Source organism: Rhizobium sp. NFACC06-2 (assembly GCF_900101425.1).
Taxonomy (GTDB): domain Bacteria; phylum Pseudomonadota; class Alphaproteobacteria; order Rhizobiales; family Rhizobiaceae; genus Agrobacterium; species Agrobacterium leguminum.
The window spans coordinates 1-56,687 of the sequence record NZ_FMVA01000015.1 but is presented as its reverse complement, the minus strand read 5'-3'; the positions used below and the strand labels follow the sequence as shown (position 1 = coordinate 56,687).

Sequence of the window (56,687 nt, the reverse complement as noted above, 5' to 3'; positions counted from 1 at the left end):
GCATATCGTCGACACCCTACTTGCTGCAGTGCGGCCGGTCTGAGCCGCCCGAACCGAATTCCTCTTTAACAACAGCGACGACGCGCCATTCGCATCCGCGAAGCGCGTCGTTTTCTTTTGCGGCGCGGTGGAAACACAAAAACGCAACGGTCGTCAGACCATGAATTTTTCCTGTCAAAAACACCTTGACAGATCGCATCCTTCACGACCACAAATAACCAAATGGTTACAAATTGCCATGTTTGACGGAAGCGGCTTTCGGGAAGAGGCCGCCTTGGGAGGAAATTCATGAAACGTATCGGCGTCATCATGCACGGCATCACCGGCCGCATGGGTTACAACCAGCATCTCGTGCGCTCCGTTCTCGCCATTCGCGATCAGGGCGGCGTGCTGTTGAAGAACGGCGAAAGGGTCATGCTCGACCCCATTCTGGTCGGCCGCAACGGCGCAAAGATCGAGGAAATCGCGAAAAAGCATAATGTCGCGCGCTGGACGACCGATATCGATGCGGCGCTGGCGAACCCCGACGATACGCTGTTCTTCGATGCTGGCACGACGCAGATGCGCGGAAGCCTTCTGGAGAAAGCCATCAAGGCGGGCAAGAACGTTTATTGCGAAAAGCCGATTTCCGACACGATGGAAGAGGCGCTGGCGATTGCCCGGCTCGCCGAAAGCGCCGGCATCAAACACGGCGTGGTGCAGGACAAGCTTTTCCTGCCCGGCCTGCGCAAGCTCGCCATGCTGCGCGACAGCGGCTTTTTCGGCAAAATCCTCTCGGTGCGCGGCGAGTTCGGTTACTGGGTGTTCGAAGGCGACTGGCAGCCGGCGCAGCGCCCTTCGTGGAACTACCGCCTGAAGGATGGCGGCGGCATCATTCTCGATATGCTGTGCCATTGGCGTTACGTGCTCGACAATCTGTTCGGGCCGGTAAAATCCGTAAGCTGCCTTGGCGCCACTCACATTCCGGAACGTTTCGATGAGCAGGGCAAAGCCTATAAGGCGGACGCGGATGATGCGGCCTATGCGACCTTCGAGCTCGAAGGCGGCGCCATCGCCCATATCAATTCCTCATGGGCCGTTCGCGTGCGCCGCGACGATCTCGTCACCTTCCAGGTGGACGGCACCCATGGTTCGGCGGTGGCGGGCCTCACAAAATGCTTTACCCAGCACCGTACCAACACGCCAAAGCCGGTGTGGAACCCCGACCAGCCGCAGACCATCGATTTCTACAAGACCTGGCAGGAAGTGCCGGACAATGTCGTTTACGACAACGGCTTCAAGGCGCAGTGGGAGATGTTCGTGCGCCACCTCGTCGATAATGACCCGTGGCCCTATGGGCTGATGGAAGGCGTGAAGGGCGTGCAGCTTGCCGAGCTTGGACTGAGATCATGGAAGGAACGCCGCTGGCTCGACGTTCCCGCTATTTCCTAGGGAGGCGATGGTGAGCGAACTCAAGCTTCCGAAGGATGACCGTAGCATCGAGGTCTACAAATTATCCGGTACGCCGGTCGCGGTTGAGAAACGAAGTGCGGCGGATTTCAACCGCGTCGCCTTCGCCGCCGCCCATGTGGTGGCCGATCCCCTTGCCGATAACGACCCATGGCTGACGCCCGCCATCGACTGGGACGCCACTTTACGTTTCCGTCACCGCCTGTGGGATCTCGGCCTCGGCGTCGCTGAGGCGATGGATACGGCGCAGCGCGGCATGGGGCTGGCATGGCCGCAGGCGCAGGAACTCATCTCCCGCTCGCTGAAGGAAGCAGCCAGCCGCAAGGATGCGCTGATTGCCTGCGGCGTCGGCACCGATCATCTGAATGGCGGCGGTTACGACCTGAACCAGATTGTCGACTCTTACCTGGAACAGCTTGATTTTGTTCAGGGAGAAGGCGGGCACGTGATCCTGATGGCGAGCCGCGCGCTGGCTGCGGCGGCCCGCTCGCCGGATGATTATCTCAAGGCCTATGCGCGGGTTCTCTCCCATGCCGACCAGAAAGTGGTGATCCACTGGCTGGGTGAGATGTTCGATCCCGCGCTTGAGGGTTACTGGGGGGCTGGCGACCATATGGCGGCAATGGAAACATGCCTTGCCATGATCGAGGAGAATGCCGACAGGATCGACGGCATCAAGATTTCGCTTCTCTCCAAGGAGAAGGAAATCGTCATGCGCCGCCGCCTTCCCGCTGGCGTGCGCATGTATACCGGTGACGATTTCAACTATGCCGAACTGATCGCCGGTGACGAGAAGGGCCATTCGGATGCGCTGCTCGGTATTTTCGACGCCATAGCACCGGCGGCTTCGAAAGCGCTGGCCTGCCTGAAGCGCGGCGCGGACAATGAATTCTTCGATATTCTGGAGCCGACGGTGGCGCTCTCGCGCCATATCTTCAAGGCCCCGACCCGCTTCTATAAGACCGGCGTGGTGTTCCTCGCCTATCTCAACGGGTTACAGGACCATTTCACCATGGTCGGCGGACAGGAAAGCACCCGCTCCACGCAGCATTTCGCTGAGCTTTTCCGACTGGCGGACAAGGCCAATGTGCTGGCCGAGCCGGATCTGGCGACGCAGCGCATGAAGGCGTTTCTGGCTGTCCGCGGCATCGGGTGAAGCAAAACAAGGGGAGATACCGAGATGAGCCTTGAAGGCCTTTCCATCAATTTCGCCACCGTGCGTCAGGGCGGAGACTTCGGCGCAATCGTCGATGCCTGCCTTACGCATGGCATCACCGCCATCTCGCCCTGGCGTGAGCAGGTGCATGGCGTTGGCCTTGCTGAAGCCGCCCGCATTGTCGAGCATAACGGCCTGCGCCTCAGCGGCCATTGCCGGGGCGGCTTCTTCCCCGCGCCCAATGCGGAAGGCCGCCGCCTCGCCATCGAGGACAATAAACGCGCCGTCGATGAAGCCGCCGCCATGAAGGCCGATTGCCTCGTGCTGGTCGTAGGCGGCCTGCCCGCCGGCTCACGCGACCTGAAGGGCGCGCGGCAGATGGTGGAGGACGGCATGGCCGAGCTTCTTCCCTATGCCCGGGCCGCCGGCGTGCCGCTCGCCATCGAGCCGCTGCACCCCTTCTATGCCGCCGACCGCGCCTGCTTCAACACGTTGAAACAGTCGCTCGATCTCTGCGACAGGCTGGGTGCCGGCACCGGTGTCGCCATCGATGTCTACCACGTCTGGTGGGATCCGGAACTGGAGGAACAGGTGGCGCGTGCGGGCAGAAACGGGCAAATTCTCGCCCACCATATCTGCGACTGGCTGGTGCCGACGACCGATCCTCTCAATGATCGCGGCATGATGGGTGACGGCGTGATTGACCTGAAGGCATTTCGCGCCATGATCGAGGCCGCCGGCTTCCACGGCCCGCAGGAAGTGGAAATCTTTTCGCATCGCTGGCAGGCGCGCCCGATGGACGAGGTCCTCGCCACCGTGATCGAGCGTTTCAAGACTGTTTGTTGATTATCCGGGAGAGAGATGATGCCTGAAAAGGTGAAACGCAAACGCTATGCGCTGGTCGGCACCGGCAATCGCGGCACCACCATGTGGGGCCGCGAATTGCTGGCCGGCTGGAGCGACTATGTCGAACTGGTCGGCATTTGCGACCTGAACCTGATGCGCGCCGAACGCGCCCGCGACATGATGGGATCGAACGCGCCGCTCTACGACGATTTCGACCGGATGATGGAGGAGCAGCGACCCGAACTGGTGATCGTCTGCACACCAGATGACACGCATGACGACATCATCATCCGGGCGCTGGAAGGCGGGGCCGATGTCATCAGCGAAAAGCCCATGACCACAACCCCGGAAAAGATCGACCGTATTCGCGCGGCGGAGGCCAAAAGCGGCCGCCGGGTCGACGTCTCCTTCAATTACCGTTTCTCTCCCACCGCCGCCCGCATCAAGGAACTGATCGACGACGGCGCCATCGGCACCGTCACCTCGGTCGATTTCCACTGGTATCTGGATAACCAGCACGGCGCGGATTATTTCCGCCGCTGGCACGCCTTCACAGAGCATTCCGGCAGCCTGTTCGTGCACAAGGCGACCCACCATTTCGATCTCTTGAACTGGTATCTCGATTCCGATCCCGTGGAAGTGAAGGGTTTCGGGCAATTGCTGCATTATGGCAAGAACGGCCCGTTCCGCGGAACGCGCTGTCGCACCTGTCCGCACAAGAACGAGTGCGATTATTTCATGGATCTCGGGGCCGATCCTTTTCTCGATGCGCTTTATGAAGACCCTTCGACGGTGGACGGTTATGTGCGCGATGCCTGCGTCTTCCGCGAGGAGATTGACATTCCCGACACGATGAGCGCCTCGATCCGTTATGCCAACGGCGTGCAGGTCTCCTATTCGCTCAATACCTATATGCCGATCGAGGGGCACCACATCGCCTTCAACGGCCATAAGGGCCGCATCGAGATGCGCCAGTATGAAAAGCAGCCCTGGACGGAACCGCCGGCCGATGAAATCCTGCTGGTGAAAAGTTTCGGCGGTGGCGTCGAACATATCTGGGTGCCGCATGAGCCGGGCGGCCATTATGGCGGCGACAACCGCATGCGCGACATGATTTTCAAGCCCGGCTCCAACGACCGGCTGCGGCAGCGGGCGGGCTCGCGCGCCGGCGCCATGTCCGTCCTGACAGGTGTGGCAGCGCTGAAAAGCGCCCGTGAAGGCGGCACGGCAGCGGTGAAATCGCTGCCGGTTTAACCGCCTTCGTCTGCGGCCCATCGACAACTGGGCCGCAGATGGCAATTGCCAAAAAAGAACGGACGATATTCCACAGATTACGCGCTTCTTCCATGCCGGTAAAATGGTCGCCGGGGGAAGAAAGAGTGAGTCATGTCCAGTTTTGAATCCTTCGTTCCGCTCATTATCATCGGCCTCAGCCTCGTCGTATTTTTCAAATGGGTCGGGCGAGATATGAACCGGGAAGAGAAAAAGCCGCGTTCCCGCCGCTGACGGCGGAAAAGCGCGCCCGCGTGGCGTGGAAACGGAACCCGCGCCTTTTCCCCTGCGTTTTCCCTCTAAAAGGAGGACGCGACATGACCAAGAAAACGAAGCCGAAAACAGTCGACAAACGGCCTTCCAGCCCGAACGACATTCCTCCCGCCGGCCCGCACGCCAAACCGTCCCTCACCGACTATGACAAGACGCCGGGCGCAGGCAGCCTGCCGGATGACCGTGCGAAGGACGTGTCTCCCGGTGGAGGTTGATGCGCGCGAAACCAAAGGCCGCGCCAAACCGGGCGCACGTTTGGGTCAGCGGGAAATAGCACCGTGAACCAGATACTTAGCCAATGATCGGTCGCTCGCCGGTGCTTTTTCCTTCAATGCCCATTGCAAAATCAAAAATTGCGCCTATATTTTCTTCATCGACCATTGCTTGTGACGTCGTTCTGGAACAGACTGTTCCCCGTCGGATTTCCTCTCAAATAATCGATCTTATCCCGCAAGGTATCGCGGGAACCACAACGATTCTACGAAAGGAAATCGTTATGAACACTGGTACTGTAAAGTGGTTCAACGCCACCAAGGGCTTCGGCTTCATTCAGCCTGACAATGGCGGCACGGACGTTTTCGTTCACATCTCCGCTGTTGAGCGCGCTGGCATGCGTTCGCTGAACGACGGCCAGAAGATCAGCTACGAGATTGTTCAGGACCGTCGGTCCGGCAAAAGCTCGGCTGATAACCTTCAGGCAGCTTGATATTCGTCATTTGACCCCGCAGACCACGGATGTACTGGCTGCAGGTTAGAATGATTGTGAGAGGTCGGGTCAAAGCCCGGCCTTTTGTTTTGGGCCATGGAGGTCCTATGCGTAAAAATTCCTACAAGTGCGGCGACACGGTTTTTCTGAAGCCCGGTGTTATCGGCAACAACCAGCCCAAGGGTCCTGCGCGCGTGATGTCCGTGATGCCGGAGGGACAGGGCATCGTTCGTCTCAGGGTGCGCTTCCAGCATGAAAATTTCGAACGCAGTATTGCGATCGACGAAATAGATTTGTCAGCGTCCACCACACCGACGCCACGCGTCAGCGAAAACACATCGGTGCGCGAAGCGGGATCCAGCTGGGTCAACCTGAGTTCCATTAAAGTCAGAAAGTAGCAGCATGGGCTGCTGAAGGAGAATTTCTTGCAAGTACTCGTCCGCGACAACAATGTAGACCAAGCCCTTCGTGTTCTGAAAAAGAGAATGCAGCGCGAAGGCATCTTCCGCGAAATGCGCGCGCGGGAATCCTATGAGAAGCCCTCGGAAAAGCGTGTCCGCGAACAGGCCGAAGCCGTGCGTCGCCATCGCAAGATGGAAAAGAAGAAAATGCAACGTGAAGGCTTGCTGCCTGGCCCCAAGAAGGCCGCCCGCACCCGCTAAGCCCTTTGATACTGCTCTCTTACGTCAAGGAGAATGACATGGCCGCGACTAAAGAAGCTTTCTTCAAACCCGGCAAACTATCCGCACAGGACAAAGCATCATTGACGGATAACGTCGCAAAGCAGATCATAAACGCCGAGGCCGACCAGCGCGCCCGCAAAACGGAACGCCTTCGCCAGCTTCGCGAAGCACAGGAAGCGACGATCATCGCCGACGCGCCGGTTTCCGCAAAAAAACGATCCGGCAAGAACTGACTGGCCGGATTTCCAGCATCGCCCGCTCGAACGGGCCTTGAACGGATTGTCTCGTAGCCGCTCGAGGCCGCATCAATCCAGCAGGAGGAGGACACCATGGCCAAGGGTCAATTGCGCAGCAACAAGGAAATCCGCAAACCGAAGAAGGACAAGACGAAAGCACCTGCCGCGCCGCCCGCCGGTTCGCAGGTCAAATTCGCAAACGCCACGACAGCGGACAGCAAAAAGAAATAGGCGCCAAGCGGGCCGACAAGTCACGGCGAATAAAAGCATCGCCATCCATGCCGGACTTGTTTTGGCCACATTGCCCATTTAAACAGCTCTCATGGCAACTGCTGGTGAGCGCGAATGAAATCGACGTTCGCAGTTGTTTTAGTCGCTTCAGACTTTTGACCACGGATGTACTGGCACGGGTGTTGAGAGCGATATGAGGAAGGTCGGTGCAATATTGCCCCGGCCTTTTTTGTTGCCTGCGGGAGCGCGTGCTAAATTGCCCGCTCTACCACACAGAATTAACTTGCCTATTCTCCTCAAAGGGCGCACGCTTTCCTATCGGTAATTAAAGGGCGTTGCCGCCGGAAGGCCTCTTGCAATCTTTGCCCTGTCCCGCCTGTTGACCAGGGGAACGATCTCCAAGCCACGCGACATGCATGACGGTACGGGCCGGAGACGGTTTGCCCGACGCTGTGCGCGTTTCGAGGCGTTGAAGCGTCCTCGCGCCACTTATGGGTGGCGACGCGACGCTCCAGCTTTTTTGCCCCCCCCCACAGGAAAGGAGGACGTCATGTCTTCCGCATATGAAAATTGCATCATCACATCGCAGGACCTGAAAATGCTCCAGTCAGTGCTGGAAGGTCTCGGTTATGACAGCCACACCATGGATGACGAAGTCATTCTCTACAACAATGCCGCCCGCAAGGTGATCGAGCTCTTTCAGGATGGCTTGACCGACCCTGCCGATATTTCGGAGGAAATGCTGTTCCTGTTCGGCGTTCACAAACATGAACGCGTCAAACCGTGGAAACCACTGCCGCGTTACGCCATTCAGGGCCTGCCGCCTCTTTACCGGTGATTGGGCTTGCCGCCCTTTTCGTGCGGGCCTTCAAAATCACCGATGAAAATAACGGCTTGGCAAAAGCCGTATATCAGGCAACACTGAAATTGAGCGTCCCGCGCGCGATCAGGCGCGTCCCGGGAAGCTTGGGTATGGAATGTGCACCCTGTGCGTTGCGGGACCATGACCGGTCTTTGCCAGGCTTGCGTTATTTCCCATGCCGGTAAGTTTTGCGTCTGCGTGGAGGTGAGTATGACGTATGACTGGAGCGGCCGCAAAATGCGCCGCATGCGAGCGGCGAAACTGACGATCATCAGCCTCGTCGCGGCTTTCGTGCTGACTGCCCCGATTTTCGCCCATTATTGAGGTTTTCAGCCGCGAGGCAGGGTCATACCGGCTGGCGGATTTCGCTCGGCTTTCTCAACCGGTTCTTCAGCCATTTCTGAACGGGCTGATCGTAATGGACCGTCAGCCACCATGAAAGGTACGTCGTGCCGATGAGGAAAACAATGCCGGCCGGCAAAGCAAGGTTTTCCCGGTGTACTGCGGGTATCAGAAGCTCCGTCCAGGCCAGAAGCGGAATATGTAGCACATAGACCGCGTAGGATGCCGTGCCGAGAAACACCGAGACCACTCCCACACCGCGCCCCGGAACCGTCTTGCTGGCGACGAACAGCAGCAGCGGCCAGACGACGAGGACAACCGCAAGATCGAAGAATGGTCGAAGCTCGCGCGACATCGGCACGGCCAGAATGAAACAGACCAGCAGAAGGCAAAGCGCCGCCTGAAAGGGTTTCAACTGCGGTACGCGATTGCGGAAACGGTAAATCAGCACGCCGGCAAAAAACGAGAAGAATACCCGCCCCATGCCGGCATACATTTCATGCCAGCGAAAACCGGCATGCAGACGGCCGAACTCGGCAGCAGCCACCATCAGCACAAGCGCGCTGACAATGAGCACTGCGGCGGTCTGTTTCGTCGTGGCCCGGACACCGAAGCGGGCGTAAAACGCATTCACCACCAGCTCGTTGAAAAGCGACCATGCCGGGCTGACGAGAAACAGCGCGCCGTTCAGAGTGAGCGTGAAGGGCGCCGGCAAAAAGAGCAGCCCCGTTACCAAGGCGAAAGCAAGCTCGCCGGGATCGATAAGACGATGCAGATCGTCGATCGGCGTCGGCAGGCCCAGCACGTAGAGACAGATGAAATAGGCCGCCATCAGAGCCAGTGCCAGACCATAAAGAGGGTAAAGACGTGCGAAGCGCGCCTTCATGAAAAAGCCTGGCGTAATCGCCCCTTCGGCCAGTTTCCGGCTATAGGCATGCGCGAGCACGAAACCGCTCAGCGCAAAGAACAGATCCACGGCGAGATAGCTCGAAGCCGTGCTTTTCCCGAACAGATCCTCGGCATGGCGGTGGACGATGAAAAGGGCGGCCACGCCCCTTATGCCATCGAGCAATATAAAGCGTTCCGGGGACGAGTGGATCATGGCATGGGGCTCGGTGTGGCTGACGGATTTGAGGTTCACAGGCAACGAGCTTTAACGCGTTGCGGTTCACCGCTGCCAGTCACAAACTGTTTAACGTGGCGAACGTCCCATATTATAATGGAATACTAACGGGTGATCGACACTCTTTCGCGGCTGCGAAAGGCGTGCTACGTCCGGATGTCATCGATCTTCCGAGCCTTTGACTCTGTGCCCTGTCCTTTCGAAATTCAGCTTGATTTCGCTTGGATATCTTCGGCGCAAATTCAGATGGAGCGGCGTTCGGCGGCAGGCAACTTTCGCGGAGTCTCACCATGTCCACCATTGCAGAACGTATCAGAAAAATCATCGTGGACCAGCTTGGCGCAGACCCTGCCACCATCGTGGACGAGGCCAGTTTTGCTGACGATCTCGGTGCGGATTCGCTCGAGACCGTTCAGATCGTCATGGAAATCGAAGAGGAATTCGGGGTGGAAATTCCAGATTCCGCCGCAAGCACGATCCTGACCGTTGGCGACGCCATCCGCTTCGTCGAAAAAAACAAGGCGTGACCGGCGGGGGGATTTACCCCGCAGACAAAGCCGCGACGGGATCGAGCTTCGACGCGTTGCGCGCCGGCAGATAACCGAAGACAACGCCGATTAGCGTCGAGCAGACGAAGGCGGCGATGATCGACGCCGTGGAATAGACCATGGCGAAATTGCTGCTGAAGGCGGAGAAAAGCGCGCCGAAGCCGAGGCTGCCCAGCACGCCCAGCGTACCGCCGATGATGCAGACCAGCACCGCCTCGATGAGGAACTGCCGCAGAATATCGGTGCGCCGCGCGCCCACCGCCATGCGCACGCCGATTTCCGATACGCGTTCAGACACAGAAACGAGCATGATGTTCATCACCCCGATGCCGCCGACCAGCAGCGAAATCACCGCAATGGCCGCAATCAGAAGGGTCAGCGTCTGCGTGGTGCTGGTGATGGTCTGGCGGATATCGTCGGTGTTGAGAATGTAGAAATCCCGTGTGCCATGCCGCTGGGTCAGAAGTGTCGTCACCGCCTGCTCGGCGATCGAGGCATCGGTATCGTCACTCACCTGCACCGTGATGCTTCGCAGCGACAGGCTGCCGAGAAAGCGCGACTGGACGGCGGTATAGGGCAGGTAAAGCGACAGGTTCTGGCTTGAGCCGAAACCGCCCTGCTGCGCCTGCGTGACGCCGACGATGCGGGCCGGCACCTTGCCTATGAGAATGACCTGGCCGACAGGACTGCCATCGAAATCCGCAAACAGCGATTTGCGGGTATTTTCGTCGATCACCACTTCCTGCGCCTTCTGCGCGACGCTTCCGCCATCGAAAAAGCGGCCCAGCGACAGCTTGGTACCCTTGGCGACGAAATAGCGCTCGCTGACGCCGTTCACCAGCGCATTCGCCTCCTTCGCGCCGAAACGCACCGTGCTGGAGGTCGAGACCGTCGGCGTCACCGCCGCGACATAGGATTGCTTGGCAAGCGCTTCGGCATCGGAAACGACGAGCGTGGTGATCTTGCCCGACCTTATGTCGCCGAAATCCTTGCCGGCGAAGATTTCCAGCGTGTTGGTGCCAAGACTCGATATGTTCTGCAGCACCCGCTGCTGCGACCCCTGCCCCAGCGCCACGACGCTGATGACCGAAGCGATGCCGATGATGATGCCGAGCATGGTGAGAAAGGTGCGCAGCTTGTGCGCCCGCATCGACAGAAGCGCCATGCGCAACGCCTCACGCAGAGACGAAACGAGACCCGCAAGACCGGAAGACCCGCCGGAAACGGCAGCGGGTTTAGCATCGTCCTGCGGTACGGGCGTTGCATCCGTCCTGCGGTCGGAAATGATCGTGCCGTCGCTGATTTCGATGATCCGCCCGGCGCGTCTGGCAATCGACATATCATGGGTGACGATGATGACGGTGCGGCCTTCGGCATGCAGCTCGCCGAGGATGCGCAACACCTCGTCGCCGCTGGCGCTGTCGAGCGCGCCGGTCGGTTCGTCGGCAAGAATGATCTCGGCACCGTTCATCAGGGCGCGGGCGATGGAAACGCGCTGCTGCTGGCCGCCGGAAAGCTGGCCGGGACGGTGATCGAGGCGTTCCGCCATGCCGAGGCGGCCAAGCAGCCTTGCGGCATTGTGCCTGCGGTCGCCCTGCGTCTTGCCGGCATAGATCGCCGGAATTTCGACATTGCCGAGCGCCGTCAGTTCGGCCAGCAGATGGTAGCGCTGGAAGATGAAGCCAAGATTTTCACGCCTGAGCGCCGAAAGCGCGTCGGCATCGAGATTGCCCGTTTCCCGGCCCCTGATGCTGTAGCTACCCGATGTCGGGCGGTCGAGGCAGCCGAGAATATTCATCAGCGTCGACTTGCCCGAGCCAGACGCGCCGACGATCGCCACCATCTCACCGGCTTCGATGGTGAGGTCGATGTTCTTCAGCACGCTGATCGTGCCTTCGCCGGAGGGATAATCCCGCCGTACGGATTTAAGCGAAATCAAAGGTTCAGCCATGGTTCAAAGCCCCATCGGCGGGCCGCCCGGCCCCGGCATGGCGTTTGCGGTGGTGTCGGTGGAACGTTCGCCGGTCACCACGCGCTCGTTTTCGGCAAGGCCGGAACGCACTTCCGCCGTGACCTTGTTGTTGAGCCCGATTTCGACCTTGCGCTCGGAAACCCTGCCATCGGCACCGGCCACACGCACGGCATAGCTGCCGTCACTGTTCATGCTGCCAAGGGCCGCCGAGGGGACGGTCAGCACGTCCTTCGCTTCGCCGAGAACGATATGGACCTCCGCCGTCATATAGGTGCGCAGCTTGCCGTCCGGGTTCGGCACTTCGAACACGCCATTATAATAGATCGCCTCGGATGACGACGTGCTGGAGGAGGACGAGCTGGAGGATGAAGAGGTCGAGGAACTGAAGCTGGAATCGCTGCGCACCGATTCCGGCGCCGGCTCTATCGAGGCAAGCATCGCGTCGTAACGCTGCTGCGGCTCGCCCAGCACAGTGAAATAGACCGGCAGGTCCGGCCTGACCCGCGTCACATCCGCCTCGGAAATTTCCGTGCGCACCGTCATCCGGTCGAGCTGGCCGAGAATGACGATGGTTGGCGCGGATTGGGTGGCATTGACGGTCTGCCCTTCCTGGCTGACGATCGACAGAACCGTGCCTTCGATGGGCGCGGTGATCTTGGTATAGCCAAGATTGGCCTCGGCCGTTTCCACCGTGACCTGCGCTTCCTCGATCTGGGCGTCGATGGCTTCGATTTGCGCCTCGGTGATGGCAAGGGCTGCGGTGGCGCTTTCGAAATCGGCGCGGGAGGCCGCGTTCTTCGACACCATCTCCTGCTGACGGGCAAGGCTCTGGCGGTTGAGAACAAGCGTCGCCTGCTTCTCCACCCGCTGCGCCTTCACGTTCCCCAGGGCCGCCTGCGCCGTGCGCAGACTGTTCGTCTGGGTAACGGAATCGATTTCGGCGATCAGATCGCCCGCCTTGACCGTATCGCCGAGCGCCACCTTGACGGCGGTGATGCGGCCGGAGGCCTGCGCGCCGACGGCGACAAGGCGAACGGGTTTCAGAGTTCCCGTCGCCAGCACCGTCTGCTCGATATCGCCGCGCGTCACCGGTGCGGTGATATAGCCGGGTGTGGCCGCCCGCGTATATTGCGAGGACAGCCAGTAGCCGCCCACAGCGAGAGCGACAACCGCCAGCAATGCGCCTGCCTTGCGTGCCGTTTTCATATTGATGTCCTGTCCAGCCGGTTCACTCGAAGGAAGAAACCGGCGTCATATCGTGTTTCACGAGGATGAAACCCCTCTCCGCTTCGATCCATTCATAGGCAGAGGCCGATTTTCGCACCGCGGCCTTGCGGCAGGTGCTGCGAAGACGTCTGGAATCCGTCTTTCCGCGCTGATCCTTCGCACAGGCGGGCTGACGCCGCTGTTCATCCTGCCGGGATTTGGCCGCCGGCTGTTGCACGGGCTTGTCCTTTGCCACGGCCACCGACCAGGCAAAGCTCAAACCAAAAGCCGTTGCCAGCACCAGATAGAAATATCTCATCATCGTCTTCCTGCTTGAAAATCACGCGGGGGATCGCAGGCGTGCGATCCCCCGGCTCCAGCCGTTGCCGGCTGATTTCCTCCTTTACTGGGGGGCAGATTAAAGGAGGAAACTTCGAAAGGTTGCCTCAGCCCCGTTCCGCCTCGGGAACCGGCGGCCTCATATCGCCATGCGGGGGAGCAAAGCCGCCGCGCTCTGCGGGGCCATGACGCGGGCCGGGAGGCGGAGGCGGCATCAGCGCACGCTCAAGCTCGGCAAGCTTCAGCACCTGCTGCGGCGAAAGCTTCGGTTTCAGCGCCGCAATGGCGTCCTGCAGGGCCTTGGCCTTTTCCGCCTTCTGCGCGATGATGCCTGCCAGCTCCTCTCCCGCAAGACGCGGCTCGGGCCTGGCCTTGCCTTCACCCGCCACCGGCGGCGGCGGATTGCGCTCCGGACCGGGGGAAACGAGATCGATCAGCGCCGTGGTATAGGCGCGCCATGGACCGAGCTGCTCCGGCGTGACGCCGAGATAGATTTCGGCCGCCGAAAGCTTCGTCGCCAGCCCTAGAACATCCGGGCCGGGCATTCGGCGCATATGCGGCGGCAGCGGCCTTTCATCCGGACCCCGATCCGGGCCGATGTCCGAGCCGATGTCCGGGCCGAGATCGAGATTGGCGGGCGGCGGCGCAGCCTGTTCGGTCGCCTGGGGTGCGGGCGCATTCTCTTCTGCTGCCTGCGCGGCGGCGGAAACGCCAATAGTTGCTGTCGCGATGGCGGCGGCCAGTAGCGAGTTTCTCATCTTACCTTCCTTCCGTTTTCCAACATGAAAGGATGATAGGAGCATCGCGTTTCCGGCTTTGGTCCGAATGTTTCCGGGCCGCTTCCGCAAACCGCCTATTTGTAACCGAATGTTGCCAGAACGGCCCCGGAAAGCTTTCGTTGCAAAAATCCGCCGTTTCTTTTCAGCGCTTATGTATAGTGGCATCAAAAGGTTGGACGATATGACGACAGTTTCGGTGACACATATATTAATCGTCGATGACGATCCGGAAATACGCACATTGCTCGCGAAATATCTCGGCTCGCAGGGGTTTCGCGTGTCGATGGCGGCTGACAGGCGTGAGTTCGAGGAAAAGATCGCCAGCTCCGATCCCGATCTCATCGTGCTCGACGTGATGCTGCCCGATGGCTCCGGCCTCGATATCTGCCGCGATCTGCAGGGTCGCCGGCCGCGCACGCCGGTCATTCTCCTGACAGCGCTGAAGGAAGATGTCGACCGCATCGTCGGGCTGGAAATCGGCGCCGACGACTATCTCGGCAAACCCTTCAATCCGCGCGAACTGACCGCGCGCATCAAGGCCGTGCTGCGCCGCGCCACACCGCAGGAAGCCCCCCGCTCCTCATCCGCCGCCTATGGTTTTGCGGATTTTACCGCCGATCCCGAGCAGCGCTCCGTCATCCGCGCCAGCGGTGAAAAGATAGATTTGACGGGAGCGGAATTCGATCTTCTGAAAGTCTTTCTCGACAGGCCCGGCCGGCTGCTCTCCCGCGACCAGCTTCTCGATCTCACGCAGGGCAAGGATCGCGGCCCGTTCGACCGCTCCATCGACGTGCTGATGAGCCGCTTGCGCAAGAAGCTGGACGCCGACACCCAGACGCCGATCTTCAAGACGGTGCGCAATGGCGGTTACCAGATGACGGTTCAGGTCAAAAACCTGCCGGTGCAGCGATGAGCTCACTTAAAAACCGCATCACGGCGCTGATGATCGTCTCCATCATCGCCGTCATCGCACTTGCGACTTTTGTGGCGGACCGGACGTTGCAGCCGCCGCCGCCCGACGCCACCATCGAGCCGCTGGCCCGCAGCCTCGCCTTTGCCGTGACCATGGCCGAGCGCGATCCCTCCCTGCAGCAACCCGGTTATTTCCAGATAGAACAGAAGCCGCCGGAAGGCGATCTCGACGGCATGCTTTCGGAAGTTCTGGAAAAGGCGCTCGCCCGCGTCGGAGAGCCGCGCACCGCAATGGTCATCCGCTCGCCGGGAAACCCTGCGCCCGTGGCGGCTATCGCGCTGGAAAAAGGCGGCTGGCTGGTCGCGGAAATCCCGCATATGGGTCCGCCGCCGGGCGGCTGGAAGATTTTCGGCATGTGGATCGGGCTGATCATTCTCGGCAGTGCCGCCGTTTCGATCTTCGCCGCCAGCAAGATCACCCGCCCGCTCGACATGCTGGAAAATGCCGCCGCCAGCATCGGGCCTGACGGTTCGCTGCCGCACCTGCCGGAAACCGGACCGGGCGAAATCCGCGCCACGGCGCGGGCGCTGAACGAACTCGCCACCCGCCTGAAGGCGGCGATGGAAAGCCGCATGCGCCTCGTCGCCGCCGCCGGCCACGATCTCAGAACCCCGATGACCCGCATGCGGCTGAGGGCGGAATTCATCGAAAACGACGAGGAACGGGCCAAATGGCTGGCGGACCTTGAGGAGCTGGACGCCATCGCCGACAGCGCCATTCTTCTGGTGCGGGAAGAAGTCAGCCAGGACAGCGTCAAGACGATCGACATCGGCACGCTTCTCAGCGAAATCGTCAGCGATGTTTCCGATCTTGGTCACGCGGGTGCGCTCGACTTCATCGAGCCGGAAGCCGCCATGACCATCAAGGCGGCCCCGCTGGCGCTGAAAAGAGCCCTGCGCAACCTCATCCTGAACGCCGTCACCCATGGCAAGAAGGCGCATATCGATCTTACCGGAGACGAGAGCGAAATCGTCGTGACAATCAGGGATGAAGGCCCCGGCATTCCCCAGGAACTGATCGGGCGGGTTTTCGAGCCCTTCTTCCGGGTGGACCTCGCGCGGCGCAAATCAATCCCCGGCGTGGGTCTTGGTCTTGCCATCGCCAAGGAAATCATCGAGCGCTTCGGCGGCACGATCACCATTGCCAACCACAAGAAACAGGGCCTGATCCAGACCGTGATCTTCGCAAGGGCGGCGTGACGTCACGCCGCTGAAACAGCCTGCGCCTGCGGCTTGGCCAGAAGCAAGTTTTCGGCATAGGCCATCATCAGCGGCCCGACGCCCTTGGCATCGTCGGACACCACCGGCTCGGTCAGATAATATTCCGGCGTTCCATCGCGATAATTGCCCCCAAAGCCGCCAAGGCCCGCGACATGAACGATGCCGGTGAGGCGCATCACGCCCTCTTCATCGGCTTTCAGCCGGGTTTCCAGAAGCGCCTCAAGCGCGCGGCGACCCGCCGAAAGGGCAGCATTCGCCTCTTCGCCCTGCACGAGCTTCAGCCGCACTGCATGCAGCAAGGCATAGGCAAACATGGCCGAGGCGGATGTTTCCTCATAATTGCCCGCAAGGCCCGGATTGTCGAGAACCTGCATCCAGAGGCCAGCCTCGGTCTGCCGGGCGATGACACCGGCCAGAAGCGACTGCGTCTTGTTGCGAAGCCCCGCCGTCGCGCCGTCCTCCGGCAGGATGGCCAGTGCGTCCACCAGCGCCATGGCGAGCCAGCCGACCGCACGCGCCCATATGGCGGGAGACTTGCCGCTTTGAGGATCGGCCCAGCGCTGGCTGCGGCTGTGGTCGTAACCATGGGCATAGAGCCCACCGCTATCCTCGGTCGCCGCGAGTGCCGCTGAAAACTGCCGCAGCGCATCGTCGATCAGTTCCGCCCGGCCCGTCGCCTGCGCATATTCGATCTGGAAAGGAAGCCCCATATAAAGCCCGTCCAGCCAGACCTGATGCGGATAACGCTTCTTATGCCAGTAATTCCCGGATGCGATGCGCGGATGGCTGCGCAGTTGGCCCGCCAGATGTTCCGCCGCAGCGAGGTAACGCGGATCGCCCGTTTCCGCGGCAAGGGGAAAGAGGATACGGCCGGCGAGAATATGGTCGATATTATATTCCTGCGGATCGTAACCGGCGAGCGTGCCGTCTGGCGCTATCTGCGCATCAGCGAGACGATGCAGATGGTCGTTCCAGCGCGCTTCCCCGGTCGCCTCGAACAACTGCTGCAGGCCACGATAGACGCATCCATCCTCATAACACCAGCTTCCGCCCTTGTAATGCGTATAGCGAATGGAGAATTGATCAAAATATTCAGTGGCTTTCATCGGTTTTCTCAATCGAAATCTGACACAATGGAAACGGAAGCATCGCTCAACAGGGCGGGATTATCGCAGACTATATGCGCCTGCTCGAAAACAATCGCCTCATGGCGCATGGGACGCACCCGGTCGGCCATGATCGGCGGCGTTGCGATGGCCGAAGGATCACGCGAGACGATGGTGAGATTGCGGATGGCAATGTTGCGGATGGGCGCTTCGGCAAGGCCAAGAAAAGCGCCGGCCGCATGGGAGAGATTGTGAATTTCGACATCCTCCACGCAAATACCGTCGATAAAGGGCGTGCCGCCATCGACCGGCGCCGGGTTTCGCGACTGCACCCAGTCATCATGTCCTTCGGCATCGCAATGGTAATGGGCATTGGCGGAGAGCGCGGTCTGCACGCCATCCAGCAGCACCCGGCGCATGGCGATGTTGCTGACGGTGCCGCCGCGCCCGCGCCGTGTCTTGAGGCGCAGGCCGCGATCCGTGCCGACCATGTCGCAATCCTCCACAGATACGTCATGCACGCCGCCGGACATTTCCGAACCGATCACCAGCCCGCCATGGCCGCGCTGCATCAGGCAATGGCGCACCCGAATGCCGCGCGTTTCCGTGAGATGATCGTCCTCGCCATCGGGGCCGCGCTTTCCCGCCTTCACCGCGATGCAATCGTCGCCAACGGAAAAGCGCACGCCCGATATCGTGACGTTACGGCAGCTCTCGGGGTTGAAACCATCGGTATTCGGGCTGTCATGCGGTGCGACGATGCTGAGGCCGGCGGCGATCAAGTCTTCGCAGCCCTGCGGATGGATCGTCCATGAGGCGGCGTTTCGGATGGTGAAACCGAGCAGGTGTGTCTTCCGGCAGGAAACGAGATGCAGGCCGCGCGGCCGGCGCGCGCCATCGCGGGTTTCTTTCGGCCAGCTCCACCAGTCGCCGCTATCGCCCGAACCATCGAGAACGCCCCTGCCCTCGATGACGAGATTATCTGCCGCGATGGCATGAACCGGCGCGGCAAAACAGGCATCCGGCAAGCCTTCCCAGCTTCCGAGCATACGGCCTGCCTCATCGCGGGCAGGCAGGATCGGCCAGCCCCTGCGGGTGGAGGGCGCGCGCAGCACGGCTCCTTCGGCAAGGTGGAAGGTCATGTTGCTTTTCAGGCGTACGGGAAAGGCTGTCCAGAGACCGGCCCCGAGACGCAACGTGCCGCCTTGCGGCACCGCAGCCACGGCCCTTTCCAGCGCCTGTGCATTGGCGCGCGCGCGTGTCTCATCATCGAGCGCAACATCCGGCATCATGGTGAATTCCGCAGCCTCGACAAGCCCGGCACAGGGGGCGGTTCTGAACTCCAGCTGTCCAAACCCCTCCGCTTCGAAGACATAGCGCGTATCCGGGGAGAGATCATGCAGCAGCGTCACCACGGTCGCGGTTTCGCCTCTCCTTTCGGCGCCATCCGCCGACGTCAGACGCCATGCCGTTTTGGACGGAAGGAAATATCGAGCGCCGGGCACGGCAAGGCAAAGCGCTGCCGTTCGCGCCGAAGACGCGATGATAAGGGGTTCGTTCATGCTCTTTTCTCGTCTTTGGTGCCTGTCCGGCCAAACCCTTGGCGGACACGCCTCACATCATCCGGCAGCCGGATAGGGAGCCTGCCGCCATCGAGGCGGCGGGCAATTGTCGTCAATCGAATTTGGCAAGAACATCGTTGGTCGTATCGATGATCTGCTCGGCCGCTTCTTCCGCCGTCAGCTGGCCGTAGGCATATTCCTCAAGCGTATCGATGAAGCCCGAGCGGATTTCCGGGTGTTCGTTGAAGGGTGACACCACCGGTCCCGATGCCGCCATGACGATGGCGTTGGCGGCCCGCACCTCCGGCTCGCCCTTTTCGCCCAGACGCGCCGCCGCAGCCTTCGAAGCGGGCAGGCCACGCGAGGTGCCGAGCGCATCGATGCCCTCAGGTTCGTTCAGCAGGCAGTTCAGGATTTGCGCGGCCGCTTCCGGATTCTTCGAATTTTTCGAGATCGAAAACACCATGGAGGGCTTACGATAGACGCCCTCTGTTACGGCATCGGCAAGCTTCAGCATCGGGAACGGTTTCAGAACCTGCCCTTCCTTGAGCGGATCGGCATATTTCGAATAGGTCGAATCCCATTCATAGGAACCGGCAATCCGGCCTTCGGACCAGGACGGCTTTTCATAAAGATTGACGTTACCGTCGGCCGCTTCCTCTTTCTGCGAGCGGATCGATCCGGTTTCGACCAGCTTGCCGACGAAGGAAATGCCCTCGGCCAGTTCCTCCGTCGTCCAGGCCACGCGGTTGGTCTTGGGATCGACCAGATCCTTGCCGGTCTTCTGCACGACAGCCAGCGTCACCAGCAGCTGGGCAGTCTCCTTCACGGCATTGAAGGTGTAATAGTCCTTGCCGAGCTTTTCCTTGATGGTCTTGGTTGCCGCGAAGAACTCGTCCCAGGTCTTCGGAATTTCCACGCCGGCCTTTTCGAAGGTGGTGGCGTTGAAGAAGAAGACGCGGCCAGTGGTGGAAACGGAAAGCCCCTGCAACACACCATTCATCGAACCGGCGTCCAGATCGCTCTCCACCCATTGCGAAAGATCGAGCGGTTTCAGCTGGCGCAGATCGGCAAAACCTTCGCCGTTCTTGGAAAACAGCGGCAGCCACGGCCAGTTGACCTGAACGATATCGGCCTCCGTCTTGCCGGCCATCTGCGTGGTGAGCTTTTCCAGATAGCCATCGAAGCCGGTGAATTCGCCCTTGACGGTGTGGCCGTATTTCTCGCCGCAGGCGGCAATCGCCTTCTGGGTGGCGACGTGGCGGCTTTCGCCGCCCCACCACGACATGCGCAGTTCCGCAGCACTCGCCGCTGGGGCCGTCGCCATCGCCACATAGGCGGCACCGGCGAGCATCGCCATCATTCTTGTCATCGTCTTCATTGTTCTTCTCCTCCTCGAAAAATCAGGCACGCTCGTCCCCTCCTCACAGCGAGACGTTGCGACCATCGGCCTTGTCGAAAATATGCAGCTTCTCCGGGTCCGGCTTCAGCCGCAGGATGCCGTCGCGCCCAAGCGCCTCGAATTCGGCCGCGCCAACGACGCTGACAACCTTCTGGCCGCCGAGATCGGCGTGCAGATAGACCTCGTGGCCCATGAATTCCGCATTGGTTAGTTTCGCCTGTAGAGCCGGGCCATCGGCTTCTCCCGCCAGCGAAAGATGCTGTGGGCGGATGCCGATGACGGCGTCTGCGGGTCTCGCCGATAGCCGTTGCTCCAGATGCGTACCGATGGGCAGGCGCTGGCCGGCGATGACGAACTCAGCGCCCTCGATCGCCACATCCACCAGGTTCATTTCCGGCGTGCCGATAAAGCCGGCAACAAAGAGATTGGCGGGATGGTTATAAAGCTCCTTCGGCGTCGCGACCTGCATGATGCGGCCCGCCTGCATGACGCAGATACGGTCGCCCATGGTCATCGCCTCCGTCTGGTCATGGGTGACGTAAATGACCGTCGAGGACAGGCCCTCCGCTTTCAGCTGACGGTGCAGATCGGTGATGCGCACCCGCATGGAGGCGCGCAGCTTGGCGTCGAGATTGGACAGCGGTTCATCGAACAGGAACACGCCGGGCTTCTTGATGAGCGCGCGGCCCAGTGCCACACGCTGCGCCTGCCCGCCCGAGAGCTGCTTCGGCAGACGGTCGAGCAGCGGCTCGATTTCGAGAATGCGCGCGACATTATCGATTGCCTTTTCGATCTCGGGCTTCGCAACACCGGCGATCTTCAGGCCGAAGGCGAGATTGCCGCGCACCTTCATATGCGGATAAAGCGCATAATTCTGGAACACCATGGCGATAGAGCGCTTGCCGGGCGGCAGGTCGTTGACGCGCTGGTCGCCGATCAGGATTTCACCACCGGTGATTTCCTCCAGCCCCGCCACCATGCGCAGCGTCGTGGATTTGGCGCAGCCGGAAGGGCCGACGAACACCATGAACTCACCATCCTCGACATCGAGATTGATGCCGTGCACGGCCTTGAAGCTGCCGCCATAGATTTTTTCGAGATTTTTAAGTTGAACGCTTGCCATTTTCAGCCCTTGACCCCGCCAGACGAGATCCCTTCAATGAAATACCGTTGCGCCGCGAAGAACACGATCAGCGCAGGCGCGATCGTCAGCACCGACATCGCCAGGATGCGGTTCCATTCGAAGGCTTCGGTGGTGTCGATGGAGAGTTTGAGCGCGAGGCTCACCGGATATTTGTCGACCGAGGACAGGTAGATCAGCGGCCCGAGGAAATCGTTCATCGTCCACATGAACTGGAACAGGCAAACCGAGATCAGAGCCGGGGCCAGCATCGGCACCACGATGTAGATGAGCGTCTGCAGGCTGTTGGCGCCATCCACCCGGGCGGCCTCTTCCATGTCCGATGGCAGCGAGCGCAGAAACTGCACCAGCATGAAAACGAAGAAGGCATCGCCGGCGAGCGCGGACGGCACCCAGAGGGGCAGGAAACTGTCCAGCCAGCCGAGATCGCGAAACAGGATATATTGCGGAATGCGGGTAACGACATTCGGCAGCAGCAGAATGGCGATGACCGAGCCGAACAGGATCTTCTTCAGCGGAAAATCGAAGCGGGCAAAGGCATAGGCCGCCATGGTGCAGGAAATCGCCGTGCCGATGACTTTCGGCAGGATGATCAGGAACGAGTTCCAGAAGAACCGGCCGAATGTATAGGGCGTCGAGGTTTCCCAGCCGCGGATATAGCCGTCCAGAGTCGGGTTTTCGGGAATGAAACCGGCGCCGGAGAAGATTTCCGAATTGGTCTTGAAGCTCGCGCCCACCAGCCAGATCAGCGGATAGAGCATGATGAGGCCGACCGCGAAGAGAAGCACGTAACGGACCGAGGTGGAAAGCAGCCTGAGCCGCGCCCGGCGGGCCGCCTGCATGTCGTTTAGGGTTGCGATATCGGTCATGGCATCAGTTCCGCTTGTCGCCGGCGTAATAGACCCACTTCTTCGACGACCAGAAGGCCACGAGGGTCAGCACGGTGATGATGGTGAAGAGCACCCAGGCGATGGCGGAGGCATAGCCCATGTTGAACTTCTTGAAGGCCTCGTCATAGATGTAAAGAGGCAGGAGATAAGTGGACTTCAACGGCCCGCCCTGGGTGATGATGTAAGGCCCGTTGAACTCCTGAAACGCCTGAACCATCTGCATGATGAGGTTGAAGAAGATCACCGGCGTCAGCAGCGGCAGCGTGATGAAGAAGAAAGTTCTCACCTTGCCTGCGCCATCAATGGCGGCGGCCTCGTAAAGCGACTTGTCGATGGATTGCAGGGCGGCGAGAAAGATCACCATGGCCGAACCGAACTGCCAGCAGCGCAGCAGCGTGATGGTGAAAAGCGCGTTGCCCGGATCGCCGAACCAGTCCACCGGCGACAGGCCGATGGCGGCCAGCGCCATATTGGCAAGCCCCTCGCTTGCGAAGATATAGCGCCACAGAACCGCAATCGCGATGGAGCCGCCGAGAATGGAAGGCACGTAAAAGGCGGTGCGGAAGAAGTTGATGAATTGCAGCTTATAATTGAGTATGGCCGCAATGAACAGCGCGAAGGCAAGCTTCAGCGGCACCGTCAGAAACACGTAGAACAGGGTGACGTTCAGCGATTTCATGAAGGTGCGGTCGCGGGTGAACAGCCGCTCGTAATTGGCCAATCCAGCCCAGCTGGGATCGCTCATCAGATCGTAACGGGTGAAGCTGAGATAGAGCGAGCCGAGAAACGGGATGGCCGTGAAGACCAGAAGCCCGACGATATAAGGCGTCAGATATCCCAGCCCGAGGAAGCGCTGAGATTTCATAATGCTCCTCCCCGCGCTCCAGTGGAACACGAATGACAGAATACAATTTCGTACAAGTGATTCTCCCGGAACGGCCGGCGGCAGGCGCGTGATGGCGCAATTTCTCGCCGCGACCGATCTCCCCCTTCATTGATACGGCGCGTAAAAGCAATTTATGCGGTGACAAAACCAAATTTCCGCGCCAAGGTGAATTAACAAAGACGAGGAAAAAGATGGACGAAATCGAAGGTGGCATTCTATCGTCCGTTCCGCCTGCGGCGCTCAACCTCAACCTGACGCGCGCAACGATCAAGATGGAGCATTCGCGCACCTGGCAGATCGACAAATCCAATCAGGTGGACGATCTCATCATCTGTCTGGAAGGGCGCGGGCATTATCTCGTCGATGGCGAGGCGCGGGTGCTGGAGCCGGGTGACGCCATGCTGATTTTCCGGGGGCAGCGCTTTGTCGGCTGGAACGAGCAGACCGTCACCTATCGAGGGGTGGCGCAGCATTTCACGCTGGATATTTACGGCCGCCACAACCTGATCGCGCAGATGGACCTGAAGCCCAAAGTGAGGCTGAGCCGCTGGCCGCTCTTGGAACCGCTGGTGCGCCACTACCGGCAGAGCGCCCCGCCCTCCTCCGTCACGCTTGGCCAGCATCATCTCTTTATGGTGCTTCTCATCGCCTTCATCGACGACGCCTTCCTCGGATGGGTCGACCGGCCGAGTTTCCAGCCGGAGGGGACGGAAGGCCTCGACCTTGCGGTGATGAAGGCGATCACCATGATTTCGGCCAATCCGCTGGACCCCGACATTGCCAGCCGGGCGACCGAGGCGGCTCCCTATAATCGCGATTATTTTCTGCGCGAATTCCAGAAACGGGTGGGACGGACGCCGCGCAAATATCAGGAGTTCAAGCGCATGGAACGCGCCATGCATTTTCTCGAGGCGGGGCTTTCAGTCTCGGCGGCGGCCGCCGAAGTGGGGTATGGCGACCCCTATTATTTCTCACGCATGTTCAAACGGACATTGGGGTTAAGCCCGCGCGACCATATGAACCGCATACGCCGCAGCAGGCACGGCAATCTCATGGCCTTTGACGAACACGAACAGCAGCGGCTGCTTGCCACTGAAGCGGAAAAGGCCCCGGCATAGCGGGGCCTTCTCGTTTAAAAGCGCTGGAATTACCGGAACAGTGACGGCAACCACAGGGACAGCGACGGAATATAGGTGACGGCAAGCAGCACCGCGATGCTGGCCCCAAAGAACGGCCAGATCGTCCGCATCGCTTCCCGTATCGATATGCCGCCCACCGCGCAGCCGACGAAGAGCACCGTTCCGACCGGCGGCGTGTTGAGCCCGATGCCGGCGTTCAGGATCATCACGACACCGAAATGCACGGGGTCGATGCCGAAGGCCTTTACGACGGGCAGAAGCACCGGCGTGGATATGATGACCATCGGCGCCATGTCCATGAAGGTGCCGAGCAACAGCAGGATGACATTGATGACGAGCAGCACGATGATTGGATTGTCCGAAATCGCGCTGATTGCGGCAATCATCAGCGTCTGCACCTGCAGGAAGGCCATCAGCCAGCCGAAGGACGCCGCCGTGCCTATGACCAGCAGAACCATGGCCGTCGTGCGCACCGCACCCATCACCGCCTCCACGAAACCGCTCCAGTCCAGCTCGCGATAGACCAGCATGGCAACGAGGAAGGCGTAGAGAACCGCGATGCAGGAACTTTCCGTCGCGGTGAAGATGCCCGAACGCACGCCGCCGAAGATGATGCCGATCAACAGGATGCCGGGGAACGAAGCCAGGAGATAATACATCAGCTTCGAGAAGCCAGGGAACGGCTCGGAAGGATAACCCTTACGCCGGGCAACGATATAGGCCGTCACCATCAGCGCCGCTGCAAGCAGGAAACCCGGAACAATGCCGGCGGTGAAGAGATCGGCCACTGAAACATTGCCGCCCGCCGCAATCGAATAAAGGATCATGTTATGCGAGGGCGGTATCATCAGCGCGATGATGGCCGCATTGACCGTGACATTGACCGCATAGTCCCTGTCATAACCGCGCTTGGCCATTTGCGGTATCATCAGCCCGCCCACCGCAGAGGCATCGGCCACGGCCGAGCCGGAAATGCCGCCGAACAGCGTCGAGGCCACGATGTTGACCTGGCCGAGACCGCCGCGCAGGTGTCCCACGAGACCGGCCGCAAAGCGGATGAGGCGATGGGCGATGCCGCCGCGCACCATCAGGTCGCCGGCGAAGATGAAAAACGGTATCGCCATCATCGCAAACACGTTCATGCCGGAATTCATCTGCTGGAACACCACGATGGGCGGCAGGCCGAGATAAAGAACCGTGGCGAAAGAGGCGATGCCGAGGCAGAACGCGATCGGCGTGCCGATCAGCATCAGCAGGGTGAAGACCCCGAAGAGAATGGTGTAAGCCATCTACGCTGCCTCCTGCACGATGACGTCGGCCGCAATCTCCTCGCCGATGGCGAGATCGACGAAACGTTCAGCCGCAAACAGCGCGATGAGGAAACCGCCGCCGATCAGCGGGAAGAAATCCGTGCCGCCCGGCCAGCCGAGAACCGGGATCGTCGCCGTCCATGTGCCCATGGAAAGCGAGGTGCCATACCAGGCCATGCCGGCACCGAAGAAGAAGATCAGCGCAAGGCTTGTCAGGTCCATGCCCTTCTGCACGCGCGGCGGCATCATGTAGCGCAAAATATCGAGCCCCAGATGCACGCTCTCGCGCACGCCGACGGCGGCCCCCAGCATGATGAACCATGACATGAGATGCAGCGACAGCGGTTCAGACCAGCTGGGTGAATCGTTCAGAATATACCGCGCAAAGACCTGCCAGCCGACGATAATCGTCATGGCGATCATGCCGATACCGGCAATATAAAGCGACGCGTGGCTGAGCGCGCCGAGAAAGGGGCGAATGGCCCGCATGAAATTTCGCATTGTCTGTTCCTCCGCGTCAACGGCGACAAAAGAAAACCGGCCCTGTTCCCAGGGCCGGTTTTCCGCGCTTTACTTGACCGCTTTCACCCGTTCCAGAAGGTCTTTCATCTTCGGATCGGTGACGAACTTGTCGTAGACCGAACCCATCGCGGCAGCGAATTCCTCCTTGTTGACCTTGATGACATTGACGCCACCGGCGCGGACCTTTTCTTCCGATACCTTTTCGCGGGCGCTCCAGAGTTCACGCATCTTGCCGACGGAATCCTTGGCCGCCTGACGCAAGAGCTTCTGATCTTCCGGAGAGAGCTTGTCGTAAGAGACCTTGGAAATGACGAGGATTTCCGGGTTCAGCGAATGTTCCGTCAGGGAGTAGTTTTTCGCTACCTCGTAGTGACGGGCGGATTCGTAAGAGGGCCAGTTGTTTTCCGCACCGTCGACAACGCCGGTTTCAAGCGAGGAATAGACCTCACCCATCGGCATCGGCGTCGGGTTGGCGCCAAAGGCCTGCATCATCGAAATCCACAGATCCGACTGCTGCACGCGGATTTTCAGGCCCTTCAGGTCCGCGAGTTTTTCAATGGGCTTTTTGGTGGTGTAGAAGGAACGCGCACCGGAATCGTAAAAGGCGAGACCGACGAGGCCGTGCGGTTCGAAGGCCGCCAGAACCTCATCGCCGATCGGACCGTCGACCGTATTGTGCATGTGCTCCGTCGAGCGGAACAGGAAAGGCAGACCAAGAACGGTGGTCTCCTTGACCAGATTGTTGAAGGGCGCGGCATTGACGCGGTTCATGTCGATGACGCCGAAGCGGGTCTGCTCGATGGTATCCTTCTCGCCGCCGAGAACGGAATTGTTCATGACCTGTATCTTGATGCGGCCCTTGGTGCGCTCGGCCAGAAGCTCGCCCATATATTTCACGGCTTCGACCGTCGGATAACCGTCGGGATGAATATCGGCCGAACGCAGGGTTATTTCCTGCGCCTTGGCGGAAACACCGGCGAGCGCGATCCCCATCGCGACGCACATCATGCTTGCAATCTTTTTCATGCTTTCCTCCTCCATTGTTGAAACGATCCAGCCCCTCCAAGGCTATCGGACCGATTTTTTCACGCCCATCCGGGCCGGCATGCAAAGACCTTTCAGTTTAAAAGGATGAGGGGGACCTCCCTTCCCCAGCCATCCCCGATTGACCTATCCCGCCATGACTGGCGGCAGCTTGAACAGCGCTTCCGGGTTTTTCACCAGCGCGCGGTGGCGCGCCGCTTCATCCGGCAGCCAGCCGAGTATGAGTTCCGCAAGGCGGGCATCGTCGGGATACGCCGCCGTCTCGCGGATGGAATTATGCGGCCAGTTGGTGCCCCAGACGATGCGCTCGGGCGCATGGGCGGCAATGACGCGCGAAAAGGCGGCGACGTCCTCATAGGGCCAGCTCTCGCGCGAACTTTCGTAAACGCCGGCGAACTTGAACCAGAGATTGCCGCGATCGATGAGTTTCAGAAGCGCCGCAATTTCCGGGCCATCGGTGCTGATGCCCTTGAAGAACTTGCCGTGGTGATCGAACACCCAGCGCGAGCGGATGTTCTGAAGGCGCGGCAGGTGATCGAGCAGCGTATTGCCGTCGAATTGCACCGCCACCATCCAGTCGGCCGCATGCGCGCGCTCGTCCACGGCTTCCAGCTCGGACAGGTTTACCGCACCACCCGGCAAATCCATGATACGCGCACCGACGGCCCCTGCGGCGGCAAGCTTTTCCATGTCCTTTTCGGTCGTTCCCGCATCGATGATGACCACCGCGCGGGCCGCCTCGCCCATTTCCGCGACACAGGCGAGTGTGTTGCCGTTATCGCGCTGATGGGCGTTGCCCTGGGTGATGATGACCCGGTCGATGCCGAGCCATTGCATGAGGCTGCGATAATCCTCCGGTCCGGGCAGAGCGCCCGGCGGCAGGCCCGGCCCACCCGGCAGGGCGGGATAGTGGGGCAGATAGAGATGCATCTGCGTATCGACGGCGCCTTTCGGGAAAGCGGGCCGGGGCGCTGTGCCGCTCAGTCTTCTGACAAGTTCGCTCACGGGTCTGGCATCCTGAATTCAAGCAATGCGTCGCGGTTGATCTCTATTCCGAGGCCGGGGCCGTTCGGGATCGTGACGACGCCGTTTACCGCCTCTATCGGCTCGCGCAGCACGGCCTGCCGGAATGGATTAAAGGTGCGGTCGAATTCCATGATCGGCTCAATGGGATTGACCCGCACCGGATCGGGCGTCATCGCCGCCATGAATTGCAGGGCGGCGGCAATCTGTACGCCGGTGCCCCAGACATGTGGCACAATGCGCACACCGTGCAGCGTGGCGAGCGCCGCGATCTTCTGCGTTTCTGAAAAACCACCGCAGCCGCAGAGATCGGGCTGGAGAATATCCACAGCGCCGGCGGAAAGCGCCTGCCACATGCCGTGACGCCCGTGCCAGGTCTCGCCGCCCGCAACCGGTATCGGCTGGCCGGCCCGCACCCGGGCATAGGCATCGAGCTGTTCGGGAACCACTGGCTCCTCGAACCAGTCGATACCATAGTCGGCGGCGCGGTTGCCGAGCGCGATGGCTTCGGTGACGGTGTAGCCGTGATTGGCGTCGATCATCAGCCGCATATCCGGCCCAATCGCCTCGCGCACGGCGGCGATGACGCGGAGGTCTTCCTCTATGCCGAAGCCGATCTTGATCTTGCAGGCATGAAAGCCGTCCGCCCGACGCTCCGCCATCTCGGAGGCATTGTCGGAAACGCGGTCGACGCCATCGCGCTTGAAGCTGCCGGTGGCATAGGCCCGCACGCTTTCGCGCCAGCGCCCGCCGAGCAGCATCGAGATGGAAGCACCGTAATGCTTGCCCTTGATGTCCCACAGCGCGATATCGATGCCGGACAGGGCCGTGAGGCTGAGGCCGCGCTGGCCCTGATCGCGCAGGGCGTTATAAAGCACGGCCCAGATCTTTTCGGTCTGGCGCGGGTCCTGGCCGATGAGCCAGCCGGAATAGGCCTGAACCACGGCGGCGTTGGGCCGCGCCGGGCCGAGGCATTCGCCCCAGCCGACGGTTCCGTCGTCGCATTCGATTTCCACCAGAATATGGGCGCGGCGGTCGAAACGCATGGATGCGCTTTCGAACGGCGTGTCCAGCCGGTGTTCGAGCAGATGCGTGCGCACCGCTGTGATCTTCATGGCTCCCCTCCCGCTTGTCTCGATCAGGCCTCCAAATCAGGCTTTGCGCTTGTGCGTACCGATCAAGGCGTCGAGCATGCCGATTTCCTCATTGGTCAGGTCCTTCAGCGGCGCACGCACCGGACCGGCGTTGAAGCCCTGCAGGCGAACGCCGGCCTTGACGGCGGAGACGGCATAACCCTTGGCGCGGTTGCGGATCGCCATGAACGGATAGAAGAATTCCGTCAGGATGCGCTCGCAGGTGGCGCGCTCGCCGGCACGCAGGGCGGCGTAGAACTCATTGGCAAGGCCGGGCACGAAGTTGAAGACAGCCGAGGAATAGGTGGTGAAACCGGCGCCGAGATAGGCTTCGGCAAACAGTTCCGCCGTCGGCATGCCGCCGAGATACATCAGGCGATCACCCATCTTTGCGGTGATCTGGCGAACGAGACCGATATCGCCGGTACCGTCCTTGAAGCCGACGAGGTTCGGGCATTCGTCGCAAAGACGCGCCAGCGTATCCGCCTGCAGCACGGAATTGTCACGGTTATAAACCATGACGCCGATGCCGACCGACTGACACACCTTCTTGATATGGGCGTAAAGGCCTTCCTGCGGCGCATCGATGAGATAGTGCGGCAGAAGCAGGATGCCGTCCGCGCCGACCTTTTCGACCGAGCGGGCAATATCGACGGCGATCTCGGTGCCGTAACCGCAGCCGGAAACGATGGCGGTTTCGCCAGCCACATCCTTGGCGGCGGAAACGATGGTCGGAATTTCATCCGGCTTCAGCGAGAAGAACTCACCCGTGCCGCCGGCGGCAAACAGCACCGGCGCTTTATAACCGGCAAGCCATTCGACGTGCGCCCTGTAACTGTCCTGGGCGAAACGGCCCTCGGAATCGAAATGGGTGACCGGGAAAGACAACAGGCCGGAGCCGAGCGCCGCCTTGATTTGTTCAGGGTTCATGTCTGGTATTCCTTTGCAAATTCATTGACTGGAAGCCACCTAACCCGGTTGCCGCATGCTTGTCAACAATTCATCATACATGTTGTATGATGAATTGTTGAAATCTGTAACAGATCAGCGCGCCAGCCAGCCGCCGTCGACATTGAGAATGGCGCCATGCACATAATCCGCCGCCGGCGAAGCAAGGAAAACCGCCGCCCCGGCTATATCGTCGGAATGGCCCCAGCGGCCGGCCGGAATACGCTCGAGAATGGCCTTGTTGCGGGCCGCATCCGCACGCAGCGCCTCGGTATTGTTGGTTTCGATGTAGCCAGGAGCAATCGCATTCACATTGATGCCCTTCGCCGCCCACTCATTCGCCAGAAGCTTGGTGAGGCCCGCGACGCCATGTTTCGCCGCCGTATAGGACGGCACGCGAATGCCCCCCTGAAACGACAGGAGCGATGCGATATTGACCACCTTGCCGGACCGGCCTTTCGCCAGCAACTCTTTGGCAAAAGCCTGGGTGGTGAAAAACAGCGCCTTGAGATTGACGTCCATCACCTCGTCCCAGTCGAGTTCGGAAAACTCGACGGAATCGGCACGGCGGATAATGCCGGCATTGTTGACGAGAATATCAAAACCGGCGTCAGCAAAACTGTCCTTCGCCGCCAGCGGATCGGCAAAATCGATAGACAATGCGCTGGCCTTGCCGCCGTCCCTGGCGATCATCTCCAGCGTTTCATCCGGCGCGCGGCGGGCGGCGCAGACCACCTCCGCGCCGGCAGCAGCGAGCCCCACCGCAATTGCCTGGCCAAGCCCCGTATTCGCGCCGGTGACGAGCGCTTTACGCCCCTGAAGCGAAAAGGGATTCTTCATTTCAGATCCCCCGGCTGGATGAAGTCCATGTCGGTGTAATCGACATTGTCTCCCGCCATTGCCCAGATGAAGGTGTAAGAACCGATGCCGGCACCGGAATGGATGGACCAGGGCGGGGAAATCGCACCCTCTTCATTCGAAATGAACAGATGCCGGGTTTCCTGCGGCTCACCCATCAGATGCAGCACGCGCGACTTCTCATCCATGCCGAAATAGAGATAGGCCTCCATGCGGCGATCGTGAATGTGGGAAGGAATGGTGTTCCAGACCGAGCCGTCCTCCAGCGTCGTATAACCCAGCACCAGCTGGCAGCTTTCCATGACCAGCGGATGGATGAACTGGTTGATGGTGCGCTTGTTGGAGGTTTCCGTCGCGCCGAGCTTGACCTCCTTGCTATTGGCCAGTGTCACGAGCTTCGCCGGTAGGCTGCGATGCGCCGGGCAGGAGGTGATGTAGAATCGCCCTGCCCCGTCAAAGGTCACCGCACCGCTGCCTGCACCGAGATAAAGCACGTCGCCGCGATTGAGGGTATAGGTCTCGCCGCCGGCGCTGACCGTGCCGGTCTCGCCGATATTGACGATGCCCATCTCACGCCGGTCGAGGAAGGACGGCGTTTTGGTCTCTTCCACCTTGTCCAGCGTCAGCGGCGCACCGTTCGGCACCGCGCCGCCCATCACGAAGCGGTCATAATGGGTGTAGATCAGCCTGATTTCGCCGGAACGAAACATGTCGTTGGCGAGGAAATGCCGGCGGAGCCCTTCGGTATCCAGCGTTTTTGCATATTCCGGGTTCACGGCCTGCCTTGTTTCGACGGTCAACATCAAACTCATCCTTCATGATTGTTGCGTATGGCACATAATATATGTTATCCGCTTTTTGTACGATCTGTATGACAAGGTCAAGAGGCATAGGCATATCTCGACCATGCCAGGGACGTGCAACGCTGAGGGAGAATGGCAATGAAACGGCTTCTTGTTACCGGTGCTGCGGGCCAGCTTGGCCGCGTTATGCGCAAACGCCTTGCATCGATGGCCGAGATCGTTCGCCTTGCCGATCTCGCCCCGCTCGATCCGGCAGGCCCGAACGAGGAATGCATGCAATGCGACCTTGCGGATGCAGACGCCGTGGACGCCATGGTTGCCGGTTGCGACGGCATCGTTCACCTCGGCGGCATATCGGTGGAGAAGCCTTTCGAACAAATCCTTCAGGGCAACATCATCGGGCTTTATAATCTCTACGAGGCAGCCCGCGCCCACGGCCAGCCGCGAATTGTTTTCGCCAGCTCCAACCATACGATCGGCTATTATCCCCAGACCGAACGGCTTGGTCCCGACGTTCCCGTCCGCCCGGACGGCCTCTACGGCGTTTCCAAATGTTTCGGCGAAAACCTCGCCCGCCTGTATTTCGAGAAATTCGGCCAGGAGACGGCGCTTGTGCGCATCGGCTCCTGCACGCCGGAACCCACCAATTACCGCATGCTGTCCACCTGGTTTTCGCATGACGATTTCGTGTCGCTGATCGAAGCGGCGTTCCGCGCACCCGTTCTCGGCTGCCCGGTCGTCTGGGGGGCCTCCGCCAACGATGCGAGCTGGTGGGACAATTCGCATCTCGGCTTTCTGGGATGGAAACCGAAGGACAATGCCGAGACCTTCCGGGAGCACATCGCCCGGACAGTTCCCAGACCGGACCCGAGCGACGCGCTAGTCCGCTTTCAGGGTGGCGTGTTTGTCGACAACCCGATCTTCAAGGAGACGTGAAATGTCGCACGGACCTTTCCCGCTAAAACGGCGGGATTGCATGCCAGGCCGCGAATGACGTATCGAGGAACGGTGCACGCAACCGACATTTTTTAGAACGGCGACCAAGATGACAAAAGCGACAAGCTTCGAACCGGCAGCTCCACAAGGCAGAACGCTTGTGGTGAAGGTTTCGGAGGAACTCCGCAGCCAGATCGCCAAGGGTCGTTACAAGACGGGCGAGCGCCTGCCCTCCGAAGCGCAGATGACGCAGGAATTCGGTGTCAGCCGTACCGTGGTGCGGGAGGCAATCGCCTCGCTGCGATCCGACGGTCTGGTCGAGCCGCGTCAGGGCGCGGGTGTTTTCGTACTGGAACCCGCACCCACTGAGCGGCGGCCCTTCCACAATGTCGATCTTGCGCGCGTCTCGTCGCTGATCGAAATGCTGGAATTGCGCACCGCCGTGGAAGGTGACGCCGCCGGTCTCGCCGCCATTCGCCGTTCGCCGGCACAGGAGGAAAAGATCATCGAGGCCTTCGATGCCTTCCGCGCAAGCGCCACCAGGGGCGTGCCGACGGCGGAGGCCGATTTCGCCTTCCATCTCGCCATTGCCGAAGCGACCAACAATCCCCGCTTCAGCGAGTTTCTGCAGGTGCTCGGCCCCACCCTCATTCCGCGCCGCGCCGTGGCCGAAAACGGCACGGAAACCGTGCTTTCGCCCGCCGATCTCGCCCGGCTCGTCGGTGAACACGAAGCGATCCTGATCGCGATACAGGACGGCGACGAGGAGGCGGCGCGCAGCGCCATGCGCAGCCACCTGAAAAGCAGCCAGACGCGTTATCGCTCCATGCTGCGCGCGCCGCGCTGAGACTAGATGTTTAAACCGCATTGCATGACTGAGGAGAACGATATGCAGCAGCTTCCGACCTTTCCCACCGTTTCCCCCGACGATGGCGTGGAGCGCACCGTGCTTTCCGAAGCGCCGGAACTGATGGTGGTCTCCTTCCGCTTCAAGACCGGCGCCGAAGGCAGGCTGCACAGCCATCCGCATGTGCAATCCACCTATGTCGCCAGCGGCAGCTTCCGCTTTTATCGCGACGGTGAGGCCTACGATCTTCAGAAGGGCGATAGCCTCGTCATTCCCGGCCATATCGAGCACGGCTGCCTGTGTCTGGAAGAGGGCGAGCTGATCGACTGCTTTACCCCGCGCCGCGACGATTTCCTCTGATCCGGCGCTCAGTTCGCCGATAAATCCCGCAGGGCGCGTGGCAGGCTGTTCATGCATTCCGCGCCGGAGGCGGTGACGAGGAACTGGTCCTCGATCATCAGCGCGCCCAGTCCTTCGCCATAAAACGGCGCTTCAACCGCAACGACCATGCCGGGAAGAATGATTTCCGGATTGTCATGGGAAAAGAACGGCCATTCCTCGATGCCCACGCCACCGCCGACGGAATGCCCGAAATGGCCGCGATAATATTCGCTGAAACCTTGCCTGCGCATCGAGGCCAGCATGGCGGCGTGCACAGCACCGAATGTATTGCCGGGACGAATCGCTTCGAGCCCGCTGGCAAAGGCCGCTTCCAGGGCGCTGAAAACATCGGCGGCCAGCGGCGAGACCGGCCCCCACGAAAAACTCCGCGCGCCATCCGATGAATAACCGTCGACCAGCGTGCCGACATCGGCCTTGATGAGCGCGCCCGGCGTGACAACCGCCGCCATATCCGACAAAGCAGGTCCGACGGATATGTAGTCCCAATGGCCGCTCAGCGAAAACCCGGATTTCGCGGCATGGGCCTGTGCGCCGGCCTTCCAGGCGGCGGAAAGCCCGCCGAGCGCCGCGCCAGGCCTGACGGCAGCGGCCATCGCGACCAGCCCGGCCTCCGCAGCAGTCGCCGCACGCCTCAGAAGCTCGATCTCACGCTCGGATTTCACGGCGCGCAGACCGCGCAGCACGGCCGATCCGTCAACCCAGTCGACATCGGGCAGCGCCTGACGCAGCGCCAGAAAATCGGCGGCGGGCATGAATTCCAGGTCTGCGCCAATGCGCGCCGCCAACAGCCCCCGCTCCCGCAGCAGGTCAGCCAGCAGGCCGAAACAAGCGGCGCGATCAAACGTTTCCGGCCTCGGGCCAGCGGAATTGTTGCGGCGATAGGCATCGTCCACCTGCGCGATGGTTTCGGTACCCGACAGATCGACCATATCGATCCAGATACGATGGCAGCGCAGATCGATATCCCGCGCGGCCCTCCTGACAAGCGGGGCGGCATGATCGCTGACGATAGCCGCCAGCCCCGCCCCGGCATCGGCCGGCACCAGCGCAATCGCCGAACCCGCCCTGCCCCACATGGTCGCGACACCGGCATGGGCGCCGACCGCATAACGGAAGGCTTCGGGCTGGAAAAGCACCAGCGCCTCAATATCCGCTTCCCGCATCAGTTGCTGAGCACGGCTTCGGTCTATATCGCTCATGGGAACCCCGGTATATCATTTGCCTGCAACGCCAGGCCGCACGGTTTATGAGCCTACGCTTTAGCAGTCACCGGGGAAGGAATGAAGGTGGAAGATAACATCTCCACCTCGAAGATCGCCAGTTGGAACGAGCGGTTACCGCCTGTTTCTTCTCCCCACCCGGGGAGAAGTCCGCGGCAGCGGGATGAGGGGCAAGGGTAGAGATATGCGGAGAGCTAGCCCCCTCATCCGACCCTTCGGGCCACCTTCTCCCCGGCGGGGAGAAGAAATATGCCGCAACGCCTTGCCCTACTCATGGAGACGGCGGATAAATCCGCCGTCTCATTACCTTTCACGCCTCCAGCCACTTCACCTGCTCGGCCGTCAGTTTGATATCCAGCGCCGAAAGACTGTCTTCCAGCTCCGCAATCGTGCGCGGCCCGATCAGCGGAATGACCGGGAAAGGCTGGGCGATGACATAAGCGAGCGCAATATGGATCGGGTGGCGGCCGAGTTTTTGGGCAAGCTCGATCGCCCGGTCGCGGCGGACGAAGTTGCGGTCGGAATACCAGACGCGGACGATTTCTTCATCGTCATGCTTATCGCGCCCTGCCCTGTCCGTGAAAAATCCGCGCCCCTGGCTGGACCAGGCGAAATTGGGAATCTGGCGCGATTGCAGCCATTCCTTCCACTCATCGTCTGATGCAGCAACGCAGCCCGCCCAGATGGGATCGAGCATTTCCGCCAGCGAGAAATTGTTGGAAAGCGCGGCCGGAGCCTGCTTGCCGTTCTTCGCAGCATAGGCGGCCGCCTCGTCCATGCGCTCGCGCGTCCAGTTCGAGCCGCCGAAAATGCCGCGAATGCGTCCGCGCCGGACTTCGGCATCCATGGCATCGACGAACTCGCCGACCGGAACCTCCAGATTATCGCGATGCATGAAATAGGCATCGACATAATCCGTCTTCAGCCGCGCGAGCGACTGATCGAGCTGCTTTGCGATCATGTCAGGATAGCAGAGCGGCGAATGTGCACCCTTGCCGATCAGTACGATCTCTTCACGCGGCACGTTGCGGCTGGTGTGCCAGTCGCCGAAAATCGTCTCCGTCCTGCCTGCGCCATAAACATAGGCCGTATCGAAGAGATTGCCGCCCGCCTCGTAAAAGGCATCCAGCGTCAGGGATGCGGAAGCGAAATTGGGGAAGAATTCGAAACCGAGCGCGACCACGGAAGCGGGTTTGGCAAGGCCCGGAATCTGCCGCTTCGGCACTGCGTTTCCGGCCACGACCTTGCCGCCGGCAATATTGGCAACGCGCGACGTTGCTTTTTCAATGCTGTATTCCAGCCCGACGGAAGCCCGCCATTGATCCATGACACGCAGATTACCGAGGCTGTCCGCCCAGGCCATGCCGGGTGCATCGAATTCCTTTTTTCCCTGCCGGATCGCCTCACCGGCCGCGTCGACCTCGAAGGAATAAAGCCAGCGATCCTCCGGCAACTCGATGGTTTCCACCTTGTCGCCCCTGATGATATCGATCCGCCCGGTGCCGCCCTTGTGGCCGGCGGCGAACCAGAAATCCTTGACTTCTATGCGCCCTTCCGAGCCCATGATGCGCAGCACATTGTCCTGCGCCGCCATGATCGAGCATGAGACTTCGGCGACGATGCCGTTTGCGAATTTCAGCACCGCCGAGGCCCATTCATCAACGCCCGACTGGCCGAGATGCGCCGCACCCGCGACCTTTTCCGGTTCGGCGAAAGGTTTGCCCTCCACGGCACCTGCGATCATCCGCACCATGGAAACCGGATAACCGCCGACATCCAGAATGCCGCCGCCCGCCGTCTCATTGGCGAACAGCCGGTGATCGGCCCGGAACGAGCCCATGTTGAAACCGAAGCTGGAGCGGATGATGCGGATATCGCCCACCGCCCGGGCTTTCACCAGCTCCAGCAGTTTCGCCGTCTGCGGGTGCAGGCGGTACATATAGGCCTCGCCCGCGAAGACACCGGCCTTTTTCGCCTCGTGGAAAATGGCGTCGGCATCATAGGCGGAAAGCGCGATGGGTTTTTCCACCAGCACGTTCTTGCCGGCCCGGATCGCCTTGATCGCCCATTCGGCATGGCCGGTATGGGGTGTGGCGATATAGACCGCATCGATAGCGGGATCGGCAAGCAGGGCATCGTAACCCTTGATAATGCGCGCGCCGGCAAAAGCTTCGGCAAGGCCGGGCTTGTCCGGATTGCGGGTGGCGATGGCCTCTAACCTGCCGGTGCGGGAATGGGCAATGCCGTCAGCAAAGGTTCTGGCGATGGTGCCCGGGCCGATGATGCCCCAGCGGATCGGTTGTTCGGTCGTCATGAAATCCTCGTCCTTCATATCAGTCTTGGGTGCTTGGGAAAGGGTTCAGCGCAGGCGTTCGCCCCTGCTGTCGAAAAGGAAAGCGCGGCGGGCGGAAAGGCCGACCGTCAGCCGGTCACGATTGCCGACATCGCGCGACTCCGGTCGCTCGATGATGAGCTGCTCGCCGCCTTCGGTTCGGGCATAGACATAGCTGGTATTGCCGAGATGTTCGGCGACATCGACATGAACGGTGAGATCGGCATCGCCCCCGCCCGCATCGGCAAAATGCTCCGGCCGGATGCCGAGCGAAACCTTGGCTCCCTCGCTCAAACGGCTTTTCACCGGCAGGCTCAGCCGCACCGCTGGATCGCTGTCGAGAGCGAGCTTGACGCTGTCGGCGCCGCTGCCGATGATGGTGGCGTCGAGGAAATTCATCTTCGGCGAACCGACGAAACCGGCAACGAAGCGGTTGGCGGGATCGTCATAGAGATTGAGCGGCGCGCCGACCTGCTCGATATTGCCGGCCCGCAGCACCACGATCTTGTCGGCCAGCGTCATCGCCTCGGTCTGGTCATGCGTCACATAAATCATCGTGGTGCCGAGCTGCTTGTGCAGCCGCGAGATTTCCACCCGCATCTGCACCCGCAATTCGGCATCGAGATTGGACAGAGGCTCATCGAACAAAAACACCTGCGGTTCGCGCACGATGGCGCGGCCGATGGCGACGCGCTGGCGCTGGCCACCCGACAGCTGCTTCGGCCGGCGCTCCATCAGCTCGTTGATCTGCAGGATTTCGGCGGCGCGGTTGACCCGCTTTTGCGTATCCGCCTTCGGGTTACCGTTCATTCTAAGGCCGAAAGAGAGGTTTTCGGCAACCGTCATATGCGGATAAAGCGCATAGGACTGGAACACCATGGCAATGCCGCGATCGGCCGGATCGGCGTCGCTGACCGTTCTGCCGCCAATCACGATATCGCCGCCGGAAATATCCTCCAGCCCGGCGATCATTCTGAGAAGCGTGGATTTGCCGCAGCCGGAGGGGCCGACGAAAACGACAAATTCCCCGTCCTTCACCTCGAGATTTGCGCCATGGATCACTTCCAGCGCGCCGTAACGCTTGACCACGTTCTTGAGCGAAAGTTCCGCCATGCGGCCTCCCCTTACTTGACTGCCCCGGCGGAGATGCCGGCGATGAAGTGACGCTGCAAAGCCACGAAAACCACGAGAATGGGTGCGGTGAGCAGCACCGCGCCGGCCATGATGCCGCCCCATGACACTTTGGTCAGCCCGATGAGGGTGCCAAGCGCCACGGGTGCGGTCATCATTCCTGGGCGGGAATTGATGAGAAGCGGCCAGAGGTAATTGTTCCACGAGGCCAGGAAGAGGATGATGGAGAGCGCCGCCATGGTGGGCCGCGCGAGCGGCAAAGCGATGCGCAGGAAGATCTGCCATTCCTTGACGCCCTCCACCCGTGCCGCATCGAAAAGCTCCGTCGGCATCATCGAGAAGGATTGCCGCATGAACAGTACGCCGAGCGAGTTGAACAGCGGCGGCACGATCAGCGCCACCCATGTGTTGGCGAGCTTGAACTCCCGCGCCACCATGATGAATTGCGGGATGACGACGACGGCGAAAGGCAAAGTGATGGTGCCGAGAATGATGGCGATCACCACCCCGCGTCCGGCAAAACGGTAACGCGCCAGCGCCCAGCCGGCCATTGACGTCAGGAACACCGAAAGCACGGTGTAAATGACGGCGACGGTGATCGAGATGAACATGGCCCGCAGGAAATTGGTGTCCGCCTGCAGGTTGTTGAAATTCTCAACGAAATTGGTGGAGGGCACCAGCACGATATCCGGGCTGAAGATGCCGTAATCCGGCATGGTCGAAAACACGAACATCATCCACAGCGGAAACAGCCAGATGATGGCAAGCGGTGTCAGCGCCGCATGCAGGGCGATCTTCTGCCAGAAAAGCGATCTCGATTTCGATCTCATTTCGGCTCCCTCCCGACCCAGAGATTGAGGAGTGAAATGGCGATGGCGAGCGCCGCCATGGTGTAGGCAATGGCCGAGGCATAACCGAAATTGAGCGAAGTGAAGCCCTGCCGATAAAGGAACAGCCCCAGCGTCTCCGTGCCGCCGCCCGGCCCGCCCCTGTTGGTGATGAGGAAGGGTTCGGCAAACAGCTGCATGGTGCCGATGACCGAGAGCACGACGCAGAAGAGGATGATGGGTTTGAGGAGCGGCAGGGTGATATAAAAGAACTGCTGGCGCTTGCTCACCTTGTCCAGCGTCGCCGCTTCATAAACATCGCCGGGGATGGATTGCAGGCCGGCCAGAATGATGATGGCGTTATACCCTGCCCAGCGCCATGTCACCGCGATGATGACCAGCGCCATGGCCGCATTGGCATTGTCGAACCACGAGATGGGCGAAAGGCCGACGGAGGTGATGAGCTTGTTGATGATGCCGAAATCGGCGCTGAACATCAGCCGAAACACCGCCGCATAGGCCACCTCGCCAACGACGACAGGAGCAAAGAAGGCGAAGCGGTAAAGGGGCCGCGCCTTCAGAAGAGGCGAATTCAAGAGCACCGCCATGACGGTAGCGAGCGCGATCATCACGGGCACCTGAATGACCAGAATGATCAGCGTATTATAGAGCGCATTATAAAAGGCCGGATCGGAAACGAGCCGCCCCCAGTTCATGGAGGGCGCAAACCGCCATGGGTTGATGCGGGTATTCTGGAACGACAGCATGAACGAGCTGATGATCGGCCAGACCCAGAAGGTGGCGAAAATCAGGAGATAGGGCGCAAGGAACGCATAAGCGATCCTGTTCCTGGACGGCATGACGACCCCCATGTGCCGGATGGTGTCCGGATAGATGGAAAAGCTTCAGAAAGAGCGCGCCCCTATGCGGGGAATGCCTTTGCAAAACGGTGCGGCCTATTTTCTTCTCCCCGAGGGGGAGAAGGTGGCCCGAAGGGTCGGATGAGGGGGCTGGCTCTCGGTATATCTTTACCCTCGCCCCCTCATCCCGCTGCCGCGGACTTCTCCCCCTCGGGGAGAAGAAACTTGTGGCACCCGCTCGATCCTGGCCGCCAGCTTACTACGCGACGGGAAACCCCGTCGCCGTGTCGATATGCTTTGCGGCAAGCCCGGCCCCGGTTCCGGGAAAATGCCATTGCAAAACGGTGCGGCCTATTTCTTCTCCCCGAGGGGGAGAAGGTGGCCCGAAGGGTCGGATGAGGGGGCTGGCTCTCGGTATATCTCTACGCTCGCCCCCTCATCCCGCTGCCGCGGACTTCTCCCCCTCGGGGAGAAGAAACTTGTGGCACCCGCCCGCCTAAACCAGCGAAGGCTTACTGCGCGATAGGGAGCCCCGTTGCCGTTTCGATCTGCTTGGCGGCATCGTCGAGCGCCGCTTTCGCATTGGGATAACCGCCCGCGAAATATTTCGTCTGCGTCGCCTTGTAGATCGCATCGGCATCCGACTGGAACGCGGTGCCGCGGCTGGGCACGATCTTCGGCAGGGTGGCGAGAATATCGGTCCACACCGCCTGTCCGCCCCAATAGGCCTGCTTTTCCTTGACGAAAGGATCGTCGATGGCAGACAGCAGCGAAGGAACGAGGCCGAAGGATTTCAGCATCGTCACCTGTCCTTCATTGGTGGTGAGCGCGTAATCGATATATTTCCACGCCGCTTCCTTGTGTTCGGATGTCGAGCTGATCGCCAGCGACGAACCGCCGAGATTGGCGGCGTGCGGACCATCCGGCGTCAGGCTCGGCATCAGATAGACGCCCCATTTGCCGGAAAGATCAGGAGAGCCGGAACGAACCGTGCCTTCATACCAGGCGCCATACATCTGGCTGGCGGCCTTGCCGGCGGTATTGGCCTGGATTTTCTCATCCCAGATCGCCGCCGTGATGATGCCGGCGTCCTTCATTTCCTTGACCTTTTCTAGGGTCGCGACACAGGCAGGCTGGTTAATGGTGATGTTCTGGCCATCGGTCGAAAAGTAACCGCATCCCTGCTCATTGGCGATCATGCGAAACCATTCGCTATCGCCGTTGAAATCGGCCTGCGCCATGACGGTGCCGGGATTGGCGGCCATGACCTTCTTGCCGGCGGCGATGAAATCATCCCAGCTTCTGATGGAGGCCGGATCGACGCCTGCCTTCTCATAGAAGTCGCGGCGATAAAATACCGCCACCGGACCGGAATCCCACGGCACCGCATAGGCGACACCGTCAACCTCCAGTTCCGTGCGCTTGAAATCAGGGAAAAGCGCCTGTTTCTCAGGCGTATAGCCAAGCTCGGTCAGATTGGCGAAACAATCGGGAAAACGACTCCAGAACAGTTCCGCCTCGAAATTTTCAATGGTGACGATGTCAGGAAGACCATCGCCCCCGGCTGCGCAGGCAGCCAGCGTCTTGTCAAAAACCTGATTGTTTCCAAGGTCTTCAACGACGATCTTGATATCTGGATTCTGCTTGTTGAAGCCCTCTACCGTGGATTTCAGCGCGGAAGCCGCGACATTCCAGCTCCAGATGGTAACGGTCTCGGTTTGCGCGAAAGCCGGGGCTGCGAGAAGCAGCATGGCCGTAGACGCGCCAAGAAATTTCAAGCACATTGAAAACCTCCCTTTTTCAATTGCCGTTCTTCAGCGAACATGGGCACATTAGCGGGGACAGGAAATCTGTCTCGTAAAAAGGGAACATCGATTTGGCGGAAAGTAAGATTGCTGAAAGAGCCTTCTACCAGCCGGGTGCAAGCAGCATCGAAGGCATGCCGACAACGCTGCAGCTTTTTCACAATCATCCGCCCATCATGCTCAGGCCTCACTGGCACGCGCAGGTGGAAGTGAATTACGTGATGTCGGGATCGGTGCATTATCGCATGGGCGATCACGAGCTCTCGCTCGATGCCGGCCAGATGTGCATCTTCTGGGGCGGCCAGCCGCACCAGATGGACCATTCCTCCGACGATTCCTTTTATGCAGGCGCGCACCTGCCGCTCGTGCATTTCTTCCGCATGCGCCTGCCGGCCGCCGTCTCCAGCCAGTTGATGGGCGGTGCGACGATGGTGAGTGCCGAGACGGACAGGGCGGATGCAGAAAATTTCGGCCGTTGGTTCCGCTACGTCACTTCGGGCGATCCGGCAAAAGCCCAGCACGCGGTGGAGGAACTGCTGCTGCGGGTCGAGCGGATGTTTCTGGAGCCTTACTCCGTCATATCATCCGCTCTCGATGGAAAACGCAGACAGGATGACGAGGGCATGGCGCCCTCCATCGGTGTGGTGCGCATGTGCGACTTCATCGCCGCTAATTTTCTCGACGATATCGACGCGACGGAAATCGCCCGCGCCGCCTCGCTGCACCCGAAATATGCGATGAACCTGTTCCGCAAATCCACCGGCATGACGCTGATCAAATATCTGACCCTGCTGCGGCTCTCCCGCGCGCAGGCGATGCTGATGACCGGCAAGGACAATATTCTGCAAATCGCCATGGAAAGCGGCTTCGGCTCGGTCAGCGCCTTCAACAAGGCCTTCCGCCAGATCGCCGGCATGTCGCCTTCCGATTTCCGCCGCGACATGCGGGCGACTGCGGCTTAACCTTCGATCTCTTCGAAATCGGAAAAAGCAGCGCTGCGCTGCCGCGCCGCCTGCCGATAGGCCCTTGGTGAACTGCCCAGCATTCGCCGGAACATGGTGGTGAAAGCCGGGATGTTTTCATAACCGGCATCCAGCGCCACATTGGTCACCGCTTCGCCGGCCGCCAGTCTCGGCAGAGAGGCGAAGATACAGGCCTGCTGGCGCCAGGTGACGAAACTCAACCCCAGTTCCTTACGGAACAGCCGCGTAAACGAGCGGCGGCTGATGCCCATGGCCGCCGCCCAGTCATCGATCTCCACCCGCGCCACCGGCTTTTTCAGGAAATCACGACACAGCGCCGCCAGACGCTGATTATCTGGAAAAGGCAGTCCGAGCGGCCTTTCCGGCAGGCGGTTGACCTCGTCCAGCAACAGCGCCCGCACAAGGCCCTGCCGGTGAAAAGCCGTCGGCTGGTGTTCTTCACCCAGCAATTCCGAAATAAGGCTGGAGGCGAGATCGGTTATTTCCACCACGCGCGGTGCGCCCGCATGAAACAGGTCCGGATGGACGTAGATCGAATGCATCTCCACCGTCGAGATGGTTTCCGCCTCATGTTGCAGCCCGGCGGGTATGAGCAACCCATGACCGGGCGGTATCATCCAGCGACCATCCGCAGTGCTGACAAGCACGACGCCCTGACGGGCGCACCAGATCTGCACGCGGCTATGGCTGTGGGGCGGCGTCCGGTGCCCGGTGGGGTAAACGCGGCAAAGCGCCAGCACCGGCTCATTGGTGCCGTCGATCAATTTCAGGCTACGTTCATGCTCGTCATGCGTCAGTCCTGAAGGCTGCCGCGATTTGATTTTTGCCATTTGGCCCACTCACAAAGAAAATCGTCCAGAACACAAATGCAGGCCAGAAACAATATGAATAAAAGCGGGAAGAAATAAAGACATGTTTCCCGTCTTCCGCGGGGAACCCGAGAGGACTTCATCATGGCCACTGTTACCAGCGCCGGCACCAGCTTCAACCCGCAACGCACGGCGTTTTCAATCATCGCAGCCGCGAGCTTCTGCCACATGCTGAACGACATCATGCAATCGCTGCTGACGTCGCTTTACCCGTTGCTGAAAGCCAATTACGCGCTCGATTTCATGCAGATCGGCCTGCTTACCTTCGCTTTTCAGGTCACCGCCTCGCTGCTGCAGCCGGTTGTCGGCATGGTGACCGACCGCTGGCCCATGCCGTTCTCCTTGCCCGTGGCCATGCTCTCCACCTGCGCCGGCCTCATCACGCTCGCCTTTGCCCATAGTTTCGAGGTTCTGGTGATCGGCGCCTGCCTCATCGGCATCGGCTCGGCGATCTTCCATCCGGAAGCTTCCCGCGTTGCGCGCCTGGCATCCGGCGGCCGTCACGGTCTGGCACAATCCTTCTTCCAGGTGGGCGGCAATACCGGCACGGCCATTGGCCCGCTACTCGCCGCCTTCATCGTCATCCCGCTCGGCCAGACGAGCCTCAGCTGGTTCTCGCTGATCGCGCTTGTCGGTTTTGGCGTGCTTTCCTGGGTTGGCGTCTGGTACGCCCGCCACCGCCGCGCAACGGTCGGAAAGGCGCCGGCCAGCCGCACCCTTCCGCTTGCGCGTGGCACTGTCATGATGACGCTTCTGGTGCTGGTGGTTCTGACCGCCACCAAGAATGCCTATCTCGCCAGCCTGTCGAGCTACTTCACCTTCTACACCATCGACAAATTCGGTCTTGGTGTTCAGGACGCGCAGGTTCTGCTGTTCCTCTTCCTCGGCGCTTCGGCACTGGGCGTGTTCTTCGGCGGCCCGATCGGCGACCGTTTCGGCTCACGCGTCGTCATCTGGTTCTCGATCCTCGGCGTCATTCCCTTCGCGCTGCTGCTGCCCTATGCGAACCTGTTCTGGACGGCCATTCTCGTCGTTGTCATCGGCTTCGTGTTCTCCTCCGCCTTCTCGGCCATCGTCGTGTTCGCACAGGAACTGGTGCCGGGCCGCGTCGGCCTCATCGCCGGCATGTTCTTCGGTTTCGCCTTCGGTTTCGGCGGCATCGGTGCTGCGGTTCTTGGCGTTTATGCGGATAAGGAGGGCATCGAATTCGTCTACCGCATCTGCTCCTACATGCCGCTGCTCGGCCTGCTCACGGTGTTCCTGCCGAAACTGCCGAGCCACCGCTAAAAGCCTCGCGTTCAACGCTTTTCAACACGGCGGTCACCTGTGATACTCAGGTGACCGCCGTATTCCGTTGAGCAAAGCCCTACCCACGCAAATCCCAATAAAATCGATCCTCGTTTTCCACGCCGCGGCAAGGGCCGGCAGCATTTCGCGGGCGGCGGAGGAACTGAGCGTCACACCTTCGGCCGTTTCCCAGCAGATCCAGTTGCTGGAAGGCCAGCTCGGCACGACCCTGATGGCGCGAACCGGCCGCAAGGTGACATTGACGGAGGCGGGCGAGCGCTATTTTTCGAGGATCACCGCCCAGATCGAGAACATATTGGACGCCACAGACAGTATTCGCGGCTTCCGCTCTGTCACCACGCTGACGATCCGGGCGACGCCGACCATTTCCAACAAATGGCTGCTGCCGCGTCTCGGTTCCTTTCTGGAGGAACACCCGGAACTGGAAGTGCGCCTCGACGGCACCAACGAGCCGACCGATTTTTCGCAGGAACTTGTCGATATAGAATTGCGCCATGGCGATGGCCGCTGGCCGGGCCTCTTCGTGGAAGGGCTGGTGGAGGAGGAATTCCTGCCGGTCTGTTCGCCGAATTATCAGGGTGCGGGTAAATTCCTCCCCGAGGAATTGCAGAACCAGCGGCTGATCCATTCGGTGAAGGCGCAGGCGCAATGGAACCACTGTTTCCCTCTGGCCGGCGTGACAGCCGAAAAGCGCTGGCGGGCAGCCCATCGAAGGTGAAGACCCGGGGGGCAAGCTGCGAGGTGGCGGCGATGAACAGGATGGTGCCGGAAATGCGCGCCGTCGAGATCAATATTTCCGGCAGCTCCCGCACCGGCAGGGTGCGGTAAACGATGACGCCGAGCACCGCTACGTAAACCACCGCGATGGCCGCCGCTTCCGTCGGCGTGAACAGGCCGCTGGCAATGCCGATGATGAGGATCAGCGGCGTCAGCGTCGGCAGGATTGCGCGCAGACCCGTGACGACCACCAGACGGAAATTGAACGGTGTCGGCGGATTGTAACCGTAATGCACCGAATAGAAGTGGTTGAAGACGAAGAGGCGAAGGCAATGAAGAGGCCGGGCACCAGACCCGCGACATCCTTCGCTGGGGAAATTGCTGGCGAGAATGTCCAGTCAGCCCGGCGAAGGCCATGCGACACCGAGGCAGCGAAGGCTTATCCCTCGCGGCATGGCCGGCATGACGATCCAACGTTCCTCCCGGATACCGGCACGCCTTTGCGCCGGCTCTCGCGGTCGCCTCCCAAAGCAACCTTGAGGAGCGTTCAAATATTAGTTCTATTTAGAAAATCAGATTCTTTGTTTAGCTTATCTAACAAATCATCAGGCCGATTTGCGCAGCATCAGATCGGCGCTGAGGAGAATGCGCTCGCGCATCCGCGTCGTATCATCCGCCTCCTCGTCCAGCTTCTGCAACAGAAGCTCGATCGACAGCCTGCCGATCTCATTATAATTCTGCGCCACGGTGGTAATCGGCGGGCAGGCATAACGCGACAGCGGATGATCGTCATGGCCGGCGACCCTGAGGTCATAATCCGCACCATGGCCGACCCTGAGGCCCTTCTGGAAGGCGGCTGCGATGACACCGAAGGCGATACGGTCGTTGGCGCACAGAATGGTGCGCGATGGCAGAGACCCCGCCCCTTCCAGCAGCCGGCCCGCCTCATCGAAGGCGAAACGCTCGAAATCCCAGGTGACAATATCCGGAACGTTGATCACCTGCGGCTCGAAACCAAGGCGCCGCATGGCCTCCTCATAGGCGGTGCGACGCGTGGCGGCATTGGTATTGACCTGCGGCATGTCGAAGAAACAGGGCGGCTCGCCCGAGCGGCAGAGATAATCCACCATCAGCCCCACACTCTGGCGGTTGTCGGTGCCAACAAAGGCCGAGGTCTCGTCGAGCGGCGAATCGACATAAACAATCGGAATGCTGGCGGCGAGTTGCTCCAGCGTGGCGCGGTGGGATTTGACGCCCAGCGGCGCGATGATCGCGCCGGCGACATTCATCGACTTGAAAGTGCGGATGGCGCGGTCTTCGATTTCCGCCTTGCCATCCGATGAGAGCACGAAAGCAAGGAAGCCCGCTTCGTTGGCGATGAGTTCAATACGGCTCGTCAGCGCCATATAGAACGGATCGGTGGAGTTCGGGATGATGATGCCGATGATATTGGAGCGGCGGCGGTTGAGATTGACGGCGAAAATATTGGGCCGGAAACCCGATTTCTTCAGCGCATCCTCGATGGCATCCCGCGTCTTCTTGCGGACCGAGGCCGGATCATTGAAGTATTTCGAAACAGTCGGGCGCGAAAGGCCGACGAATTCCGAAAACTCTTCCATCGTCCTGATAGATTTGGCCAAAGTGCTTGCCCCCATGAAATATTACATGTGGTACTTTATATCGACCGGCCTTCGCACGAAAAGCCGGTCGACTGCGGTTATCAACCACCAAACGATCATTCGGCTGCAAATTGCACTTTCATGGTGGCCGGATCGGATGGTTTCTTCGTGAAAAACGGCAGCATCTCCGAAAGCGGCAGCCGGTGCGAGACGAGCCGCGCCATGACATCGCCATCCGTTTCCAGAATGGCGAGCGCCTGCGGTATGTTGCGGTTCAACGAATGCGAGCCGACAAGCTTCAGCTGACGCCTGAAGATTTCGAAGGGTGCGACCGAAATGCGGGCATCCGGCGCGCAGACCCCGAAGAACAGTGCCGTGCCGCCATCGGCAACCAGCGGGATCATCGCTTCCGCAACGGGGGCGATACCCGTCGCATCGGCGACAACATCGAAAGACTTCTGTTGCCGCAGGAGAGGTTCCGAACCGGAAACCGCCACCTGAAGCCCGAGACCTTCGGCAAAAGCCAGCCTGCTTTCGTTGATATCGGCAATCGTCACCGTCTCGATGCCGCGCGCTTTCAGCGACAGGGCAAGCAGCAGGCCGATGGGACCGGCTCCGAAAACCAGCGCATTTTCAGCCTCCGTTCCGTTCTCGCCAATGCCCGCGCTCTGCATGCCGTTGACGACGCAGGCAAGTGGTTCGGCCAGCGCCGCGACGTGATAGGGCATGGAACCAATGCCATGCAGGTGATCGGCGCGCACCAGGCTAAATTCCGCAAAACCACCGTTATGGGAAACGCCATAGGCCTTCAGGGTGCTGCAAAGATTGGTGAGCCCCTTACGGCAGCTTGGGCAGGTGCCGCACGGCAGATTCGGATCGACCACCACCCGGTCGCCGGCCTTTATGCCCGTCACATCGGCGGCCACGACCGCAACTTCACCGGCATATTCATGCCCCGGAATGACCGGAAAGGCGCCGTCGCCGTAACGCGCGTGAAGCACATCGATATCGGTGTGGCAGAGGCCCGAAGCCTTGACCTGCACGAGCGCGTGGCCAGGCGGCAGATCGGCAACGGGAACTTCCGCCAGAACGGCCTGTCCCTTCTCGACGAATTGAATGGCATGCATGGTCATCTCCGGCTTTTCAGCTCATCCAGTTGCCGCCGTCGACATTATATGTCTGGGCGAGAATATAGTCGCTGTCGGAAGAGGCGAGGAAAACCGCAAGACCCTTGATGTCATCGGGCGTCGCAAAACGGCCGATCGGCACGGATTTCGCCACCGCCGCCTTCTTCTCACCCGGCTTCAGGCCTTCCCATTTGGCAAATTCCGCATCGACCACTTCCCAGTGCTCGCCATCCACCACGCCCGGTGCAATGGCGTTGACATTGATGCCATGCTTGACGAGCGCGAGCGCCGCCGACTGCGTGGCGGAAATGATCGCCGCCTTGGAAGCGCAATAAAGCGTGACGAGCGCTTCGCCGCGACGGCCGGCCTGGCTCGCCATATTGATGATCTTGCCGCCGCGCGCGCGCTCGATCATCACATTGGAAACCGCCTTCATCATGAACAGCGGTCCCTTGAGATTGATGTCGAAGACCCGCTCATAACTCTGTTCGGTAATGCCATTGATCGGCGCCATGTCGAAGATCGCGGCATTGTTGACGAGAATGTCGATGCCGCCGAATTCCTCATCCACCGCCTTTACCACGGCGTCGATCTCGGAAAGATCGGTTACATCCAACTTCACGGCCTTGGCGGCAGGGCCGATGGCGGCGGCGGAACTCGTCGCGCGGGCAATATCGATATCGGCGATAATCACCTTCGCACCTTCATTGGCAAAAGCCTGCGCGAAACCAAGGCCGATGCCGCGGGCGGCGCCGGTAATCAGCGCGACTTTGTTCTTCAATCTCATGTCGATCTCCGTGATGCATGGCGGGTAATCTGTCCATGCTCTTTTGTTGTTCGATGCTTTTCCTCACTCCCCTCATTCCTGCTTGTTGCAGGAATCCAGCCGACGCGGCTCTCACGCGGCAAGAGAGTCCTTCCAGCCCAAGGACTTGGGCTGGCTAGATTCCTGTGACAAGCACAGGAATGAGGAGGCGGGCGCGAAAGCCCCACCCATGCCGCCCGCCGCCAAAGTGACGAACGGGCGGCACGCCGGGAGGACGCGGCTACTTGATGTAGCCCGCGCGGGTCATGTCACGCTCGACCTGTTTTTGTGCGCCTTCGAGCGCCGCATCGACGGTCTGCTGGCCGGAAAGGGCAGCGGCGATCTGCTGGCCGACAATCGTGCCGATGGACTGGAATTCCGGTATGGCGACGAACTGCACGCCGGTATAGGGCACCGGATCCTTGGTCGGCTTGGACGGGTCGGCAGACATGATGGCTTTCAGCACCGTATCCGCAAAGGGCGCCGCCTTCTTGTATTCCGGCAGCTCATAGGTGGATTTGCGCGTGCCCGGGGGCACGGCCACCCAGCCTTCGCTTTCGCCAACCGTCTTCACATAGTTCTTCGAGGTCGCCCATTTCACGAAAGACTTGGCGGTTTCAAGCTTCTTCGTGCTGTTTGGGATTGCAAGGTTCCAGGACCACGACCAGCTCGAACCGTTCGGCGTTACCTCCACCGGAGCACGCGTAAACGCGGTCTTGTCGGCAACCTGGCTCTGCTTGGGGTCATAAACGCGGCCCGCCGCAGAGGTAGCGTCGATCCACATGGCGCAGCGGCCGGATGAAAACAGCGTCTGGTTCTCGTTGAAGCCATTGGCGGCCGCGCCGGGCGGGCCGTAGGAGGTCATCAGCGCCACATAATCCGAGATCGCCTTTTTCCAAGGCTCGCTCGTCAACTGCGGTTTCCAGTCCATGTCGAACCAGCGGCCGCCATAGGTGTTGATCATGGTGCCGAGGAAAGCCATGTTCTCGCCCCAGCCCGGCTTGCCGCGCAGGCAGATGCCATATTGCTGTTTCGACTTGTCGGTCAGCTTGGCGGCGAAATCCTTGATCTGGTCGTAGGTCGGATTATCCGGCATCTTCAGGCCGGCGGCGTCGAACAGATCCTTGCGGTAAAGCGTGAACGAGCTTTCGGTGTAGAACGGCACCGCGTAAAGCTTGCCGTCGACAGTCAGGCCCTTTTTGATCGGATCGAGCAGATCGGCGTAATCGTAATCGTCGCCAAGATCGTCGACAGGCGCCAGCCAGCCCTGCTTGCCCCAGATCGGCGCTTCGTAACCGCCAATGGTCATGATGTCGAACTGACCGCCATTGGTGGCGATATCGGTGGTAACGCGTTCGCGCAGAACATTCTCTTCCAGCACGATCCAGTTGATCTTGTTGCCCGTCTCCTTCTCCCAGGCGCTGGAAAGCTTCTGCATGATGATCATGTCGCCATTGTTGACGGTGGCGATGTTGATTTCCTCCGCCTGCGCCAGACCGGCGAAAAGGCCGATGCCAACGACGGACGATGACAGAATTCCAATTAATTTGCTCATGAGACCCGCTCCTCCTTTACGGATGTCCACGCATAACAATACATGCGTAAATTTTTTATCTCGCAAAATCCGCTCCATTGTCAACGTCCGAAAATAAATCGGAGCATGGAGACATCGTCGCTCGAACCAGTAACTCACTGTTTTAAAGCGAATAATATCATAAAAAATTATTTCCAGAGGCGTTCTTCGTGCTGCGATGCAACAAAATTTTCGTCATCTCATATATTGACGCGCGTAAATTTTTGAATGATATCCGAAAACCAGAAGCTCTCGGGACGGCGGGATTACCTCCGCCAAAAGGACGGGAGCCGAATGCATATGGAGGAGACGATGAGGCAGGCATCCGCACTGACGCCGCACACGAATGGCCCGACCATCACGGCCGGCGAAATCCTCGTGGAGATCATGGCGACGACGGTGGGAAACGGCTTTCTCGAGCCGCAGGCGCTGATCGGCCCCTTCCCGAGCGGCGCACCCGCCATCTTCATCGATCAGGTGGCGCGCTGCGGCGGAGCCGCCGGCATCATTGCCGCAGTGGGTGACGATGATTTCGGCCGTCTCAATGTCGAGAGGCTGCGCGGCGACGGCGTCGACGTCTCAGCCATCGCCACCATCCCCGACCGGCCGACGGGCAGCGCCTTCGTGCGTTACCGGGAAAATGGCGCAAGGGACTTCGTTTTCAACATCGCCCATTCGGCGGCCAGCGAAACGCATATGACGGCTAAAGCGCAGGCTCTCATCGAAAAAGCCGGCCATGTGCATGTCATGGGATCGGCCTTCGCGATTGCCGGCATTGGCGAAATCATTCTCGAAGCCATCAGACGCGTCAAGGCGCGCGGCGGCTCGGTCTCCTTCGATCCCAACATCCGCAAGGAACTGGCGCAGGGCAACGCCGGCCGCAGGCTGATCGACGATCTGCTTGGTGTTACCGATCTTCTCCTGCCCTCCGGTGAGGAGCTTCAGGCAGCCTCCGGTCTGGATGATGAGGAGGCAGCAATCGAAAAGCTGCTTGCCTCCGGTATCGGCGAAATCGTGCTGAAGCGCGGCGCGGATGGCGCAAGCCATTTCAGCCGCGCCCATGGACGAATTGATGTCCCCGGCTTGCGGGTCCGCGAAATAGACCCGACCGGTGCCGGCGACTGTTTCGGTGCGACCTATCTCACCTGCCGCCGCCTCGGCATGCATCCGCAGAAGGCGCTCACTTATGCCAATGCCGCCGGCGCGCACAATGTCACCCGCCGTGGCCCGATGGAGGGCGCCGCCAGCCTTTCCGAACTCGACGCCTTTCTGGCCGCGCAACTGTCGGAGGAAATCCTGTGACCGGTATACTCGAAAATCTCGCCGCCGCGCGCCGCTCCGGCAAGCCCGCCGGCATCACCTCCGTCTGCTCCGCCCATCCCGTTGTCCTGCGCGCCGCAATCCGCCGTGCCGCCGCTGGCAGTACACCGGTGCTGATCGAGGCAACCTGCAATCAGGTCAATCATCTCGGCGGTTATACCGGCATGACGCCACGGGACTTCGTCAGCTTCGTCAACAGCATTGCCGAGGAAGAAAGGTTGCCCCGCGAACTGGTGATTTTTGGCGGAGATCATCTCGGCCCCAATCCCTGGCGCAGGGAAACGGCCGAGGAAGCGCTGACAAAAGCTGCCGCCATGGTCGAGGCCTATGTGACGGCGGGTTTTCGCAAGATCCATCTCGATGCCTCGATGGGTTGCGCCGGTGAACCGGCGGCGCTGGACGACGACACGATAGCCAACCGCGCCGCCAAACTTGCAACCGTCGCCGAAAAGGCCGCCGCGGCTGCCGGCTTGCCGAAACCGCTTTATATTCTCGGCACCGAGGTGCCGGTGCCGGGCGGGGCGGACCATGTGCTCGACACGGTCGCGCCGACGCAGCCGCAGGCGGCGCGCCAGACCATCGACCTTCACCGCGAAATATTCGCGCGACACGGCCTTTCCGATGCGTTCGAACGGGTCATCGCCTTCGTCGTGCAGCCCGGCGTGGAATTCGGCAGCGACAATGTCGTCGCTTACGACCCGCAAGCGGCCACCGCCTTGAGCGCCGTGCTGGACGCCGAACCGCAACTGGTCTTCGAGGCCCATTCCACCGATTACCAGACGCAGGCCGCCCTCACGACACTAGTATGCGATGGATATCCCATCCTGAAAGTGGGCCCCGGCCTGACCTTCGCCTATCGCGAGGCGCTTTACGCTCTCGACATGATCGCCTCCGAGATGATCGGCGATTATGGCGACCGTCCTTTGGCGCGCACCATGGAGGAGCTGATGCTTTCCTCACCTGGCGACTGGCGCGGACATTATCATGGCGATGACATCACGCTGCGATTGCAGCGCCACTACAGCTACAGCGACCGTATCCGCTATTACTGGACGCGGCCGGAAGCGCTTGCGGCCGTTTCCGCCTTGCATAAGGCGCTGGATGGGAAGACAATTCCCGAACCCCTGCTGCGCCAGTATCTCGGTGAATTGCCTCTCGCGGCAGTTGCAGGAAAGAATATGGAGGAGGTTCTGGTCGCGGCAGTGGATCAGGTGCTGGCGACCTACCATGCGGCGACGGGCGAAGATCGTCACTAAGACAATCGTTAAATTGGGACGCCCCAGCGGAGACGTTGCGGGTATCGGTCAGGGAGGGGAAACTCATGGCAACCCGAAACACAAGCGGATTAGCGCGGGTCATGCTTGCGCCATCGGTGCTGCTGCTTCTGGTGTGGATGATCGTGCCTCTGGCGATGACGCTCTGGTTCTCGTTCCAGAACTACAATCTCCTCAACCCGGCCAATGTCAGCTTCGCTGGTCTGTTCAATTACCAGTATTTCTATACCGACCCGGCCTTCTTCCAGTCGATCTGGAACACGCTGTTGATCGTCGGCGGTGTGCTGCTCATCACGGTGGTTGGCGGCATCGCCATTGCGCTTCTGCTCGACAATGACATTTTCGGCCAGGGCATCGTGCGCATCATGATCATCTCGCCCTTCTTCGTCATGCCGCCGGTGGCTGCTTTGGTGTGGAAGAACATGATCATGCATCCCGGTTACGGCGTGCTTGCCGATCTGTCGCGCTTCTTCGGTTTCCAGCCGGTCGACTGGTTCGCGCAGTTTCCGCTCTTGTCCATCATCATCATCGTCGCCTGGCAATGGCTGCCCTTTGCAACACTGATCCTCTTGACCGCGCTGCAGTCGCTCGATGGCGAACAGAAGGAAGCCGCCGAGATGGATGGCGCCAACTTCGTCAACCGCTTCATCTATCTGACGTTGCCGCATCTTTCCCGCGCCATCACCGTCGTCATTCTGATCCAGACGATCTTCCTGCTTGGCGTCTACGCGGAAATCCTCGTCACCACCAATGGCGGCCCAGGCTACGCTTCCACCAACCTTGCCTTCCTCATCTATCGCACCGCACTTCTGGGCTATGACGTCGGCGGGGCTTCGGCCGGCGGTATCATCGCCGTCATCCTCGCCAATATCGTCGCCATCTTCCTGATGCGCGCCGTCGGCAAGAACCTCGACCGGTAAGGGGGAAACATCATGGCCCGCAAGACAACCACTCGCGCAAAGATCGGCTTTTCCATCGCGGCCTGGGCCGTGGCGCTGCTGCTGTTCTTCCCGATCCTCTATGCCTTCCTCACCTCGATCAAGACCGAGCCGGAGGCCATCGCCGGCTTCAGCCTCATTCCGTCCGGCACGCTCGAGAATTACGTGACGGTCCAGACCCAGCGCGATTACTTCAAGCCCTTCATGAACTCGGTGGTGCTGTCGCTCGGCTCGACGATCATTGCGCTGATCATCGCCATTCCCGCCGCCTGGGCCATGGCGTTCTCGCCGACCAAGCGCACCAAGGACATTTTGATGTGGATGCTCTCCACCAAGATGATGCCGGCCGTCGCCGTGCTGGTGCCGATCTACCTGATCTTCCGCAATGCCGGCCTGCTCGATACCCGCATCGGGCTCACCATCATGCTCACCTTCATCAACCTGCCGATCGTCATCTGGATGCTCTACACCTACTTCCGGGAAATCCCCGGCGAGATTCTGGAAGCCGCCCGCATGGATGGCGCATCCTTGTGGAACGAGATCGTGCATGTGCTGACGCCGATGGCGGTTCCGGGCATTGCCTCGACGCTGCTCCTCAACGTCATCCTCGCCTGGAACGAATCCTTCTGGACCATCCGGCTGACGACCACCAATGCCGCCCCGCTGACGGCCTTCATCGCCTCCTTCTCAAGTCCGCAGGGGCTGTTCTGGGCAAAACTCTCGGCCGCCTCGATGATGGCGATCGCCCCCATTCTCGTCATCGGCTGGTTCTCGCAGAAACAACTCGTGCGTGGCCTGACCTTCGGCGCCGTGAAATAAGGAACGACAAACATGGGCAGCATTTCCCTTCAGAACGTGTCCAAGCTCTTCGGTGAGGCGAAAGTCATCCCGTCGATCGATCTCGATATCCATGACGGCGAATTCGTCGTCTTCGTCGGCCCCTCCGGCTGCGGCAAGTCCACGCTGCTGCGCCTGATTGCCGGGCTGGAAGATGTTTCCGGCGGCAAGATCGTCATCGACGGCAAGGATGTGACCGAGCGCGCGCCCGCCGAGCGCGGCCTTGCCATGGTGTTCCAGTCCTATGCGCTTTATCCGCATATGAGTGTGAGAAACAACATCGCCTTTCCGCTGAAGATGGCCAAGCTCGACAAGGCGATCATCGATAAAAAGGTCGAAGACGCCGCAAGGGTGCTGAACCTTACCGATTATCTCGAGCGCCGGCCCTCGCAGCTGTCGGGCGGCCAGCGCCAGCGTGTCGCCATCGGCCGCGCCATCGTGCGCGAACCCTCCGCCTTCCTGTTCGACGAGCCGCTTTCCAACCTCGATGCGGCGCTGCGCGGCACCATGCGGTTGGAAATCTCAGAACTGCACAATACGCTGAAGACGACGATGATCTACGTCACCCACGACCAGGTGGAGGCGATGACCATGGCCGACAAGATCGTCGTCCTCAACCGCGGCAATATCGAGCAGGTCGGCTCGCCGATGGAGCTTTACCGCTCCCCCGCCAACCTCTTCGTCGCCGGCTTCATCGGCTCGCCGCGCATGAACCTGGTGACCGGTGACTTCGCCCGCCAAAAGGGCGCGACCACCGCCGGCGTGCGGCCGGAGCATCTGGTGCTGTCGAAGGAAAGCGGGCTGTGGCAGGGCAAGGTCACCGTCGCCGAACATCTCGGATCGGATACCTTCCTGCATCTCGAGGTGAACGGCATCGGGCCGATTACTGCCCGCACCGATGGCGAGTTCGAATGCAAACACGGCGATACCGTCTTCATCACGCCGGATGACACCAAGATCCACAGGTTCGATGA

Annotated in this window: 56 protein-coding genes and 2 pseudogenes (1 of these 58 running past the window's edge); 27 read left to right on the top strand and 31 right to left on the bottom strand. The window is 60.4% G+C overall.

Features of this window, described 5'->3' with window-relative positions:
• The 12 genes from F3H58_RS21575 to F3H58_RS21525 all read left to right on the top strand — a co-directional run.
• A protein-coding gene (locus tag F3H58_RS21575) for a TetR/AcrR family transcriptional regulator (RefSeq protein WP_149743709.1) crosses the window boundary here: on the top strand, positions 1-43 show its final stretch. 668 nt of this gene lie to the left of the window's left edge; 43 of the gene's 711 nt are visible here — the last part of the coding sequence; the start codon falls outside the window, past its left edge; its stop codon occupies positions 41-43.
• A gap of 245 nt (positions 44-288) precedes the next feature.
• Positions 289-1,431 (top strand): Gfo/Idh/MocA family protein, encoded by a 1,143-nt coding sequence (locus tag F3H58_RS21570; protein ID WP_065116516.1) that lies wholly within the window; start codon positions 289-291, stop codon positions 1,429-1,431.
• A gap of 10 nt (positions 1,432-1,441) precedes the next feature.
• On the top strand, positions 1,442-2,605 hold the full coding sequence (locus F3H58_RS21565) for a dihydrodipicolinate synthase family protein (RefSeq protein WP_149743708.1): 1,164 nt from the start codon (positions 1,442-1,444) through the stop codon (positions 2,603-2,605).
• Between the two features lie 24 nt (positions 2,606-2,629).
• Complete coding sequence (locus F3H58_RS21560) at positions 2,630-3,451, top strand: sugar phosphate isomerase/epimerase family protein (RefSeq protein ID WP_149743707.1); 822 nt, start codon at positions 2,630-2,632, stop codon at positions 3,449-3,451.
• 18 nt (positions 3,452-3,469) lie between these two features.
• Positions 3,470-4,705 carry a Gfo/Idh/MocA family protein gene (locus F3H58_RS21555; RefSeq protein ID WP_149743706.1) on the top strand — a complete coding sequence of 412 codons (1,236 nt, stop codon included), beginning with the start codon at positions 3,470-3,472 and terminating at the stop codon, positions 4,703-4,705.
• A 335-nt stretch (positions 4,706-5,040) separates the two neighbouring features.
• Positions 5,041-5,211, top strand: a complete 171-nt coding sequence (locus F3H58_RS27305; RefSeq protein WP_167857127.1) for a hypothetical protein — start codon at positions 5,041-5,043, stop codon at positions 5,209-5,211.
• Positions 5,212-5,492: 281 nt separating this feature from the next.
• Positions 5,493-5,702 (top strand): cold-shock protein, encoded by a 210-nt coding sequence (locus F3H58_RS21545; protein WP_003508146.1) that lies wholly within the window; start codon positions 5,493-5,495, stop codon positions 5,700-5,702.
• A 107-nt stretch (positions 5,703-5,809) separates the two neighbouring features.
• On the top strand, positions 5,810-6,100 hold the full coding sequence (locus F3H58_RS21540; protein ID WP_149743705.1) for a cold-shock protein: 291 nt from the start codon (positions 5,810-5,812) through the stop codon (positions 6,098-6,100).
• Between the two features lie 27 nt (positions 6,101-6,127).
• Positions 6,128-6,364, top strand: coding sequence for a 30S ribosomal protein S21 (gene rpsU, locus F3H58_RS21535; protein ID WP_077984195.1), 237 nt, complete (start codon positions 6,128-6,130; stop codon positions 6,362-6,364).
• A gap of 38 nt (positions 6,365-6,402) precedes the next feature.
• Positions 6,403-6,618: a hypothetical protein gene (locus tag F3H58_RS21530; RefSeq protein WP_149743704.1), complete on the top strand. Its 216-nt coding sequence runs from the start codon at positions 6,403-6,405 to the stop codon at positions 6,616-6,618.
• Positions 6,619-6,714: 96 nt separating this feature from the next.
• Positions 6,715-6,852 carry a hypothetical protein gene (locus tag F3H58_RS27300; RefSeq protein WP_175422107.1) on the top strand — a complete coding sequence of 46 codons (138 nt, stop codon included), beginning with the start codon at positions 6,715-6,717 and terminating at the stop codon, positions 6,850-6,852.
• Positions 6,853-7,402: 550 nt separating this feature from the next.
• Positions 7,403-7,690 (top strand): hypothetical protein, encoded by a 288-nt coding sequence (locus F3H58_RS21525; protein WP_078053615.1) that lies wholly within the window; start codon positions 7,403-7,405, stop codon positions 7,688-7,690.
• 370 nt (positions 7,691-8,060) lie between these two features.
• Here F3H58_RS21525 and F3H58_RS21520 read toward each other — a convergent pair whose 3' ends face one another.
• Positions 8,061-9,158, bottom strand: a complete 1,098-nt coding sequence (locus F3H58_RS21520; RefSeq protein ID WP_149743758.1) for an acyltransferase family protein — start codon at positions 9,156-9,158, stop codon at positions 8,061-8,063.
• A 311-nt stretch (positions 9,159-9,469) separates the two neighbouring features.
• On the opposite strand from F3H58_RS21520, the gene F3H58_RS21515 reads away from it, so the two are divergent.
• Positions 9,470-9,706, top strand: a complete 237-nt coding sequence (locus tag F3H58_RS21515; RefSeq protein WP_003520197.1) for an acyl carrier protein — start codon at positions 9,470-9,472, stop codon at positions 9,704-9,706.
• Positions 9,707-9,719: 13 nt separating this feature from the next.
• On the opposite strand, the gene F3H58_RS21510 is transcribed toward F3H58_RS21515, so the two are convergent.
• From F3H58_RS21510 to F3H58_RS21495, 4 genes are all read right to left on the bottom strand, one after another.
• On the bottom strand, positions 9,720-11,678 hold the full coding sequence (locus F3H58_RS21510; protein WP_149743703.1) for a MacB family efflux pump subunit: 1,959 nt from the start codon (positions 11,676-11,678) through the stop codon (positions 9,720-9,722).
• A 3-nt stretch (positions 11,679-11,681) separates the two neighbouring features.
• Entirely contained in the window at positions 11,682-12,905 is a 1,224-nt protein-coding gene (locus F3H58_RS21505; RefSeq protein ID WP_149743702.1) for an efflux RND transporter periplasmic adaptor subunit, read from the bottom strand.
• Positions 12,906-12,927: 22 nt separating this feature from the next.
• Positions 12,928-13,224, bottom strand: coding sequence for a hypothetical protein (locus tag F3H58_RS21500; protein ID WP_149743701.1), 297 nt, complete (start codon positions 13,222-13,224; stop codon positions 12,928-12,930).
• Between the two features lie 127 nt (positions 13,225-13,351).
• A complete protein-coding gene (locus tag F3H58_RS21495) occupies positions 13,352-14,002 on the bottom strand; it encodes a hypothetical protein (RefSeq protein ID WP_149743700.1) in 651 nt (216 codons plus the stop codon).
• A 172-nt stretch (positions 14,003-14,174) separates the two neighbouring features.
• On the opposite strand from F3H58_RS21495, the gene F3H58_RS21490 reads away from it, so the two are divergent.
• Positions 14,175-14,936 (top strand): response regulator, encoded by a 762-nt coding sequence (locus F3H58_RS21490; protein ID WP_149743699.1) that lies wholly within the window; start codon positions 14,175-14,177, stop codon positions 14,934-14,936.
• Positions 14,933-16,195: an ATP-binding protein gene (locus F3H58_RS21485; protein WP_149743698.1), complete on the top strand. Its 1,263-nt coding sequence runs from the start codon at positions 14,933-14,935 to the stop codon at positions 16,193-16,195. The genes F3H58_RS21490 and F3H58_RS21485 overlap by 4 nt, the downstream gene beginning before the upstream one ends.
• 2 nt (positions 16,196-16,197) lie before the next feature.
• Here F3H58_RS21485 and F3H58_RS21480 read toward each other — a convergent pair whose 3' ends face one another.
• The 6 genes from F3H58_RS21480 to F3H58_RS21455 form a co-directional block, all read right to left on the bottom strand.
• Complete coding sequence (locus F3H58_RS21480) at positions 16,198-17,322, bottom strand: glycoside hydrolase family 88/105 protein (protein ID WP_149743697.1); 1,125 nt, start codon at positions 17,320-17,322, stop codon at positions 16,198-16,200.
• A gap of 8 nt (positions 17,323-17,330) precedes the next feature.
• Positions 17,331-18,884: a polygalacturonase PglA gene (gene pglA, locus F3H58_RS21475; RefSeq protein WP_149743696.1), complete on the bottom strand. Its 1,554-nt coding sequence runs from the start codon at positions 18,882-18,884 to the stop codon at positions 17,331-17,333.
• A 112-nt stretch (positions 18,885-18,996) separates the two neighbouring features.
• Positions 18,997-20,265: an ABC transporter substrate-binding protein gene (locus F3H58_RS21470; protein WP_149743695.1), complete on the bottom strand. Its 1,269-nt coding sequence runs from the start codon at positions 20,263-20,265 to the stop codon at positions 18,997-18,999.
• Between the two features lie 43 nt (positions 20,266-20,308).
• The gene (locus F3H58_RS21465; RefSeq protein WP_149743694.1) at positions 20,309-21,409 is read right to left on the bottom strand and encodes an ABC transporter ATP-binding protein; all 1,101 of its coding nucleotides are present in this window, start codon (positions 21,407-21,409) and stop codon (positions 20,309-20,311) included.
• 2 nt (positions 21,410-21,411) lie between these two features.
• Positions 21,412-22,296 (bottom strand): carbohydrate ABC transporter permease, encoded by an 885-nt coding sequence (locus F3H58_RS21460; RefSeq protein ID WP_149743693.1) that lies wholly within the window; start codon positions 22,294-22,296, stop codon positions 21,412-21,414.
• A 4-nt stretch (positions 22,297-22,300) separates the two neighbouring features.
• The gene (locus F3H58_RS21455; protein ID WP_020812253.1) at positions 22,301-23,182 is read right to left on the bottom strand and encodes a carbohydrate ABC transporter permease; all 882 of its coding nucleotides are present in this window, start codon (positions 23,180-23,182) and stop codon (positions 22,301-22,303) included.
• Positions 23,183-23,394: 212 nt separating this feature from the next.
• Here F3H58_RS21455 and F3H58_RS21450 point away from each other — a divergent pair, with 212 nt between their 5' ends.
• The gene (locus F3H58_RS21450; protein ID WP_149743692.1) at positions 23,395-24,321 is read left to right on the top strand and encodes a helix-turn-helix domain-containing protein; all 927 of its coding nucleotides are present in this window, start codon (positions 23,395-23,397) and stop codon (positions 24,319-24,321) included.
• Between the two features lie 29 nt (positions 24,322-24,350).
• Here the strand turns inward: F3H58_RS21450 and F3H58_RS21445 are convergent, their stop codons facing one another.
• The 8 genes from F3H58_RS21445 to kduI all read right to left on the bottom strand — a co-directional run bounded on the left by F3H58_RS21445 (position 24,351) and on the right by kduI (position 31,983).
• Positions 24,351-25,631, bottom strand: a complete 1,281-nt coding sequence (locus tag F3H58_RS21445; protein ID WP_059757073.1) for a TRAP transporter large permease — start codon at positions 25,629-25,631, stop codon at positions 24,351-24,353.
• Positions 25,632-26,153: a TRAP transporter small permease gene (locus F3H58_RS21440; protein ID WP_149743691.1), complete on the bottom strand. Its 522-nt coding sequence runs from the start codon at positions 26,151-26,153 to the stop codon at positions 25,632-25,634.
• 69 nt (positions 26,154-26,222) lie between these two features.
• On the bottom strand, positions 26,223-27,200 hold the full coding sequence (locus tag F3H58_RS21435) for a TRAP transporter substrate-binding protein (RefSeq protein ID WP_149743690.1): 978 nt from the start codon (positions 27,198-27,200) through the stop codon (positions 26,223-26,225).
• 144 nt (positions 27,201-27,344) lie between these two features.
• Positions 27,345-28,223, bottom strand: coding sequence for an amidohydrolase family protein (locus F3H58_RS21430; protein ID WP_149743689.1), 879 nt, complete (start codon positions 28,221-28,223; stop codon positions 27,345-27,347).
• Positions 28,220-29,356 (bottom strand): D-galactarolactone cycloisomerase, encoded by a 1,137-nt coding sequence (locus tag F3H58_RS21425; RefSeq protein WP_149743688.1) that lies wholly within the window; start codon positions 29,354-29,356, stop codon positions 28,220-28,222. The genes F3H58_RS21430 and F3H58_RS21425 overlap by 4 nt, the downstream gene beginning before the upstream one ends.
• A 36-nt stretch (positions 29,357-29,392) precedes the next feature.
• Complete coding sequence (gene kdgD, locus F3H58_RS21420; RefSeq protein ID WP_003522686.1) at positions 29,393-30,304, bottom strand: 5-dehydro-4-deoxyglucarate dehydratase; 912 nt, start codon at positions 30,302-30,304, stop codon at positions 29,393-29,395.
• Between the two features lie 114 nt (positions 30,305-30,418).
• Positions 30,419-31,162, bottom strand: a complete 744-nt coding sequence (gene kduD, locus F3H58_RS21415; protein WP_127757490.1) for a 2-dehydro-3-deoxy-D-gluconate 5-dehydrogenase KduD — start codon at positions 31,160-31,162, stop codon at positions 30,419-30,421.
• Entirely contained in the window at positions 31,159-31,983 is an 825-nt protein-coding gene (gene kduI, locus F3H58_RS21410) for a 5-dehydro-4-deoxy-D-glucuronate isomerase (protein ID WP_080820777.1), read from the bottom strand. The genes kduD and kduI overlap by 4 nt, the downstream gene beginning before the upstream one ends.
• 138 nt (positions 31,984-32,121) lie before the next feature.
• Between kduI and F3H58_RS21405 the strand changes: the two genes are divergently transcribed.
• The 3 genes from F3H58_RS21405 to F3H58_RS21395 all read left to right on the top strand — a co-directional run bounded on the left by F3H58_RS21405 (position 32,122) and on the right by F3H58_RS21395 (position 34,126).
• Positions 32,122-32,919: an NAD-dependent epimerase/dehydratase family protein gene (locus tag F3H58_RS21405; RefSeq protein ID WP_149743687.1), complete on the top strand. Its 798-nt coding sequence runs from the start codon at positions 32,122-32,124 to the stop codon at positions 32,917-32,919.
• Between the two features lie 109 nt (positions 32,920-33,028).
• Positions 33,029-33,766: a FadR/GntR family transcriptional regulator gene (locus tag F3H58_RS21400; protein ID WP_078053634.1), complete on the top strand. Its 738-nt coding sequence runs from the start codon at positions 33,029-33,031 to the stop codon at positions 33,764-33,766.
• A 42-nt stretch (positions 33,767-33,808) separates the two neighbouring features.
• A complete protein-coding gene (locus F3H58_RS21395; RefSeq protein WP_003522691.1) occupies positions 33,809-34,126 on the top strand; it encodes a cupin domain-containing protein in 318 nt (105 codons plus the stop codon).
• Positions 34,127-34,134: 8 nt separating this feature from the next.
• On the opposite strand, the gene F3H58_RS21390 is transcribed toward F3H58_RS21395, so the two are convergent.
• The 6 genes from F3H58_RS21390 to F3H58_RS21365 form a co-directional block, all read right to left on the bottom strand.
• Positions 34,135-35,367 (bottom strand): M24 family metallopeptidase, encoded by a 1,233-nt coding sequence (locus tag F3H58_RS21390; RefSeq protein ID WP_149743686.1) that lies wholly within the window; start codon positions 35,365-35,367, stop codon positions 34,135-34,137.
• Between the two features lie 331 nt (positions 35,368-35,698).
• Positions 35,699-37,702 (bottom strand): aldo/keto reductase, encoded by a 2,004-nt coding sequence (locus F3H58_RS21385; protein WP_149743685.1) that lies wholly within the window; start codon positions 37,700-37,702, stop codon positions 35,699-35,701.
• A 45-nt stretch (positions 37,703-37,747) separates the two neighbouring features.
• On the bottom strand, positions 37,748-38,833 hold the full coding sequence (locus F3H58_RS21380; RefSeq protein WP_149743684.1) for an ABC transporter ATP-binding protein: 1,086 nt from the start codon (positions 38,831-38,833) through the stop codon (positions 37,748-37,750).
• A gap of 11 nt (positions 38,834-38,844) precedes the next feature.
• Positions 38,845-39,681, bottom strand: coding sequence for a carbohydrate ABC transporter permease (locus F3H58_RS21375; RefSeq protein WP_046800394.1), 837 nt, complete (start codon positions 39,679-39,681; stop codon positions 38,845-38,847).
• Positions 39,678-40,538, bottom strand: a complete 861-nt coding sequence (locus F3H58_RS21370) for a carbohydrate ABC transporter permease (protein ID WP_003523586.1) — start codon at positions 40,536-40,538, stop codon at positions 39,678-39,680. Before F3H58_RS21370 ends, F3H58_RS21375 begins: the two co-directional genes overlap by 4 nt.
• A gap of 512 nt (positions 40,539-41,050) precedes the next feature.
• Positions 41,051-42,322: an ABC transporter substrate-binding protein gene (locus F3H58_RS21365; RefSeq protein ID WP_149743683.1), complete on the bottom strand. Its 1,272-nt coding sequence runs from the start codon at positions 42,320-42,322 to the stop codon at positions 41,051-41,053.
• An 86-nt stretch (positions 42,323-42,408) separates the two neighbouring features.
• On the opposite strand from F3H58_RS21365, the gene F3H58_RS21360 reads away from it, so the two are divergent.
• On the top strand, positions 42,409-43,305 hold the full coding sequence (locus F3H58_RS21360; RefSeq protein ID WP_188129020.1) for a helix-turn-helix domain-containing protein: 897 nt from the start codon (positions 42,409-42,411) through the stop codon (positions 43,303-43,305).
• On the opposite strand, the gene F3H58_RS21355 is transcribed toward F3H58_RS21360, so the two are convergent.
• A complete protein-coding gene (locus F3H58_RS21355) occupies positions 43,302-44,156 on the bottom strand; it encodes an AraC family transcriptional regulator (RefSeq protein ID WP_080837053.1) in 855 nt (284 codons plus the stop codon). The genes F3H58_RS21360 and F3H58_RS21355 overlap by 4 nt on opposite strands.
• Before the next feature lie 123 nt (positions 44,157-44,279).
• Here F3H58_RS21355 and F3H58_RS21350 point away from each other — a divergent pair, with 123 nt between their 5' ends.
• Together F3H58_RS21350 and F3H58_RS21345 are read left to right on the top strand one after the other, a co-directional pair.
• On the top strand, positions 44,280-45,482 hold the full coding sequence (locus F3H58_RS21350; RefSeq protein ID WP_149743681.1) for an MFS transporter: 1,203 nt from the start codon (positions 44,280-44,282) through the stop codon (positions 45,480-45,482).
• 67 nt (positions 45,483-45,549) lie between these two features.
• Positions 45,550-46,203 (top strand): annotated as a pseudogene (locus F3H58_RS21345) (LysR family transcriptional regulator); the annotation flags it as partial.
• Here the strand turns inward: F3H58_RS21345 and F3H58_RS21340 are convergent.
• From F3H58_RS21340 to F3H58_RS21320, 5 genes and pseudogenes are all read right to left on the bottom strand, one after another.
• Positions 46,184-46,581 (bottom strand): annotated as a pseudogene (locus tag F3H58_RS21340) (TRAP transporter large permease subunit); the annotation flags it as partial. The pseudogenes F3H58_RS21345 and F3H58_RS21340 overlap by 20 nt on opposite strands.
• A gap of 244 nt (positions 46,582-46,825) precedes the next feature.
• Complete coding sequence (locus F3H58_RS21335) at positions 46,826-47,839, bottom strand: LacI family DNA-binding transcriptional regulator (protein WP_065656182.1); 1,014 nt, start codon at positions 47,837-47,839, stop codon at positions 46,826-46,828.
• 116 nt (positions 47,840-47,955) lie between these two features.
• The gene (locus F3H58_RS21330; RefSeq protein ID WP_149743680.1) at positions 47,956-48,966 is read right to left on the bottom strand and encodes a D-altritol 5-dehydrogenase; all 1,011 of its coding nucleotides are present in this window, start codon (positions 48,964-48,966) and stop codon (positions 47,956-47,958) included.
• Positions 48,967-48,982: 16 nt separating this feature from the next.
• Positions 48,983-49,753, bottom strand: a complete 771-nt coding sequence (locus F3H58_RS21325; RefSeq protein WP_149743679.1) for a galactitol 2-dehydrogenase — start codon at positions 49,751-49,753, stop codon at positions 48,983-48,985.
• A 259-nt stretch (positions 49,754-50,012) separates the two neighbouring features.
• Entirely contained in the window at positions 50,013-51,326 is a 1,314-nt protein-coding gene (locus tag F3H58_RS21320) for an ABC transporter substrate-binding protein (protein WP_185740861.1), read from the bottom strand.
• Between the two features lie 312 nt (positions 51,327-51,638).
• On the opposite strand from F3H58_RS21320, the gene F3H58_RS21315 reads away from it, so the two are divergent.
• The 5 genes from F3H58_RS21315 to F3H58_RS21295 all read left to right on the top strand — a co-directional run.
• A complete protein-coding gene (locus F3H58_RS21315) occupies positions 51,639-52,646 on the top strand; it encodes a tagatose kinase (RefSeq protein WP_188129015.1) in 1,008 nt (335 codons plus the stop codon).
• Positions 52,643-53,920, top strand: a complete 1,278-nt coding sequence (locus F3H58_RS21310; protein WP_149743677.1) for a D-tagatose-bisphosphate aldolase, class II, non-catalytic subunit — start codon at positions 52,643-52,645, stop codon at positions 53,918-53,920. Before F3H58_RS21315 ends, F3H58_RS21310 begins: the two co-directional genes overlap by 4 nt.
• Before the next feature lie 65 nt (positions 53,921-53,985).
• The gene (locus tag F3H58_RS21305; protein WP_080857880.1) at positions 53,986-54,858 is read left to right on the top strand and encodes a carbohydrate ABC transporter permease; all 873 of its coding nucleotides are present in this window, start codon (positions 53,986-53,988) and stop codon (positions 54,856-54,858) included.
• 12 nt (positions 54,859-54,870) lie between these two features.
• Entirely contained in the window at positions 54,871-55,695 is an 825-nt protein-coding gene (locus tag F3H58_RS21300; RefSeq protein ID WP_003525171.1) for a carbohydrate ABC transporter permease, read from the top strand.
• A 12-nt stretch (positions 55,696-55,707) separates the two neighbouring features.
• On the top strand, positions 55,708-56,687 hold a 980-nt coding region (locus tag F3H58_RS21295; protein WP_149743676.1), incomplete at its 3' end, for an ABC transporter ATP-binding protein.

Bases quoted from the DNA above. Each gene is read 5' to 3' on its own strand.
- F3H58_RS21570 (WP_065116516.1), top strand. From the start codon at position 289: ATGAAACGTATCGGCGTCATCATGCACGGCATCACCGGCCGCATGGGT.
- F3H58_RS21560 (WP_149743707.1), top strand. From the start codon at position 2,630: ATGAGCCTTGAAGGCCTTTCCATCAATTTCGCCACCGTGCGTCAGGGC.
- F3H58_RS21555 (WP_149743706.1), top strand. From the start codon at position 3,470: ATGCCTGAAAAGGTGAAACGCAAACGCTATGCGCTGGTCGGCACCGGC.
- F3H58_RS27305 (WP_167857127.1), top strand. From the start codon at position 5,041: ATGACCAAGAAAACGAAGCCGAAAACAGTCGACAAACGGCCTTCCAGC.
- F3H58_RS21545 (WP_003508146.1), top strand. From the start codon at position 5,493: ATGAACACTGGTACTGTAAAGTGGTTCAACGCCACCAAGGGCTTCGGC.
- F3H58_RS21540 (WP_149743705.1), top strand. From the start codon at position 5,810: ATGCGTAAAAATTCCTACAAGTGCGGCGACACGGTTTTTCTGAAGCCC.
- F3H58_RS21530 (WP_149743704.1), top strand. From the start codon at position 6,403: ATGGCCGCGACTAAAGAAGCTTTCTTCAAACCCGGCAAACTATCCGCA.
- F3H58_RS27300 (WP_175422107.1), top strand. From the start codon at position 6,715: ATGGCCAAGGGTCAATTGCGCAGCAACAAGGAAATCCGCAAACCGAAG.
- F3H58_RS21525 (WP_078053615.1), top strand. From the start codon at position 7,403: ATGTCTTCCGCATATGAAAATTGCATCATCACATCGCAGGACCTGAAA.
- F3H58_RS21520 (WP_149743758.1), bottom strand. From the start codon at position 9,158: ATGATCCACTCGTCCCCGGAACGCTTTATATTGCTCGATGGCATAAGG.
- F3H58_RS21515 (WP_003520197.1), top strand. From the start codon at position 9,470: ATGTCCACCATTGCAGAACGTATCAGAAAAATCATCGTGGACCAGCTT.
- F3H58_RS21510 (WP_149743703.1), bottom strand. From the start codon at position 11,678: ATGGCTGAACCTTTGATTTCGCTTAAATCCGTACGGCGGGATTATCCC.
- F3H58_RS21505 (WP_149743702.1), bottom strand. From the start codon at position 12,905: ATGAAAACGGCACGCAAGGCAGGCGCATTGCTGGCGGTTGTCGCTCTC.
- F3H58_RS21500 (WP_149743701.1), bottom strand. From the start codon at position 13,224: ATGAGATATTTCTATCTGGTGCTGGCAACGGCTTTTGGTTTGAGCTTT.
- F3H58_RS21495 (WP_149743700.1), bottom strand. From the start codon at position 14,002: ATGAGAAACTCGCTACTGGCCGCCGCCATCGCGACAGCAACTATTGGC.
- F3H58_RS21490 (WP_149743699.1), top strand. From the start codon at position 14,175: ATGTATAGTGGCATCAAAAGGTTGGACGATATGACGACAGTTTCGGTG.
- F3H58_RS21485 (WP_149743698.1), top strand. From the start codon at position 14,933: ATGAGCTCACTTAAAAACCGCATCACGGCGCTGATGATCGTCTCCATC.
- F3H58_RS21480 (WP_149743697.1), bottom strand. From the start codon at position 17,322: ATGAAAGCCACTGAATATTTTGATCAATTCTCCATTCGCTATACGCAT.
- pglA (WP_149743696.1), bottom strand. From the start codon at position 18,884: ATGAACGAACCCCTTATCATCGCGTCTTCGGCGCGAACGGCAGCGCTT.
- F3H58_RS21470 (WP_149743695.1), bottom strand. From the start codon at position 20,265: ATGAAGACGATGACAAGAATGATGGCGATGCTCGCCGGTGCCGCCTAT.
- F3H58_RS21465 (WP_149743694.1), bottom strand. From the start codon at position 21,409: ATGGCAAGCGTTCAACTTAAAAATCTCGAAAAAATCTATGGCGGCAGC.
- F3H58_RS21460 (WP_149743693.1), bottom strand. From the start codon at position 22,296: ATGACCGATATCGCAACCCTAAACGACATGCAGGCGGCCCGCCGGGCG.
- F3H58_RS21455 (WP_020812253.1), bottom strand. From the start codon at position 23,182: ATGAAATCTCAGCGCTTCCTCGGGCTGGGATATCTGACGCCTTATATC.
- F3H58_RS21450 (WP_149743692.1), top strand. From the start codon at position 23,395: ATGGACGAAATCGAAGGTGGCATTCTATCGTCCGTTCCGCCTGCGGCG.
- F3H58_RS21445 (WP_059757073.1), bottom strand. From the start codon at position 25,631: ATGGCTTACACCATTCTCTTCGGGGTCTTCACCCTGCTGATGCTGATC.
- F3H58_RS21440 (WP_149743691.1), bottom strand. From the start codon at position 26,153: ATGCGAAATTTCATGCGGGCCATTCGCCCCTTTCTCGGCGCGCTCAGC.
- F3H58_RS21435 (WP_149743690.1), bottom strand. From the start codon at position 27,200: ATGAAAAAGATTGCAAGCATGATGTGCGTCGCGATGGGGATCGCGCTC.
- F3H58_RS21425 (WP_149743688.1), bottom strand. From the start codon at position 29,356: ATGAAGATCACAGCGGTGCGCACGCATCTGCTCGAACACCGGCTGGAC.
- kdgD (WP_003522686.1), bottom strand. From the start codon at position 30,304: ATGAACCCTGAACAAATCAAGGCGGCGCTCGGCTCCGGCCTGTTGTCT.
- kduD (WP_127757490.1), bottom strand. From the start codon at position 31,162: ATGAAGAATCCCTTTTCGCTTCAGGGGCGTAAAGCGCTCGTCACCGGC.
- kduI (WP_080820777.1), bottom strand. From the start codon at position 31,983: ATGTTGACCGTCGAAACAAGGCAGGCCGTGAACCCGGAATATGCAAAA.
- F3H58_RS21405 (WP_149743687.1), top strand. From the start codon at position 32,122: ATGAAACGGCTTCTTGTTACCGGTGCTGCGGGCCAGCTTGGCCGCGTT.
- F3H58_RS21400 (WP_078053634.1), top strand. From the start codon at position 33,029: ATGACAAAAGCGACAAGCTTCGAACCGGCAGCTCCACAAGGCAGAACG.
- F3H58_RS21395 (WP_003522691.1), top strand. From the start codon at position 33,809: ATGCAGCAGCTTCCGACCTTTCCCACCGTTTCCCCCGACGATGGCGTG.
- F3H58_RS21390 (WP_149743686.1), bottom strand. From the start codon at position 35,367: ATGAGCGATATAGACCGAAGCCGTGCTCAGCAACTGATGCGGGAAGCG.
- F3H58_RS21385 (WP_149743685.1), bottom strand. From the start codon at position 37,702: ATGACGACCGAACAACCGATCCGCTGGGGCATCATCGGCCCGGGCACC.
- F3H58_RS21380 (WP_149743684.1), bottom strand. From the start codon at position 38,833: ATGGCGGAACTTTCGCTCAAGAACGTGGTCAAGCGTTACGGCGCGCTG.
- F3H58_RS21375 (WP_046800394.1), bottom strand. From the start codon at position 39,681: ATGAGATCGAAATCGAGATCGCTTTTCTGGCAGAAGATCGCCCTGCAT.
- F3H58_RS21370 (WP_003523586.1), bottom strand. From the start codon at position 40,538: ATGCCGTCCAGGAACAGGATCGCTTATGCGTTCCTTGCGCCCTATCTC.
- F3H58_RS21365 (WP_149743683.1), bottom strand. From the start codon at position 42,322: ATGTGCTTGAAATTTCTTGGCGCGTCTACGGCCATGCTGCTTCTCGCA.
- F3H58_RS21355 (WP_080837053.1), bottom strand. From the start codon at position 44,156: ATGGCAAAAATCAAATCGCGGCAGCCTTCAGGACTGACGCATGACGAG.
- F3H58_RS21350 (WP_149743681.1), top strand. From the start codon at position 44,280: ATGGCCACTGTTACCAGCGCCGGCACCAGCTTCAACCCGCAACGCACG.
- F3H58_RS21335 (WP_065656182.1), bottom strand. From the start codon at position 47,839: ATGGAAGAGTTTTCGGAATTCGTCGGCCTTTCGCGCCCGACTGTTTCG.
- F3H58_RS21330 (WP_149743680.1), bottom strand. From the start codon at position 48,966: ATGCATGCCATTCAATTCGTCGAGAAGGGACAGGCCGTTCTGGCGGAA.
- F3H58_RS21325 (WP_149743679.1), bottom strand. From the start codon at position 49,753: ATGAGATTGAAGAACAAAGTCGCGCTGATTACCGGCGCCGCCCGCGGC.
- F3H58_RS21320 (WP_185740861.1), bottom strand. From the start codon at position 51,326: ATGAGCAAATTAATTGGAATTCTGTCATCGTCCGTCGTTGGCATCGGC.
- F3H58_RS21315 (WP_188129015.1), top strand. From the start codon at position 51,639: ATGCATATGGAGGAGACGATGAGGCAGGCATCCGCACTGACGCCGCAC.
- F3H58_RS21305 (WP_080857880.1), top strand. From the start codon at position 53,986: ATGGCAACCCGAAACACAAGCGGATTAGCGCGGGTCATGCTTGCGCCA.
- F3H58_RS21300 (WP_003525171.1), top strand. From the start codon at position 54,871: ATGGCCCGCAAGACAACCACTCGCGCAAAGATCGGCTTTTCCATCGCG.